This is a genomic window from Secundilactobacillus malefermentans DSM 5705 = KCTC 3548, from assembly GCF_001436395.1.
GTDB lineage: Bacteria > Bacillota > Bacilli > Lactobacillales > Lactobacillaceae > Secundilactobacillus > Secundilactobacillus malefermentans.
This window is the reverse complement of sequence record NZ_AZGJ01000001.1, coordinates 1-57,671: the sequence shown is the minus strand read 5'-3', so window position 1 is coordinate 57,671 and position 57,671 is coordinate 1. Positions and strand designations below refer to the sequence as shown.

Here is a 57,671-nt window from a genome sequence, read left to right as displayed (position 1 = left end):
GTAATCTACTTAATACTTCATTGGCAATTTTCCTACCCTGTGCTTTAACTTGCGCATTACTAATATCAGTTTCATACGTTGCACCGTACTGTGCTTTCTTGTAATAATCGACAGAATTAATACCAATTCCTATCGTAATGCCACCCAGCGTGAGCTTACTGTCCTTTTGAATCATGTAGTCTTGTTCTTCAATCTGTTGCAAATATATGGGATTTCTCTTTGTTGGGCTAGTTGACCCATTACTTTTAGGATTTAAACCATCAGGGTTCGATTTTGACTCGCGATCTAACCAATTACTGACGGTTGACTTGCTAAGATATTGACCTTCTCGAAACGCATACTTACTCGTTGAAAACTCATTTTTCGAGACATTCAATAGTCCGGTTTCAAAGCTCTTCAAGTTCAATTGGTTGTCAGCATTTTGGGTGTTGCTAACCCCTCTAGACTTGCTCGTCACATATTTTCCATTCTTAATAACGCCTTCGTATTGGGAATCATCTGACTGACCCGTTAATTGAGTCCCCTTTGAAGTTGACGTTCCACCTCCTGAAGACATAGAAGAACTATCTAAATTTCCACAGGCGCTCAAAAACAAGATGATTCCTAGCAAACTAACAATTAATCTTATTCGCTTCACGGCTAATTTTCCTCCTAATTTGCTGCAACATTTAATCAGCTTTTGTCCATTTCTTCAATAAATCGATCTTCATCCCAAACCTCTATGTTAAAGGATTGAGCCTTCTTCAATTTACTACCAGCATCTTTACCAGCAATGACCAAATCAGTACTCTTCGAAACACTCCCAGTTACTGAGGCACCACGATTCGTTAACCACTCACTTGCCTCTGGTCGGGTCATTTGTTCAAGCTTGCCAGTTAGAACGACCCGTTTAGCATTAAATGTGCTTGAAGGGTCAATTATTTGCTCCGAACCACTTGTATAAGTCATGTTTATTTCCAGTTCCTTTAATTCGCTGATAAGTTGCTGAACTTGACCATTAGCAAAGTAGGTCGTAATGCTATCTGCGATAACCATGCCCATGGAATTAATTTCAGCAATTGTTTCTCCATCAGCCTGCATTAAGGCATCTAAAGTTTTAAAGTGCTCCGCAATCAATCGGGCCGCTTTATTTCCAACATGCCGAATTCCTAACCCAAACAAAAGTCGTTCGAGTGAATTATTGCGACTATTAGCGATTGCTGTCAATAGCTTAGCAGCCGATTTCGCACCAAATTTATCTAAAGTTAATAACTGATCCTCAGTCAACCGATATAAATCTGCAATATCTTTAACAAATTGGTGCTCAAAAAGCTGGTTCACAATCTTTGGGCCTAACCCGTCGATATTCATGGCGTTTCGTGAGGCAAAATGGTTCATCCCCTCAGCTAGTTGAGCCGGACACTTGGGATTAATACATCTTAAAGCGACTTCTTCATCTAAATGAACGAGGTCGGCACCACATGAGGGACAATGAGTTGGAATCTCATATGGCGTGCTGTCGGCGGCTCGTTTATCCGCGACATACTCCGAAATTTCTGGGATGATGTCGCCGGCTTTATGGAGTAAAACGGTGTCTAACAATCGAATATCCTTTTGAATTAAATAATCTGGATTATGCAAAGACGCTCTTCCCACAACCGTTCCCGCTAACTTTACTGGATCCATGATTGCAGTGGGAGTGACAACTCCGGTACGGCCAACCGTCCATTCAATATTTCTAACCACTGTTTCGGCCTCTTCAGGAGGAAACTTATAGGCAATTGCCCAGCGTGGTACCTTGACCGTAGCGCCTAAAGAACGCTGCAGTTGTAATGAATTTACTTTGATAACAATGCCATCAATACCATAAGCCAAATCGCTTCGCTTTCGTTGAAATTCATCAACATAGGCGTCGATATCAGCCACATTATTGGCAACCCGATAGGTCGGATTTATCGTAAATCCTAAATCATGAAGTTCTTCTAGCATTTCAGCCTGAGTTCGAGATTCTAGTGGATCAAATGACGCCACATTATACATAAACGTACTGAGCTTTCGAGAAGCAGTTACTTTAGGATCGAGCTGCCGTAAGCTCCCAGCAGCAGCGTTACGCGGATTTGCGAATACCGCTTCGCCATTAGCCTCGCGAGTTTCATTTAGTTTGGCAAACGATTCTTTGGGCATGTAGCATTCTCCACGAACATCGAGATTCAGCGGTCTTTTTAATTTAGTTGGAATTGACGGAATCGTTTTAAGATTCTTGGTAATGTCCTCACCAATTGAGCCATTTCCTCGCGTGGATCCTTGAACTAAAATTCCATTTTCATATCGTAAGGAAATTGCTAACCCATCTATTTTAAGCTCGCAATTGTAGTCAACTTTTCCCCCAACATTATTGGTAATTCTATTTTCAAATTCAGCCAATTCAGCTTCAGAAAAAACGTCTCCCATGGAGAGCATTGGAATTTCGTGCGTCACCTTAGAGAAATCAGAAATAACCTCATCCCCAACCTGCTGCGTTGGTGAGTCTGGTGTGATCAGGTCGGGATAGTTGGTTTCAATTTCAACCAATCTTTGATATGCCTTATCATAAGTAAAATCTTCTACAACAGGGTTGTCCTCTGTGTAATAGGCAATTCCCCACGCTTGAAGCTGTTTCCGTAGCGTTTCTGCTTCTTGACGAATTGATTCAGTTGCTTGACCTGCCATTTCCGACCCTCCAGTTCTAATTTTCTATTTTTTTAATTGGGGCAAATGATGCTAAGAGCCGCTTAATGCCTTCAGACGGGAACGCAATGTCCAATTCCATGTCTTCACCGGTTCCAGTCACCTTAACAACGGTACCCGTTCCCCATTTTTTGTGTTCAACTTTATTTCCAGTTTGCCAGTTAAGTTTGTCAGCACCACTTCCAGCATTAACCACCTTAGTAGCTGACTTGGTTCCCACTCGTCGATAAGACGTTGACGTTGACCGAGCTTGTGGGCCATCAAATGGCAGTTTCTTACCGCCAGCCGTTTGAGTTGGTTCGTTATCAATATGAAGTAACTCTGGCTCTATTTCCTCCACAAATCGGGATGCAGGATTGTTTTGGCGGCGACCATAAAGCGTTCTTGAATACGCATTCGTTAAGTAGAGCTGCTTTTCCGCACGTGTGATTCCAACGTAGGCAAGTCGTCGCTCTTCTTCAAGCGCATCATCCTCTGTAATTGCGCGAGAAAGTGGAAAAATTCCTTCTTCTAATCCAACCAGGAAGATAACTGGAAATTCCAGTCCCTTTGCCGCATGAAGAGTCATCAAAGTGACCTGATTTTGATTTTCATCAACATCATCTTGATCCGACACCAGTGCCAAATCAGAAAGGAAATCTGCCAGTTGGCTTCCAGCTTCACTAGCCTCTTCATCCCACGTCTGATCGAATTTCTGAGTAACAGACTTAAGCTCCTCAAGGTTTTCAATACGTGATTCAGATTCAAGTGACTTAGATGCCTTTAAAGCGGCCATATAGCCAGTTTTCTCTAGGACTTGCTCCGTTAATTCCGTCACGTTCATCTTTTTTGCATCCTCTTGCAATTGACGAATCGTTTCACCAAAGGACACAATTGCATTTTGGGCTCTACCAGTTAAATCATTCGCAATTTCAGCATTCTGAGCTGCTTCTAACTCTGACCAGTTATTATAGTTCGCAAAATCACGTAGTTTATCCAGACTGCCGGAACCAATTCCCCGCTTAGGTTCATTGATTACTCTTTCCAAACTAATTGAATCAGCTGGATTAGCAATCAGCGTCAAGTATGATAGAACATCCCTAATTTCTTTTCGATCATAGAACTTATGGCCACCAACCATTGAGTAAGGAATGTTGGCCTTGAGCAAAGTTTCTTCAATTATTCGAGACTGTGCGTTAGTCCGGTATAAAATTGCAAAATCGTTATATTTTTCATTTTGTTCCTTGATGCCCTCTTGAATCTTCGAGACAACGTAGTGGGATTCATCATTCTCACTTTGGGCACGGTAATACGAAATTGGGTTTCCTTCACCATTTTCAGTCCAAAGATTTTTATCCTTACGATAGGCGTTATTTCCAATAACGTCATTTGCAGCCTGTAATATTCGTTTCGTTGAACGATAGTTTTGTTCAAGTAAGGTGATGTGGGCACTTGGATAATCTTTTTCGAAATTCATGATGTTGTCCATATTGGCACCACGCCAACCATAAATACTTTGATCTGCATCACCAACAACACAAAGGTTTTGATAACCCTTTGCCAACAAATTAACCAGTGTGTATTGTGCATCATTTGTATCCTGATATTCGTCAACATGGATATATTGAAATTTATCTTGATATTGTTTTAAAATTTCAGCTTCCTGATTAAACAACTTGATTGTCAACATAATCAAGTCGTCAAAATCAACTGCCTGATTTTGCGCGAGTTGCTTTTGATAAGCCTCGTAAATTTCGGCCGCCTTTTCTTCAAACGGACCACTCGCTGATTTTCGAAAATCACTCGGCGTTTGTAATGAATTTTTGGCATTTGAAATAGCACCCAACACGGCTCTAGGATCAAACTGTTTTGGATCTAAATTTAAATCCTTCATAATCCGTTTGACTAGTGTTCGCTGTTCGCTTGTATCCGCAATTGTAAATGCACGATTATAGCCTAACAAATCAATATGACGTCTTAAAATCCGGACACAAAGCGCATGAAAGGTAGAAGCCCACACATCATTGCCGCTTTCTCCCAGTAATTGGACAATCCGAGTTCGCATTTCTTTTGCTGCTTTATTTGTAAACGTAATTGCTAGGATTCGCCAAGGCATAATCCCCTTCTCTTCAATTAAATATGCAATTCTATGGGTTAACACTCGCGTTTTACCACTGCCTGCTCCCGCCATGATTAATAACGGTCCCTCGGTTTGAAGAACGGCTTCTTGCTGCTTGTCGTTCATTCCTTTTAATAAACTTTCTTTAGACACGCAAAATTCAACCCTCTCTTGAAAATAGTCGTTTCAATTATAGCAAAATTTCATGTTAACTGCTGAGATTTCATTGCAGTCATTCTAAAAAAATAAGCTGACAAATGTCAGCCCATTAGTTTTATTGATTATCCGTTGCTTTTGATTGATTCCAGATTCCAGTATCGTCTAGCTGATCCAATGCTTCATTTAGGTCAACCGCCTGTAAAATAACGTTTCCAGCTGAATGGCTATCCAATTGACCATCAGCTTTAACATTCCGATAGAAAGTAAAATGCCAGTTATTTTTAAGAACCCATTGGGTATTAATCGCAGCTAACTGCTTAGTCGTAAAGGGTGCCAAAACAGTTGGCATCAACGTTTGTGGCTCACTTAATGGTAGACCAGCAATTGCTCGTAGATGTTGTTCATATTGATTAACCGTTGTGCCACGATCAAATATCTGCCCCGTTTGGCTGACAGCTGGTAAAATCCTTTTAACGTAAATATTGTCATTTTGCGTAATTGTAAAGCTAACTTCAAATAGTCCCGTATATTGAATGTTTTGGGTCACTTCATTTGAAATTCGACGCAATTCCTGAGCGATTCCAACATCTAATTGAGTCGGAATAAATGTCCACTGTACAATGCCCTTATTTCGAACCGTTTCAACAATTGGGAAAAGAACCGTTTGTCCATCCTGCCCCCTGGCCATTGTAATGGACAGTTCACGCGAGTTCGGTACGATTGACTCTAGAATGTAGGTCCCAAAATCAAGTAGTCCAGACGCTTTCGCAATGTCAGTCTGGGTATTGATGATGAGTTCCTTTCCATTAACTAAATCCTTTTGAATTGGCTTCAAAACGCTTGGATACCCAATTGAATTGATGGCTTGATAAACATCATCCAAACTTACAATCGTTGCATACGGCGCGATGTTGACGTTTAGTTGTTCAAAAAATGCGCGTTCCAATAGCCGATCTTGAGACATCTCAAGCATCTCAGAACCTTGAGGAACACTCGTAAATTGTTCCAAATAGCTAATGACATCGGAACTAACGTGCGTAGAGGTAAAGGTTACAACCTGACACCGTTCTGCAAATTGACGTAGTTTCTCCTTGTCATTTAGCTCTCCAACAACTTTAAAATCAGCCAATTGCAACGTTTCACTGGCTTCATCGGAACCATAGGCACCAACTTGAAAGCCGATTTTTCTTGCAGCTGTGACTAACCTAGGTCCACTAATATTGTCACCAATTATTCCAATTGTGTCATTAGGATATAAAATAGCCTTATTCACCTCAACTCACTACTTTCTTATAATATTAATCCTAATCTTAAGGGTCGCTTTGTAATATTTCAAGCGTTACGCCCAGTCTTTACCGATTCCTTATCCTTTTGACCCAGAATCCTCCAGAAACAAATTTTGGTTCATAGGAAATTGTAAAGGCTTTGGGCTCCGCCTCTTTCACTATTGCGTATAAATGACGCTCCAGCTTACGAGGTGTCAAAATTTCCAGCACCAACCGCTGACCTTCCAAGCCGGATGCGGCACTTTGAGTCACCCCAAATCCGTTTTCTCGTAAAATTCCGGGTAGCTGGGTGTCCGTTTCGGGTAGGATTACGGTAACCATCATGTAGCCTAATGCTAGCTTATCTTCAATGATGATTCCGACCCAAACACCAACACCATATCCTAGGGCGTATGCCAGAATGTTCCAGTAATTGGTCAATCGATCTAAAACAAGTGATAATCCGATGACGTAAACGGTGATTTCTACAACACTTACTAGTGGCGCTAAATTTCGATACCCTTTCATTGTCAGTAAAAATCGAAGCGTGTTTAACGTAATGTACACTAAATTAACGAAGAAAATGAGTAGTACTATCGGCCAATGAATTGCCATATTCTACATCCCTTCTATAAATGACTTAGTCCTGAACAAACGTCACTTCATTATTCGCAAGTGATGCTATTCTTGCAAGAGCTTCAACATGAATACCTGTTTTTTCAAGCATTTTACGGCCCTTTTGAAAACTCTTTTCAATAACGACACCGACACCGGCAACTTCAACTTTAGCAGCTGATGCAATTTCTAAAAGTCCTTGGACCGCTTGTCCGTTTGCCAAAAAGTCGTCGATAATTAGGACGCGATCATTTGGTAAAATGAAACGCTTGTCAACGCTAATTTTGTTGCTAACTTGTTTCGTATACGAGTACACGGTTGCTGTATACAGATTATCAATGAGCGTTAATGATTTATGCTTTCGGGCAAACACAACTGGAACATCCATCTGTAAGCCGGTCATGACTGCGGGCGCAATTCCTGACGATTCAACCGTTAAAATTCGGGTAATTCCTTCATCCTTAAAGAGACGTTTAAATTCGCCACCTAATTCGTACATTAATTTTGGATCAACTTGATGATTTAAAAAATTATCCACCTTTAGAACTTCCCCGGGTAGGACAGTCCCATTTTTGCGAATCATATCTTCGAGCAGCTTCATTGAAATACCTCCATAAATTTTAGTAACTTTGATCGTAGCGATCCAGTCGATAGCGTTTTATTAGCGTTATCAACTTTTCAGGATAATTTGGATCTGTTGCGTAACCGTCCTTATATAACGCCTTTGCAGCTTGCTTATAGTTTGTAGCCTCTAATACTGAATGATACTGACTGGAATTCCAATCCGTTCCATTAACAAAAAGCTTGGCGTGAGCAACCATTGACTCCTCATCACTGCTGAAGCGACGAAATTTGGCTTTAATGGTGACCCATTTGCCATCGTAATACTCTTGCGTTGCCAAAACTTTTCCAACCTGTTTTGAACTTGCTTTAATTCCAAACAGATTATGGTATTGCGATGCCAGGGTACTATTACCCCAATCCGATTCTAAAATTGCCTGGCTCAGGGTAATGCTTGCTAAAACATTGTATTGCTTCTGCAATTTTTGAGCTTGCTTCGCCTTTTCTTCAATAAATCGCTGGTGTTGGCTTGTTGTTTTCACTGATGTAACCTGCACGTGCGGTTCACGAAGCGAGAGTAAGTGGTTTCCAAAAAGAGCAACCATGCCCAGGAAAATGATGAGTAGTAGCAGCTTCTGCCACGTCTTATCTTGCCGACGTTTTCGTTTTTTGGTCAAGAATGATTGATCCTTCCTCATTGTTTTCTTCAGTTTAACCGATAACCGAAGTCATTGACAATGCCCTTTTTATTTTTACCAAAAATTTGCAGCACATTAATTGACAAAAATCGCCAATTCAGTTACATTACAGAGCGATGATTAAAAATTGGGAGATGGAATTGAATGAACATTGGTGATGAAGTTTCTTTTAAGCTTGATGGTGAATCATTTACTGGATTTATCGATAAAGCTTATCAAAACTCTTATATGGTCACATTTAAAGCAGACAATCCAGAAATCGTGGATAAGTATCACGACCGTGTCGTAATCAACAATAAAAAGCTAACACTCATCAAGGCCGCTCCTCAGCCAGAGGTTGATCCAGAAGCTGACGATTCTTCCGAAGATGAAGAAAAGTAATTAAAAACACTTGGTAAATTAGGGTAATTCCCCCATTTACCAAGTGTTTTTTTATTTAAAATTTAATCCAAGCGCTTTAACTTGCCCCATGATGATATCGTTACACAAATCTTCGTAGCTAATACCAGCCGCTTCGGCTTCTTGTGGTAATAAGGATAGTGGTGTCATCCCTGGTAGAGAATTCGCCTCAATCACATAGAGACCATTATCGTTCCATAAAAAGTCGACCCGTCCGTAATTAGCCATTTTAAGCACTCTAAAGGTCTTTAGTGCAATTGCCTTCATCTCATCGTGAACTTCTTCAGGAATGTCAGGTGGCGTCTGGAATTGCGTTGTGGTGTCACTTTGGAACTTATGCTTGAAATCATACCAACCATCATTGACGCTAATTTCAATTGCTGGTAATGCCTTCCCGTTCACAACTCCCAGCGAGAATTCGCGACCCTTTATGAATTCCTCAACGATAACTTCAGTATCAAATCGAAACCCGTCATTAACTGCTTCTTCAATCTCATCTTGAGATTCAACAATTCGAGTTCCAATGCTTGAGCCGCCGTTAGAGGGCTTCACAACTACTGGAAAATCAAATGGTATTTCGTACTTGGGATGATCCTTATAAATCGTGATGAATTTTGCAGTTTGAATATGGTTATACATCATTACTTGTTTAGAAATATTCTTATCCATTGCAATTCCAGAAGCTAATGGACCGCTTCCTGCATATGGAATGTTATTTAAATCTAGAACTGCTTGAACTTTCCCATTTTCGCCGTCTTCACCGTGCAGGCCAATGTAGACCATGTTTGCATGGGAGATAACTTTCAACACGTTTGGTCCAAATAATTGTTTAGAACCATCTGAACGTAACGCATTAATATCGTCATCCGTTAATACCTCATCGCTGATATCTAAATCAACATCTTGTTGCTGGTCCGTAAATAAGTCCTCTACATCCCTCACGTAATCAAGATCAATTCCTAAGAATAAATCAATCATTGCAACTTGATGTCCCTTACTTCTTAAAGCGTTAGCGACTTTTGCGCTTGATGACAAAGAAACGTTTCGTTCTGAGCTGCGTCCTCCAGCTAAAACTACAATCTTCATAGTCTCAAATCCTCCGAATTGTTTTAGAAACTTAAGCTTATCATGGAATTTCAGCGATTTCAATTAATACCAAAAATCCTCACAGAAATTTCCTTATTTCTTAACACTTTTTCTAAAACGCATTAGAGGAGTTGCAATTAACGGCACCAATACGGCTGCCATAATAGCTTCCGGAATTCCATTTGTCGCAATTACGCCTAACAAATAGGGCATTAACGCATTAATGTGTAATTTGGTTAGTGGAATACCCCCAAATTGATAAAAAATAAAAATAAAACCGAGCACTAAAATTGTGTTAACCAGTGCACCTGCCAGTCCTGACAGTGCCATCGCTAATTGATTATTAAATCGTTTATATAAATAGTGGAATAAGAGGCCAGCGACGACGCCTACCATAATTCTTGGTAGAACTGAAATCAGCGGGTTGACCATCACGTAAACCGCCATTGGACTAGTTGGCCAGGCAAATGCGCGTACCCATGCCGTTAATCCCCAAACACCGCCGACAATCGCACCATTTTTCGTTCCTAAAATAATTGCAGCAATAGAAACTGTCACGTGAATCGTAACTAGGCTTAATGGTCCAATTGGAATATAGCCAAGAATTGGAACCACATTCTGAATAATAACAATTGCGATGAACAACGCTAAGATACTGATTTCATATGCCCGATTTTGCTTAATAATAATCACCTACTAGGATAAGTTATGTGCCTAGATTATAGCATATTCTCCCTAGTTTATATTTTTTAAGAATCATCATAAAAAGCCCTGGGAGTTTTCCCAGGGCTTCATTCTAACCAAGTGCCTCTTTTGCAATTTTGACTGTTTGATCAGCTTCTTGTGCTTTAACCGATTGAACTTTCGTCTTTATTCTCCAGCTAATATTATTCATAGGCGCATCTTGCCCTGAAGCGTAGATAACAGCAGAACCCTTTGACACTGGTTGGGTCGTTATTTTTTGTTGCTTTAACTGGTTCTTTGATTTCAACGCATTGGCGGTGGGCGTTGTCCCACTCAGTTGCGCTGTATCACTAATAGAGGTAACCTGCCAATTCTTTTGTTTCCAGGTCACCATGATATGGCCCATTACCCCTTGTTCAGTAGCCGTCGTCCCATCACTCAACGTAACCGGTTCTCCTTCGCTTGATTGTGAAGGTAAAACAGCATTTGCAGCCTGTGTCGAGTTAGCCGTCTTAACCTGATACGTTGCAACATTGGCTGAAGAGCCCGTTTGCCGATACGAAACTTTTGCATTCTTGGCACTCCCAGAAACCTTTACCGCCTTAGCAGTATCATGTCCAGTAGAAATGGCATTCGGGATGGACAACTGTTTGGTAGAAGTAGCGGAACTTCCACTGACAGCAGTTAACTGATTTAGTTGGATAAATAACAACCCAACCACCAATAACCCTATTAGCGTTCCAAGGATAGATAATACTCGCCATTTATTAACTTTTTTCATCTTTGCCAATCCTTTCTAGCTTACTGAGACTGCATTGGCGTTAATATAGCCCATCCAGGTATTCCCATCGTACAAGGAATAATAGACGCGACCGTTACCACAAGTATACTTATACTTAATGGTGTACGTCTTTCCTATTAGCGCCGTTGAGCTATACTTAGCCTTCGCCCACAAGAAATTATTCCAAAGACTGTATCCCAATTTTTCAATCGTAGCCTGGTGACCATATGATGTTGCAGACATAACGCTCATCGCGCTCTTATTAGCATAACCAACCCATTTACCATTCTTACCATAAAGAGAATAGTAAGTAGACCCATTGTAGTGGTCATAGTAATACTTTGCGGTGTAATTTTTTCCAACGACAGTTGTCCCATTTTTAGAAGTGAAAGCCAATGATTTCCAAATTGTATATCCTTTTTTGGCTGTCGTTACAATTTTGTTATAGCTGATTGCACGTGAGGATAAAAACCAGCTTGTATTTTGCGAGTGCTTAACACTAGCATCAACATCTTGACTAAGCGCAGAAGCATACCAATCATCCGTATACTGCCATAGATCATGGGCAACAGTCGGTTGACTACTCGTGTATGCAGCCAACCAGTACCCATCATATTTTTTCATCGCCGTTGCAGCATATGAATTTGTAAAACTTGCATATGAATAGAAAAGAATTCGTTTGTGCGGAACCTTGGCCCTCAACGCAGTGTACCAAGCAGAGGTCGCACTGTTGGTCGTCCCACTAGTGACTGTTTGATCTTCATAATCATTTACATAGAAAGCAGCATCTGGCGCCCGACTATACAAATCCTTTGCCTCTGTTTTAGCGTCGGCTGTACTTAAGTATTGACTAAAAGAGTACACGCCATATTTCAAACCGTACTTCTCACAAAGTGCCGCGTTATTTGCAAAATCAACGTCCTTATAATCACTACCATACTGTACCCGTAAAATGATAAACGGAACGGTCTTTTTTAGGTTCTGTACTTCCGTTGCTGTCAATTTTCCCTGCCATTCGGACAAATCTGGAATGGAAGTTCCAACACTGGCCTCAGCCACAACGCTCTTCAATTGAATAAAGCTGAAACATAAAGCGATAATAATGAATAACCTCCAAAGTATGCGTTTTTCCCCCGCAATTTTTACACTGGATATCATAAATTATCACGCTTTCTATTTTAATTACGAAATGGTTGCTGGTCTCGCGTATCCCACAAGGTTCCACCAAGGTGCTGCAATTTTTTCAGTGATAACGCCATTATTTTGCGCATCTAGCATCTTCCCACTTCCTATGTAAATACCTGTATGGGTCACGCTTGACTTAGAAGAGCCGAAGAAAACTAAATCACCCTTTTTAATATTCGAACTACTTACATGCTGATACGTATTATATTGAGACTGAGCAGTTCGTACTAGCGTCTTATTCATGGCCTTCTTAAAAACGTACGAGGTAAGTCCAGAGCAATCAAAAGCACTCGGTCCATTTCCACCATAACTATATGGTTTGCCTAATTGAGCTTTTGCTACACCGTACAGGGTTTCATAGGAAGCTCCAGCCTTCAAATAGCCATGCCAAATCCAACCATGCACGCTTCCTGACACGTTTGTCACGTAATAATAGAGATATGTCACTCCGTCAGATTTCTTTACGTACATCTTTTTGGTAACCATCCAAGTCGTGTTTGGATAATTTGATAAATAATGCGTTTTGGCGCCAAATGTCACCTGTTTATCTTTTACTGAAAGATCATACATCCATCCGGTACTTGAACGACGAACATAGGCGGTTGCAGTCATGCTACTTTCACTAACTTCAGTGGTGGCGGCGTCCGCCTTAACCGTCATGCTTACCATAAAAAATAGGACACTTAGGATTGCAATAATACTTAATTTCAACTTACTTATGTGATGCATCATCAAGCACTTCCTCTTTTAGTTTATGCAGATCATATTACGCTTAAAGAGTGTCAGAATATTTACCTAAAAATGTCAAATTTTGAAAATAGTGTTATTTGTCACATGATTCTCGGAAAATTGTAAATTGACATTAAAGAAAAGACGTCAGCCCTTTATACAAACAGGATTGACGCTTTCTTAAAGTATTACCGAAAATGACCAAATGTAACATTTCTTTCGATATTATCCTTACTTTGAAAAACTTAATCTTTTCAAAGTAAGCTGATAGTAAGTTTCTGACTGAAACCAAAAAACACTCCACAAATTTGTGAAGTGCTTTCAAGCATTGATAGATTATTAATATTAACGCTTTGAGAATTGTCCTGCCTTACGAGCTTTCTTAAGACCCGGCTTCTTACGTTCTTTCATACGAGCATCACGAGTCAAGAGACCTGCACGCTTTAGTGGTCCACGAAAATCTGGATCTACTTCAAGTAATGCACGGGCGATACCATGACGGGTAGCGCCAGCTTGACCTGAGAATCCACCACCATTGACGTTAACAAGTGTGTCGTAGTTACCTAACGTTTCAGTAACGTTAAATGGTTGAACGACAACTTCACGCAAGTTACCGAATGGGATGTATTCAGTGATATCTTTGTTGTTCATGATGATTTTACCAGTACCAGGTACTAAACGTACTCGTGCTACTGAGTTTTTACGACGGCCTGTGCCGCGATATTGTACTTGAGCCAATTCAGTTTCCTCCTTAGATTAGGTTCGTAATGTCCAAAGCTTCTGGTTTTTGTGCTTCATGCTTATGTTCAGTTCCTGCATAAACGTGAAGCTTCATGCCGATTTGGTGACCTAATGAAGTATGAGGAAGCATTCCCTTAACAGAAGTTTCAATTAACTTCTCAGGTTCCTTTGCTCTAAAATCACCAGCGGTGCGTTGCTTTAAACCACCAGGATGGTTCGTATGATGGTAGTAAATCTTACCAGTAGCTTTCTTACCAGTTAAAGCCACCTTTTCTGCATTAATAACTATTACGTTATCACCTGTATCCACATTAGGGGTGAACGTTGGTTTATTTTTGCCGCGTAAGATAGAAGCCACAACTGTTGAAAGACGTCCCAATGGGATATCTGTTGCGTCTACTACATACCATTTGCGATCTACGTCACCTGATTTAGCCATATATGTTGTACGCACGTTAAATTCCTCCATATTCTGTGTTTGTTTGACACCTAACAAGTTTCCGGGGCTTATCGTGGGGCAAACAATACCAGCTACAATGATACAAATAATTCACCATAAAGTCAATGAAAATTTCTAACATTTTAGCTCAATCTACCTTTGATATTTTGGTAACTTGGTCGGATGCTCAGGATCTTCTCCCTCATAATAAACATGCTTTAAATATAATCCACTCGCAGAAACCGTTCGTCTGGCATTTCTTCTGTCGCCAAGCTCATAAAGTCGCTGAATATCATGCACCGGTCTAGTTCCAGATCCAATTTCAATTAGGACCCCAACCATGATTCGGATTTGGTTATATAAAAACCCGTTTCCATAGAACTCAAAAATAAGTTCATTATCATCTTTATTTTGCTTAACTGTCGCTTCATAAATTGTCCTAACATTGCTTCTAGTCGTTGACCCAGAGGCGACAAAACTTGTAAAATCGTGTTCGCCAATGAGATCCCCCAATGCTAATTCAATCTTTTCAATATCAAATGGAAATTTCCAATGACCACAATAATTTCGTTTAAACGGATTTCTAAATTCGCCCAAATCAATCCGATACATATATCGTTTTCCCGAGACATCATATCGAGCATGAAAAGTGCTTGAAACCTTTTCGACACGTAACACTTCCATATCGACTGCTAACATGCTATTCAAGCCTTTTCTCATATTATCAGCTTCAATATCAAATGGAAAATCAAAATGGACGACCTGCCCCAATGCATGGACTCCTGCATCTGTTCTACCTGAACCATACACTTGAAGTGGTGGCTGAGGCTTTTTTGCCATCATATTTACTACTTTAGTTAATTCACCTTCAACGGTTCTAGTATTCGGTTGCCGTTGAAAACCAGCAAAGTTTGTACCATCATATGCCAATATTATTTTGTAACGTACTCCCATGAACTTCCTCGTTTCTAATTTCTAATAAATAGTAAAACGACACCTGCCACAACATAAATGAGCCCACTGATTGAATCTTGTTTTCGCCATCTTAATTCTCTATATTTTGTTCGATTTAGTCCGTCCTTATAGCCTCGGGCCTCCATTGCAATGGCAATGTCAGAGGCACGATTAAAGGCACTCACAAATAATGGAATTAATAGTGGAACCACCGTTTTTACTTGTTGCTTTACTCCACCGCTTCCAAAATCCACGCCTCGAGCGCGCTGTGCATCCATAATTTTAGTCGCTTCATCCATTAAGGTTGGCACAAATCTTAATGCTAAAGAAAGCATTAGCGCCAGCGTTTCAACAGGAAAATGAATCTTTTTTAGTGGCTTCAGTAACTCTTCCACCCCATCTGCAATTTGTAGCGGCTGCGTCGTTAAAGTTAAAAGGGTAGACATCATAATAATTGCTAAAAACCTCAAAAGAATATAAACCGCGCTGATAACACCTTGCTGCGTGATTGATATCCACCCCCACGACCAATAAACATGGCCACCAGCGCCAAATAAAATCTGAATAATAACGGTGAACACCATTAGCCAGAGTAGTGGGCGAATTCCCTTGATAAAAAATCCAAGGGAGACTCCTGACAGTAAAATTGAAGAAATCAAAACGGCGAAAACTAGCACATAACTCATCACATTGTTAGCAAAAAAAACCAACAATATAAAGAAAAAACTAATTAATAGTTTAGCGCGCGGATCCATTTTGTGAACCCAGGATTCTCCAGGAATGAAGCGACCAAAAATAAATTTATCCAAGCTCGCCGCTCCCCTCTACGTCAATCTGTTTTGCCAACTCAATTGCAAGTTCATCTTCATTTAAAGGCAAGTGATCAGGAAAAGAGAACCCCTTTTTTTGCATAGAAATTGCAAATTGAGTTGTTTGCGGTAATTCCAAATGATGTTTCTGAAGCCATTCAATATTACTAAATACTTCTTGTGGTGATCCAATCTTTTCAACTTGACCCTCATCCATCACAATGACTTGATCAGCGTATTTAGCGACATCTTCCATTTGATGGGTTACCAAAATAATTGTTTTTCCCTGTTCCTGATGTAGTTTCTGCACCAGTTCCATAATTTCATTTCGACCACGAGGATCTAAACCAGCCGTTGGTTCGTCTAAAATGAGGGTTTGAGGATCAGAAGCTAAAACACCTGCTATTGCAACCCTCCTCATTTGACCTCCGGATAATTCGAATGGCGATCTCTCCAAAATATCGCTGTCTAGCCCTACTTCTTTCACTAATTTGATTGCCTGAGCTTCAGCCTTCGCTTCGCCCATTCCAAAATTTAATGGACCAAACATCACGTCTTTTTTGACAGTTTCTTCGAAAAGTTTATTTTCTGGAAATTGAAAAACCATTCCCACGTGCTGTCGCAATACTTTTAAATTTTTATTACTTGTATCAGCTGTAATTTGTCTCCCATCAACATCAATGAAACCTGTGCTTGGCTTCAATAGTGCATTCATTTGTTGTACAAGTGTCGATTTTCCACTTCCAGTATGACCAATGATTGCAGTAAATGAATGATCTTTAATTTCAAGGTTAATATCATGTAAGGCTTGATGCTGAAACGGTGAGTTCATTTGATAAAAGTAATTTACTTTGTTAAACGTGATTGACATAGCCAGTCTGACATCTCCTTATCATTCAAGTAGCCATCCGGTACGCTCACCCCTAATGCCTTGAGAGAACGCTTTAGCCGTGCTGAATACGGAATATCTAAACCAATATTCAGTAATTCATTTTCTTTTTCAAAAATATTTTCCGGTGTGCCCTCTTCAACTATGACTCCATCATTAATGACAAGAACCCGATTTGCATGAGAAGCCTCTTCAATATCGTGAGTTATCGAAATAACCGTTAGATCATGTTCGTCTTTAAGTTTCCGAATGATTTTTAAAATTTCTTCTCTGCCCTTTGGATCTAACATACTGGTTGCCTCATCCAATATAAGGATTTTTGGTAAAACCGCAATTATACCAGCAATAGCGACTCGTTGTTTTTGACCACCAGATAATGAGCCTGGCTCTCTAGCTTCAAACCCAGTCATACCAACCTGACTTAATGCATCTTTGACCCGACTCTGCATAGTTTCTCTCTTAAAGGCTCGATTTTCCATACCAAATGCAACATCATCTGCAACTGTTGCTCCAACAAATTGATTGTCGGGATTTTGAAATACTAAGCCAATATTTTCACGTAACTGCCAAACATTATTATCAGTTAATGTTTCACCCAAAATTTTAATTTCGCCACTCTCAGGTTCCAGCAGACCATCAACAAGTTTAGCTAAAGTACTTTTACCACTGCCGTTATGACCAACAATAGCTAGCCATTCTCCCTGTTGCACATTAAATGTAATATCTTTTAATATTTCAGGTAGTTCCTCTGAATATTTAAATTTTAAATGATTCACGTCAATAATTCCCATGTCACCAAGTCCGTTCATGAAAGTATGAATATATTCTTTTGCAATTATACCAATATTTTAAGTGCAAACCTATTAATTCGTATAATTGCAAAAAAAAATCACTTACAAAAGTAGGTGCGAGGATGATCCCCATTCAAGCTAGACTCGGAAGAAGATTCCATCATCATAACGCTCTATACCTAAATTTGAGTGATTTCATAAATAACCGTATTACAAGTAAGCTGTTTAACTAATTAATCAACCAGTTGTAAAACAACCATTTGTGCTCCGTCTCCACGACGAGGCATGGTCTTCAAGATACGTGTATAACCACCATTACGGTCTGCATATTTTGGTGCTAATTCACCAAAAAGCTTTTGTAATGCAGTCGTTACTTTAATATCATCGCCATCTTCGTTTACATCCGCAACAACATCGCGTACAAATGAAGCAGCTTGTCTACGTGCGTGTAAATCGCCACGCTTGCCAAGTGTAATCATTTTATCGGTAGTTGAACGAACTTCTTTAGCGCGAGCTTCTGTGGTCTTAATTTGACCATTAACTAAAAGATCAGTAGTAAGATCACGAAGCAATGCACGCCGTTGTGAACTAGTACGTTGTAATTTCCGGTAACTCATGAATAGATACCCTCCTTTATTTGTTAGTCTTCTTTACGCAAAGACAAACCTAGATCTGCCAACTTTGCTTTTACTTCTTCTAATGATTTACGACCAAGATTACGAACCTTCATCATATCTGCCTCAGATTTATCATTTAATTCCTGGACAGTGTTAATTCCAGCACGTTTCAAACAGTTGTAAGAACGAACAGAAAGATCAAGCTCTTCAATAGTCATCTCAAGCATTTTCTCTTTGTGTGTCTCTTCTTTTTCAACCATAATTTCCGCATTCTTGGCTTCATCAGTTAAGTTGACAAACATGTCTAGATGTTCCATTAAAATCTTGGCAGCTAAACTAATAGACTCACTAGGATTAATTGAACCATCAGTCCAAACATCAAGCGTTAACTTATCATAATCTGATTTGTGTCCAACACGTGTATTTTCTACTTGGTAGTTAACACGTTCAATTGGGGTATAGATTGAATCAATCGGTAAGACACCAATTGGCATATCCTCATCTCTGACCTTATTTTGATCAGCGGAAACATACCCGCGACCCTTATTTGCAGTCATTCGCATATGGAAAGTAGCGCCTTCTGCAACTGTTGCAATGTAAAGATCTGGATTTAAAACAGTTACATCACTATCAGCTGTGATATCACCAGCGGTTACTTGTGCTGGACCCTTTACGTTAACCTCAAGCGTTTCAACTTCGTCATCCGCACCTTCGAGCTTCAATGAAATCTTCTTTACATTCAAAATAATCTGAGTAACGTCTTCCACAATTCCCTCAATTGAGGAGAATTCATGTAAAACACCATCAATTTGAATACTAGTCACTGCTGCTCCTGGTAAGGAAGATAATAAAATACGACGTAGTGAGTTGCCAAGTGTTGTACCGTATCCCCTCTCTAAAGGTTCAACGACAAACTTACCGTAATTATCGGATTCATCAATCTTGTGAATATTAGGCTTTTCAAATTCAATCATTCTTATCTTTTACCCCTTTCAAACCGCGTTTAGTAACAATAAAGTCAATCTCCTCATGAAGTTTACCCCCATCAAAGAATAACTTCATGCTAAACTCGACGGCGCTTCGGAGGACGAGAACCATTATGAGGAACTGGAGTAACGTCACGAATTGCAGTAACTTCTAGTCCAGTAGCTTGAAGTGCACGAATTGCAGCTTCACGACCAGAACCAGGACCTTTAACTGCAACTTCTACAGACTTCATACCATGCTCCATTGAAGCCTTTGTAGCTGCCTCAGCAGCCATTTGAGCAGCAAATGGAGTAGATTTTCGACTACCTTTAAATCCAAGGGCACCAGCTGATGACCATGCAACAGCATTCCCTTGAACATCAGTAATCATAACTAACGTATTATTAAAAGTTGAGTGGATATGTGCTACACCAGACTCAATATTCTTTTTTGTACGACGTTTACGTGAATTTTTCTTCGTAGGCATAAAAAGTCTAAACCTCCTTCTATAGTTTTATTATTTCTTACGTCCTGCAACAGAAACGGATTTACCTTTACGGGTTCTGGCATTATTCTTCGTGTGTTGTCCACGAACTGGCAAACCACGACGATGCCTCATTCCACGATAAGATCCAATTTCTTGGAGACGTTTGATATTCATACTAACTTCTCGACGTAAGTCACCTTCGACAGGATAACTGTCAATAGCAGTACGAATCTTATCCTCTTGATCGGGAGTTAAATCGCGAACACGAACATCTTCTGAAACTCCAGCCTCAGTAAGAATCTTTTCTGAGGTTTTTTGACCGATACCAAAAATATAAGTTAAGCCAATAACAATTCGCTTATCTCGTGGTAAGTCAACTCCAGCAATACGAGCCATTAAACATACACCTCCAATTTAATAAATTATTTACCTTGTCGTTGCTTATGCTTTGGATTGGCTGAGCAAATTACCATAACTCGACCATGTCGTTTGATCACTTTGCAATGATCACACATCTTTTTAACAGATGGTCTTACTTTCATGAAAAATTCCTCCTAAATTAAACAGTACGAGGTCTAAAAATTACTTGAAACGATAAGTAATACGGCCCTTTGTTAAATCATATGGAGACATTTCAACAGTCACACGATCTCCAGGTAAAATACGGATGTAATGCATACGTATTTTACCTGAAACATGTGCTAATATCTCATGTCCATTTTCTAATTCAACTCTAAACATCGCATTAGGTAACGTTTCAGTGACTTTGCCTTCAACTTCGATGACATCTTTAGCCACAAAATGTACCTCCTTCATTGATACCTTGGTACGCTGTGTCGTTATTTAAATTGAACTCTTGCGAGTCAATAAATAAACAATAATCCGAGTAATAATACCATAACTCCTGCTATGAAGCAAGATTCCAGCTCTATAGTAACAGAACGGACTACAAATTACAGGTTACTCAAAATCTGTTTTATTTCTTTGTAGACTTTATCGATATATTGTTCACCATTTACTGTGTACAACAAACCTTTTTCTTCATAAAAATCAACTAACGGAGTGTTCATTTTGACATTCACATTCATGCGATTTTTAACAGTTTCGGGTTTATCATCATCACGTTGGTAGAAATCATGACCACCACAGACATCACAAGTGCCTTCGACTTTAGGAAGATGGTAAATCTTGTGATAAGTCGCACCACAAGTCTTACAGATAAATCTACCAGAAAGCCTTTTAACTAAAACTTCTGGATCAACATGGATGTTAATAACAGCATTCACATCACGTTTCAGTTCGGATGAAATCGATTCTAATGCGTCGGCTTGTTCCAAATTTCTTGGATAGCCATCCAACATATAGCCATCATTTACATCATCTTTACTTAATCGTTCTTTAACAATGCCATCAGTAACTTCATCCGGAACCAATTCACCTTTGTCAATAAAAGCTTGAGCTTTCAAACCCATTGTCGTTTTATTCTTCATTGCGCTTCTAAAAATATCTCCGGTGGAAATATGAACAATGTTAAAATCATCAACAATTTTTTGAGCTTGCGTGCCTTTACCGGCGCCAGGAAGACCCATCAAAACGAGATTAAGAGTTGCCATAAGAATTCTCCTAACTAATATTTCAAATTGCAATTAAAGCATTTACGTACTGAATACTATTTATTCAGTAGGACGGCTGCCTTGGATAAATCCAACATATTGACGCTTCATCATTAAACCTTCGATTTGTTGAATGGTTTGGATAGCGACACCTACAACAATTAGTAGGCTCGTGCCTCCCAAGCCAATCGATTCATCAAGACCCCAGATGTTTTGTGCTAATAAAGGAATTAAAGCAACCAACCCTAAGAATAACGAACCCACAGTACTCAGTCGCATCAACAGACTTGAAACGTAACTTTGCGTTTCTTTTCCTGGCCAAACGCCGGGAATATAACTACCCTGCTTTTGTAAATTCTCAGACAATTTTTCAGGGTTAACCTGAACGAATGCATAAAAGAATGTAAACAAGATAATGAGAACCGTATAAAGTATAGCTCCATCAGTCGATTGCATATTGAAAACACTTGTCAAGACTTTATACCAGGTATCTTCAGAATGATTATTAGCAAAGACTCCTAAAACTGCTTGTGGAGTTGCTATAAACGAACTGGCAAAGATAACCGGAATAACTCCAGCAACGTTAACCTTCAACGGTAGATAACTACTATCCGGTGATCCAGAAACACGCCTAGTATATTGAATCGGTATCTTTCTATCCGCTTGTTGAACCCAGGTTACGAAAGTAACTATAAGTAGAACAATGATAATCAAAGCAATCACAAAAATGACACTTTGCCACATTGTTCCCTTTGAAGCATTTACGAAATATTGTTGATAGACTTGATGTACCCCAGTTGGAATACGAGCAATAATACCAGCAAAAATGATCATTGAAACACCATTGCCTAATCCCTTATCAGTGATCATGTCACCAAGCCAAGTTGTTAACATGGTTCCACCCGTTAAGATTAAACCAATGGTTGCGTACGTTCTTACACCTGGATTTTCAACAAGATTCAAACTACTTAAAGTATTAAACCCTGCAGTAATACCAATAGACTGCACAAACGCAAGCACAATTGTTAAATATCTCGTTGCTTGATTTAGCTTTCGACGGCCAACTTCACCTTGCTTACTCCATTCGACAAATCTTGGAACAATATCCATTTGAAGTAATTGAATAACAATTTGGGCAGTAATATAAGGTGAAACTCCCATTGCAAAAATGGAATAATTGGTTAATCCGCCACCACTAAAGGTATTTAGAATGCTCACTAATCCAGAAGACGCGACGCTTTGAAGTGCTTTCGCATTAATTCCTGGTACAGTAATATATGCACCAATTCGAAATACTATCAAAACAAATAGTGTAAAGAGAATTTTCTTACGAATATCCTTAACTTTAAATGCGTTTCCAAGTGTTGAAAGCATTAAATCACCTCAGTTTTACCGCCAGCAGACTCGATTGCTGTAACAGCAGTCTTTGAAAATTTACTTGCTTTAACAGTGAACTTCTTGGTTAATTCACCTTCACCCAAGATCTTAATACCATTTAATTCATTCTTAATAACGCCTGATTCAACTAATACAGTTGGTGTAATTTCTGCACCATCATCAAAACGTTCCTCTAAAGTAGCAACGTTGACAATCGCATATTCTTTACGACCAATGTTAGTAAATCCACGTTTTGGAATACGACGGTAAAGTGGCATTTGTCCACCTTCAAAACCTAAACGTGTCTTGCTACGAGCTTTTTGCCCTTTTTGGCCACGACCTGAAGTCTTACCTTTGCCTGCTGAACGACCGCGACCCTTACGAGTTCGTAAAGTTCTAGATCCCTCAGATGCTTGCAATTCGTTCAATTTCATGAATTTAGCACCTCCTAACTTGATAAATTATTATTTAATTTCTTCTACTTTAATTAAGTGTGCAACCTTGAATAGTGCACCACGTACTGCATCATTATTTTTTAAAACAACGGTGTGGTTTACACGTTTTAAACCAAGAGCTTCAACGATTTTTCGTTGCTTGGGGAGACGGTGGGCAACACTATGAATTAAAGTTACTTTTAAATCTGCCATCCTTTAACTCCTCCTTACTCAGCTAGATGCTGAACTGAAACGCCACGCAACTCTGCGACTTCTGCAGCACTCTTTAAATTTTTAAGTCCTTCAAAGGTAGCACGAACAGCGTTGATTGGTGTATCAGAACCAAGTCGCTTACTAGTTACATCATCAACTCCTGCAAGTTCCATGACGGCACGAACTGCACCACCTGCAGCAACACCAGAACCTTCTTCAGCTGGCTTCAAAAGAATTCGGCCACCATCATAAGTTCCAATGATTTCATGAGGAATTGTTGTACCAACGATTGGTACTTCAATAAGGTTCTTGTTTGCAGCTTCAACAGCCTTACGAATAGCTTCTGGAACTTCTTGAGCTTTTCCAGTACCAAAGCCAACGTGACCTTTATGATCGCCGACGACAACTAAAGCAGCAAAGCGCAAACGACGTCCACCTTTAACAACCTTTGTAATTCGGTTGATTGAAACGACATTATCTTCAAGATCCAATTTTTCGGGATCGATAAACTTAGCCATGTGCGGGTATTCCTCCTTTTTTAAAATTCTAATCCGTTTTCTCTAGCTTGTTCAGCCAATTCTTTAACACGGCCATGATATAAATATCCGCCACGATCGAAAACGACATTCTTAATCTTCTTCTCTGAAGCTCGTTTTGCAATAAGTGAACCAACCGTTGCGGCTTGTTCTGACTTATTACCATCTTTAACTTCGTCGTCTAGAGTAGAGGCACTGACTAGCGTCACACCCGCTACGTCATCAATAATTTGAGCGTAGATGTTTTTGTTTGAGCGGAATACATTTAAGCGTGGGCGCTCTGCAGTACCAGAAATTTTATTTCGAACACGCATATGACGCTTTTGACGTGTTTTATTCTTATCTGGTTTAGTAATCAAAATAGTCACCTCTTTAATTAATTAACAGCTAAGCTGCTTTATTTACCTGTTTTACCTTCTTTAAGTGTAATGTGTTCGTTTGCATAACGAATACCCTTACCCTTATATGGTTCTGGTGAACGAACTGCACGAACTTCGGCAGCAAAGTCACCAACTTCTTGTTTACTGATACCACTAATATTAATAGTTGTGTTATCGGGAACTTCAACTTTTAAGTTGTCGCTAACTGTCATTTCGACAGGATTTGAATAACCGACACTTAACGTTAACGTTTTACCCTTTAACTGAGCACGGTAACCAACACCAACAAGTTTTAGATTCTTACTAAAACCTTGTGTAACACCCTCAACCATGTTGTTAAGGTTTGCGCGCATCGTTCCGTGAAGAGCACGAGTTTTATTGTTGTTATCACTACGATCAAAGTTAACTTCGCCATCGCCAATTTTCATTTCGATAACTGGAGAAAATGTTCTTGTAAGTGAACCTTTTGGTCCTTTAACTGTTACATCATCACCATCACGTTTTACTTCAACGCCAGCTGGAACAACAACTGTTTTATATCCAATACGACTCATTTAAGGGGCACCTCCTATCTTCTAAAATTTTTACCAGATGTAAGCTAATACTTCTCCACCGATCTTCTTTGCACGTGCTTCTTTATCGGTCATTACACCTTCAGAAGTTGAAATGATTGCGATACCTAAACCATTAAGCACACGTGGAACAGCGTCAGCTTTGACATATGAACGTAAACCAGGCTTTGAGATTCTCTTTAATCCAGAAATTACTCGATCGTTTTCACGACCGTATTTAAGGAATACACGAATGAGACCTTGTTTGTCATCATCGATATATTCAACATCGCGTACAAAACCTTCACGTTTCAAGATTTCAGCAATATCTTTTTTAATTTTTGATGCAGGAACTTCAAGTGATTCGTGGCGAACCATGTTCGCGTTACGAATTCTAGTCAAGAAATCTGCAATTGGGTCAGTCATTGACATTTAGTTTTACCCTCCTTTTTAGTAGGTTTTTTTTACCAACTAGCTTTCTTCATACCAGGAATTTGGCCCTTGTGAGCTAATTCTCGTAAGCAAATACGGCATAAATGGAATTTTTGATAAACTGAATGTGGACGTCCACATCGTTCACAACGGGTATAATTCTGTGTCGAGAACTTAGCAGGACGCTGACTTTTTACAATCAATGATTTTTTAGCCAATGTGGAACCTCCTTATTTATTTAGCAAATGGCATTCCGAATTGTGTTAATAGTTCACGGGACTCTTCGTCACTTTGTGCAGTTGTAACAATAACGATGTCTAAGCCACGAACTCGGTTAACATTATCGTAATCAATTTCAGGGAAAATCAATTGTTCCCTAACACCTAATGTATAGTTACCACGGCCGTCGAAGGCGCGGTTGCTTACACCATGAAAATCTCTAACTCGAGGTAATGATACATTTACCAACTTGTCCAAGAATTCATACATACGTTGACCACGTAAGGTAACTTTAGCACCAATAGCATTTCCTTCACGAAGACGGAAACCAGCAATAGACTTCTTTGCTTTTGTAACTAATGGCTTTTGACCTGAAATCAAAGTAAGCTCGGCAACTGCTTCATCCAAATTTTTTGCATTTGTAACAGCGTCACCGACACCCATGTTTAAAACGATTTTATCAATCTTAGGTGCTTGCATAATTGACTTATAACTGAACTTTTCAACCATTGCTGGTGTGATTTCATTTTTGTACTTTTCTTCCAATCTGCTTGGCATGGATAAAATATCCTCCTTTCAGTAGAAATTAATCGATTGTCTTTCCTGATTTTTTACCAAATCTAACTTTATTACCATCTTCAACTCTAAATCCAACCTTTGTTGGTTCATTGTTTGATGGATCAATTAACATAACGTTAGAAACTTGAATAGGTGCTTCCTTTTCAATAATTCCACCTTGTGGAGTTGATTGGGTAGCCTTTTGATGTTTCTTAATTTTGTTAATACCTTCAACGACAACACGATTCTTTGCAGATAGAGTCTTGGTAACAGTACCTTCTTTACCCTTATCTTTTCCGCTGATTACACGAACTTTGTCACCAGTTTTAATGAACATTCTATTGAGCACCTCCTGTCTTCCAATGGTGATTTATAGCACTTCTGGGGCTAAGGAAACGATCTTCATATAATCGTTATCACGTAATTCACGAGCGACAGGGCCAAAGATACGAGTACCTTGAGGGCTCTTATCGTCACGAATTAAAACAGCAGCATTTTCGTCGAAACGGATATAAGATCCATCGACACGTCTTACACGTGACTTAGTACGAACGATGACCGCTTTAACAACGTCACCCTTCTTTACAACGCCACCTGGTGTTGCTTGTTTAACAGTTGCAACAATTACATCACCAATTCCGGCGTAACGACGCTTTGAACCACCGAGAACTTTAATAGTTAAGATTTCACGGGCACCTGAGTTATCAGCAACCTTTAAACGACTCTCTTGTTGGATCACAGCTAGTGTCCTCCTTTCATTTCCAAATCAGAATACGATAAACGACACTTAGATAATAACTGATTTTTCAACAATGTTAATAAGGCGGAAACGCTTTGTTGCAGATAATGGACGAGTCTCCATAATTTCCACGATATCACCTGTTTTAGCTTCGTTATTCTCATCGTGAGCTTTATACTTTTTGGTATATTTAATACGTTTGCCATAGGTAGCATGTGTTTTTGTAGTTTCAACAGCTACCGAAATGGTTTTATCCATCTTGTCAGAAACAACACGGCCTCTATATACCTTACGATCATTACGAGCTTCACTCATGTATTAGTACCTCCTTTTTATCGTATTCTACTTACTTAATTCTTGTTGACGTAAAGCAGTTTTGATACGTGCAATGTTCTTACGTACTTGCTTTAGTCTAGCTGTATTTTCTAGTTGACCAGTAGCCAATTGGAATCGAAGGTTGAACAACTCATCCTTGTATGACTTTTCTTTGTCAATCATTTCAGCAGTGGTTAATTCATTAATCTCTTTAGCCTTCATTTAATTCGCCACCTACTTCCTCACGTGCAATAACTTTAGTACGAACGGGAAGCTTCATAGCAGCTAAGCGTAATGCTTCATGTGCAACCTCTTCAGAGACGCCGCCCACTTCAAACAATACCTTACCATACTTAACTGGAGCAACCCAACCTGCTGGAGTACCTTTACCATTACCCATACGTACTCCAACACCTTTTTCAGTGTAAGACTTATGAGGGAAAATCTTAATCCAAACTTTCCCACCACGCTTCATGTAACGCGTCATAGCAACACGGGCAGCTTCAATTTGTCGGTTGGTAATCCAACTTGAATCTAATGACTGCAAACCGTAATCACCAAAAGCAACCGAACGGCCACCCTTCGCACGACCACGAAGCTTTCCGCGATGTTCACGACGGTGTTTAACTCGCTTAGGTACTAGCATGCTATTTCCCTCCTTTTTCTGAAGTATTTCCTTGATCTGCATGACGCTTTTCAGGAAGAATTTCACCACGATAAATCCAGGTCTTTACACCCAAAGCACCGTAGGTTGTATGTGCCTCTACCCATGCGTAATCAATATCAGCACGAAGAGTATGCAACGGAACAGTACCATCTGAATATGATTCGACACGAGACATATCTGCACCATTTAAACGGCCAGCAACCTGTGTCTTAATTCCTTTAGCACCAGAACGCATACTTCTTTGCATTGATTGTTTCATAGCACGACGGAAAGCAACACGACCCTCAAGTTGACGAGCAATGTTTTCTCCAACTAATTTAGCATCCAAATCAGGCTTCTTGATTTCAATAATATTGATATGAACTTTTTTACCAGTTAAGTTGTTTAATTCCTTACGGAGATTTTCAACTTCTGATCCACCCTTACCGATAACCATTCCTGGTTTTGCAGTATGAATTGAAACGTTTACGCGATTTGCAGCACGTTCAATTTCAACTGTTGAGACGGATGCATCGGCAAGTCTTTTTTCGATATATTTTCGGATTCTGAGATCTTCACGTAAATAAGTAGCAAAATCTTTTTCAGCGTACCATTTTGCTTCCCAGTCACGGATGATTCCAACTCGTAATCCGGTAGGATTAATCTTCTGACCCACGCGTTATCCCTCCTATTTTTCAGATACGACTACAGTGATATGACTTGTCCGCTTGTTGATTGGTGAAGCAGAACCCTTTGCTCTAGGACGGAATCTCTTAAGAGTAGGACCTTCATTTACAAAAACTTCACTAACAACTAAATCTTGGCGATCTAAGTCGAAATTATTTTCAGCATTTGCTACTGCTGACATTAATACTTTTTCTACAATTGGCGAGCCACCACGTGGTGTGAATTTCAAAATTGAAATTGCTTCAGCTACGCTTTTACCTCTGATAAGATCAACTACAAGGCGGACCTTACGAGCGGCAATACGAACTGTTTTCGCCGTTGCTTTTGCTGATGTAACTTGTTCAGCCATTGGTTATCCTCCTTATTTATACCTGCGTCTTCTTATCATCGGTACCATGTCCTCGGAATGTACGAGTTGGTACGAATTCGCCAAGCTTATGACCGACCATGTCTTCTTGAATGAAGACAGGGACATTTTTACGACCATCGTAAACGGCGATCGTATAGCCAATGAAGCTTGGGAAGATAGTAGAACGACGAGACCAAGTCTTTATAACAGACTTTTTATCTTGGTCCTTTTGCGCCTCAATCTTCTTTAAAAGATGTTGATCGGCAAAAGGTCCCTTTTTTAAACTACGACCCATTATGAAACCTCCTCTTCATTTATGGTTATTCATTCAATAGGCGGTTGCTTTATTTACTCTTACGATGACGCACAATGAAGTTCTCTGAACGAGCTCTCTTAGAACGCGTCTTCTTACCAATGGTCTTCTTACCCCATGGAGAAAGAGGTGATGGACGACCGATTGGAGCTTTACCTTCACCACCACCATGAGGGTGATCATTAGGGTTCATTACAGATCCACGAGTATGTGGTCTCTTACCAACCCAACGGTTACGTCCAGCTTTACCTATGTTAACTAGCTCATGTTCTTCATTTCCAACAACACCGATTGTTGCACGGTTAACAGATAAGATCATACGAACTTCGCCAGAAGTTAAACGTACAAGGGCATATTTGCCTTCCTTACCTAATAGCTGTGCAGATGCACCAGCAGAACGAACAAGTTGTCCACCCTTACCAGGCTTCAATTCGATATTATGGATCGTTGTACCAACTGGAATGTTTTGCAATGGCAATGCATTACCAATCTTAATATCAACATCAGTACCTGATGCAACCTTATCTCCAACCTTTAAGCCCTTTGGAGCGAGGATGTATGTCTTGATACCATCAGCATAAACAAGTAAGGCGATATTTGCAGTACGATTTGGGTCATACTCAATTCCCTTTACTGTTGCTGGCACGTTATCCTTGGTACGCTTGAAATCAATAATACGGTACTTCGTTTTGTTACCGCCACCACGGTGACGAACAGTCATGTGACCATAATTGTTACGTCCTGCAGTATGGCTCTTTGACTCTAATAATGACTTTTCGGGCTTTGACTTAGTGATTACTTGACTGTAATCAAGACTAGTCATATTTCGACGGCCATTACTAGTTGGTTTATATACTTTTAGCGCCACGTTGTTTTCCTCCTAAAATAAATTTTCGCTTATTCTTCGGCGAATAATTGAATTTCTTTTGAATCGGAAGATAAAGTGACAATAGCCTTACGACGCTTCTTAGTATAGCCTTCGTAACGACCTTGGCGCTTTAACTTGCCTTTAACATTCATAATATTAACTTTGACAACTTTAACATCAAAAATATCCTCAACGGCTTTTTTGACTTGTGTTTTGGTTGCCCGTACATCAACGTCGAACGTATAACGCTTGTCATCAAATAAAGCAGTAGATGCTTCAGTAACAACTGGGCGTAAAATAATATCGCGTGATTCCATTATGCGAGCACCTCCTCTACTTGAGAGAGGGCAGTTTTAGTAATGACCACTTTGTCGCTATTTATTACGTCAAGAACATTAACGCCATCGGCGCCAATTACCTTTACGTTGCTTAAATTACGAGCTGCAAGTGCGGCATTATCATTGCCATCCTCAAGTACTACTAATGTCTTAGTGTCTAATTTAAGACCTGCTAAAACATTTGAAAATTCCTTTGTTTTTGGTTCCTTGAAGCTTAATTCATCAACAACCACAAAGCTTGAATCCAAGACCTTTTGTGATAATACTGACTTCAAAGCTAAACGAGAAACTTTACGTGGTAAGTGATAACGGTATGAGCGAGGAGTAGGTCCGAAGACTGTACCACCACCAACCCATTGTGGCGATCTTGTTGAGCCTTGACGAGCTCGGCCGGTTCCCTTTTGACGCCATGGCTTCTTACCACCACCACGAACTGCACTACGGTTTTTAACTGCATGAGTTCCTTGACGGAGTGAAGCACGTTGCATCAAAACGGCATCGAATACGACGTTGTCATTTGGTTCTATTCCGAAAATTGCATCACTCAAATCAATGTTGCCATTTTCAGAACCATTCTGCTTGAATAAGGTTACGCTAGTCATTTATATTCTCCTCCTTTCTTATTTTTTTGGTGCGCGAATCGCACTCTTCACTTCAACAAACGACTTGTTAGCACCGGGGACGTTACCCTTAATTAACAATACGTTGTTATCTGTGTCTGCACGAACAATCTTTAAGTTTTGAACAGTAACTGTGTTGTTACCCATACGACCTGGTAACTTCATTCCTGGGAATACACGGTTAATGATGGCACCTAATGAACCTGGACGACGGTGATAACGAGAACCGTGGGTTTCTGGTCCACGGCTTTGTCCATCCTTATGAACGTTACCTTGGTATCCATGACCCTTAGTTGTACCCGTTACGTCAACATATTCGCCTTCGTTGAAGATATCAACTTTAATTTCATCTGCTACCTTGTAATCTCCCAGCTCAACATTTTTGATTTCACGAATGAAGCGCTTAGGAGCCGTTTTTGCTTTTGCTACATGACCTTGTTCCGGTTTGTTGCTTAACACATCGCGTTTGTCTGAGAAACCAAGTTGTACAGCTTCGTAGCCATCGTTTTCCATTGTCTTAACTTGTAAAACAACGTTTGGAGTTGCTTCAACTACTGTAACTGGAACTAACTCTCCGTTTTGAGTAAACACTTGCGTCATACCGACTTTTCTACCTAAGATTCCTTTTCTGGTCATGAGTACACCTCCGATATATTGTATTTATTTTTTTGAAAATTATAATTTGATTTCGATATCTACACCACTTGGCAAGTCGAGCTTCATTAATGAGTCAACTGTCTTTGGTGTTGGATTAACAATATCGATTAAACGCTTGTGAGTACGCATTTCGAACTGTTCACGTGACTTCTTAAACTTATGTGGTGAACGTAAAACGGTATAAATGGTTCTCTCAGTTGGCAATGGAATTGGGCCAGAAATTGTGGCACCAGTTCTCTTTGCTGTTTCAACGATTTTATCCGCTGATTGATCCAAAATACGGTGTTCGTACGCTTTCAAACGAATACGAATTTTTTGTTTTGCCATTGTGTTCCCTCCTTCGTCTATTTTGAAAAATAAGACTAACTCCGTGAAAATTACCGCCACACCCTATGGCAAAGCGGCCGGGTGTGTCGCAACCTTCCACATCAACGCTATGAATATGCCGACAGATAGTATTATCCTGTAAAAACCAGCACTAGTACATGGTACAAAAAAAAAGCCCTTTATGCAAGGACTTTTCGCTATAATCTACTATTAATTTTAATATTCAAAATTTTTCTAGATTATTTTATTATTCAGCAGCTGGTGTGCCACCATTTTTCTTAATAATATCAGCTTGGATACTCTTTGGTACTGCTTCGTAGTGATCGAAGGCCATGGTAAATGTACCACGTCCTTGTGATGCTGAACGAAGAGTCGTTGCGTAACCGAACATTTCAGATAGAGGAACATATGAATGGATTTGCTTAGCATTTCCACGATCTTCCATACCTTCAACACGTCCACGACGAGCGGTAACTTGACCCATAATGTCACCCATGTACTCTTCAGGAACGACGATATCAACTTTCATGATTGGTTCCAAGATAACTGGTGCAGCCTTTTTAGATGCGTTACGTAATGACATTGATGCAGCAACCTTAAACGCTGCTTCACTTGAATCGACATCATGGTAACTACCATCATATAGCTTAGCCTTAACATCAACAACTGGATATCCAGCAAGAACACCATTTGCCAATGACTCCTTCAAACCTTGTTCAACTGATGGAATAAATTCACGTGGCACAACACCACCGACAATAGCGTCTTCGAATTCAAATCCTTTACCAGCTTCATTTGGTGTAAATTCAATCCAAACGTCACCATATTGACCTTTACCACCTGATTGACGAACGAATTTACCTTGTGCAGAAGCAGCTTTCGTAAATGCTTCACGATAGGCAACTTGAGGAGCACCAACAGTCGCTTCAACCTTAAATTCACGTTTCATACGGTCAATGATAATGTCCAAATGAAGTTCTCCCATACCAGCAATCAAAGTTTCGCCAGTTTCAGGGTTAGTTTCAGCTTTAAATGTAGGATCTTCTTCAGATAGCTTTTGTAAAGCGTTGTTCATCTTATCCTGATCGGCTTTCGTCTTAGGTTCAACGGCAACCTGAATAACTGGGTCAGGGAATTCCATTGATTCAAGATGAAGAGGACGGTCAACACTAGTAAGTGAGTCACCAGTTGTTGTGTTCTTCAAACCAATAGCAGCTGCAATATCACCTGAGAATACTTCAGGAATCTCTTGACGGTGATTTGAATGCATTTGAAGTAAACGACCAACACGCTCACGCTTGTCCTTGGTTGCGTTTAAAACGTATGAACCAGATTCTAGTGAACCTTGGTAAACACGAATATAAGTTAAACGACCAACGAATGGGTCGGTTGCAACCTTAAATGCTAATGCAGCAAAGCTAGCATCATCATCAGCACGAAGCTCGATTGCTTCGTCAGTTGCTGGATCAGTGGCATTGTATGGACGAACATCCAATGGTGATGGTAAGTAATCAATAACCGCATCCATCATCATTTGAACACCTTTGTTCTTGAATGCTGAACCAGCTAACACTGGGAAGAATTCAAGATCAAGTGTTGCCTTACGAATAGCAGCTTTGAGTTCATCATTTGTAATTTCAGTACCTTCAAGATACTTCTCCATGATGTCATCATCAACGTCAGCAACTGCTTCAACAAGTGAATCGCGACGTTTTTGTGCTTCTTCTTTATAGTCATCAGGAACATCAACTGTGTCCCATTCAGTTCCTAATTCATCTTCGTCATAAAGGTCAGCCTTCATTTCGATAAGATCAATGACACCTTCGAAGTTATCTTCGGCACCGATTGGCATTTGCACAGCATGTGCATTAGCTTGTAAACGGTCACCAATTGATCTTACAGAAAAGTCAAAGTCTGCACCAATCTTATCCATCTTGTTAACGAAAACGATACGGGGAACGTTGTAGTCAGAAGCCTGACGCCAAACTGTTTCAGTTTGAGGTTCAACACCTGCTTGCGCATCAAGAACGGCGATAGCACCATCTAATACTCGAAGTGAACGTTCAACTTCAACAGTAAAGTCAACGTGACCTGGGGTATCGATAATGTTAACTCGGTGACCCTTCCATTCAGCTGTTGTAGCAGCTGAGGTGATCGTAATACCACGTTCTTGTTCTTGGGCCATCCAGTCCATTTGTGAAGCACCATCATGGGTTTCACCAATTTTATGAATTTTACCAGTGTAGTACAAAATACGTTCAGTAGTTGTCGTCTTACCGGCATCGATATGTGCCATAATTCCGATATTCCGTGTTTTTTCTAGCGGAAATGCTCGTGTATTAGCCATGTTAAGTGTGTAACTCCTCTCAATTAATTAACTTTGTTAAAAAAGATGGCCATACCATGATTGCTATAGCCATCTCCCTCAATTTTCGTAATCTTCCAGTTATGCTTATTGCATTAAATGAAGAAACATCCCTGGTACTTTACTACGACATCGAGGCTGATTTTACCAACGATAGTGAGCAAAGGCACGGTTAGCATCTGCCATTTTATGCGTGTCTTCACGCTTCTTAACAGAAGCACCTGTGTTATTTGCAGCATCCATGATTTCGCGACCTAAACGTTCAGTCATTGTATGCTCTCCACGTGAACGTGAGTAGTTAACAATCCAACGTAAAGCCAATGTTGAACGACGATCCGGTCGAACTTCAATAGGAACTTGGTAGTTAGAACCACCAACACGGCGAGCTTTAACTTCCAATACTGGCATAACATTCTTCATAGCCTCATCGAACACTTCAACGGGGTCATTGTTTGTTTCCTTCTTGATTAAGTCAAATGCACCATATAAAATTTGTGATGCAGTTCCACGACGTCCATCCATCATCAAGTGGTTAATCAAACGAGTAACCATCTTTGAATTGTAAATTGGATCAGGAAGGACTTCACGTTTTTGTACGTTTCCTTTTCTTGGCATCTATATATCCTCCTCGTATCAATCGACTGAAGTCATCGTCTTCGCAATGCACTTCAGGTCATTTTAATTTAATTTATTCCTTAGGCTTCTTGGTACCATACTTAGAACGGCTTTGACGACGATCTTCAACACCGGCAGTATCTAAAGCACCACGGATAACGTGATAACGTACACCAGGTAAATCCTTAACACGGCCACCACGAATTAAAACAACACTATGTTCTTGCAAGTTGTGACCAATACCAGGAATATATGCAGTTACTTCAATTAAGTTAGAAAGACGGACACGAGCATACTTACGTAAAGCTGAGTTAGGCTTCTTTGGTGTCATCGTTCCAACACGAGTAGCAACACCACGTTTTTGTGGGGCTGGATTTGAAACTTGCTTCTTCTTGTAACTGTTATACCCAAAGTTTAAAGCTGGGGCATTTGATTTAGAACTTCTAGATTTACGACCTTTACGAACCAATTGGTTAATTGTAGGCATCTAAGAGTCCTCCTTTCTTTTCCGTATATGATTTTAAGTCCACACATCCAGGCGGTTCATTTCAAAACAAAAATAAAAGACCTGCGTGTTTCAATTAATGTGCAATGTTTTCAGTCAGCATGACTGCATAATGCAGGAACCTATCTACAAAAAGCACCTTTAAAAGAATACCACGGCATTTAAAGTGTGTCAATAATACATCAACGATTCCTTTTCGTATTTTATCAATGAGGTGATTATTTGATATTCTATTTACGTTTTTTGCTTTTTATTTTTGGAAGCGCCATGTCTTCTTTTATATATGCAACAGTAGACAGACTTTCCCGCCAAGAATCCATCGTTTTCCCACCATCTCATTGTGTCGCATGCTTAAAGAAGTTAACACCGTTGGAACTCACTCCAATCTTCGGGTATCTCTACTGTCATGGCCGTTGTCGAAGCTGCTACAACCCAATTGGATTCCGATCGTTCCTTATCGAGTTCTCTGGTGGCGTTATTTCATCTGCAATGATAACTTTTCCGTTTAGTCTTGCTAACTTATTTTTAACTAGTTCCATGTTTCTACTGCTAGCGCTTAGTCTCTTTGATTGTGATTCGATGATGGTTCCAACTTGGTTACTCGCGATATTATTTATTAACTCATCTCTTTACAATCTTTTCACGTCATTCCAGCTAGGCCTATTTCTCGCTCTCCTCATTGCTTGGCTCATCTTTCAGCCATTTGGCAAGTATATCTCTCAAATGGGTGGAGCTGATATCGACATCATGTTCATCATCTTTTGGATTGACGGACTAACGTTAACAACGAGCATTATCTTAATCGCTTGTTTATCTGCCCTCGTTCATTTCAAATTCTATTCCACTAATCCAAAAATTCCGTTTATCCCTCATTTGACGGCTTCATATATTTTGTTCAATATTTTTCTCCACTAAAAAAAGCATCTAGGAAAATTTCCTAGATGCTTTTTCGAAATTATTTATTTTGTTCTGCTTCCTCAGCCTTCATCCGGCGTTCTAATTCATTAATTGAATAAACACCTTCCGTAGACGAGTCACCAGCTTCTTTAGGCTCGATATTTCTGTAGGCTGGCATACCAGTACCTGCAGGAATAATCTTACCGATAATAACATTTTCTTTCAATCCAACAAGTGGATCATTCTTACCGCGAATAGCAGCATCAGTAAGTACTCGGGTTGTTTCCTGGAATGATGCAGCTGACAAGAAACTATTCGTTTCAAGAGCAGCCTTAGTAATTCCTAGAATAACTGGACGAGCAGTTGCTGGAATGCCACCAGAAATCAAAGTCTTGTAGTTATCGTCTTTGAAATCTGCAATATCCATCAACGTACCAGGTAATACATCAGTATCACCGGGATCCATAATTCTTACCTTACGAAGCATCTGACGAACCATAATCTCAACGTGCTTATCTAAGATAGTCACACCTTGCATACGGTAAACCTTTTGAACTTCATGAAGCAAGTAATTTTCCGTTGAAAGAACATCACGAACTCGGATTAATTCCTTAGGATCAATTGAACCTTCGTTTAACGCATAACCACGACGAATGGTATCGCCCTCAGCAACTCGTAAACGAGCGTTAATTGGTAATGTGTATGAACGAGTATCTGATTCACCCTTAATGGTAACGTCCTTTGTTCGTTCTGCTGGGTTTTCCTCGATAGATTCAACCACACCAGTAACTTCAGTAATCTCAGCCTTACCTTTTGGATTACGTGATTCAAAAATTTCTTGAATTCGGGGAAGTCCTTGGGTAATATCTTCGTTTCCGGCAACACCACCGGTATGGAAGTTACGCATGGTTAATTGAGTACCGGGTTCACCGATTGATTGAGCAGCAACAGTACCAACTGCTTCTCCAACTTCAACCTCGTCACCAGTAGCCATGTTACGGCCATAACAATGCTCACAAACACCATGGACAGTGTTACAAGTAAAGGCTGAACGAATTGTTACTTCTTCAATTCCGGCATCGACAATCTTTTGTGCAATGTCTTCATCAATCATTTCGTTCTTACCAATAATAATGTCGCCACTCTTAGGATCTACGACTGACTTCATCGTATAACGACCCAACATACGGTCATAAAGTGGTTCAATTAATTCATTTCCATCAAGAACAGCACTAATCTTCAAACCTCTGTCAGTACCACAGTCAACTTCACGAACAATGACGTCTTGCGCAACATCGACTAAACGTCGGGTTAAGTAACCTGAGTTAGCAGTCTTCAAGGCCGTATCGGTCATACCTTTACGGGCACCATGGGTTGAGATAAACATTTCCAACACAGAGAGACCCTCACGGAAGTTCGCAGTAATAGGAAGTTCCATGATTTCACCGTTAGGAGCGGCCATTAAGCCACGCATACCGGCAAGCTGAGTAAAGTTTGAAATGTTACCACGAGCACCAGAGTCACTCATCATAAAGATTGGGTTCTGTTGATCGAAATTATGAATTAACTTATCTTGCAAATCATCCTTGGCGTCATTCCAAATTCCAATAACACGTTCATAACGTTCTTGGTTTGTGATCAAGCCACGACGGAATTGCTTCGTTACAGTAGAAACCTGTTTATGAGCTGCCTCAATGATTGCTGGCTTTTCTTTAACTTCGGTAATATCTGAAATACCAACTGTCAAACCAGATTGCGTCGATTCGTCATAGCCTAAGTCTTTCATGCGGTCCAATAGTAATGACGTTTCAGTCACCTTGTACTGCTTGTAGACTTCAGCAATGATGTCACTCAAGAATCCCTTCTTAAATGGTAAGACGATTTCAGCGTTCTTTAGATAATCATGAATGTCTTCACCCTTATCTAAGAAATACTTATCAGGTACATAACCATTCAAGTTAGTGTTTGTTGGTTCGTTCAAATATGGGAATGAACCAGGAAGAATATTATTAAAAATAATCTTACCAACGGTTGTCATCAAGATCTTTGAACGTTGTTCGTCTGTAAATGGTTTTGTTTCAAGCGCAGAAGTTTGAATACCAACACGTGAATGCCAGTGAACCAAACCATTGCGATAGGCAAGAACAGCTTCATTACCATCCTTGAAAATCATTCCTTCGCCTTCACGACCGGCTTCTTCCATAGTTAGGTAGTAGTTACCAATAACCATATCTTGAGAAGGCGTCACAACTGGCTTTCCGTCTTTAGGTGCCAAAATATGATGTGCGGCAAGCATTAGCAAACGAGCTTCTGCTTGAGCTTCATCAGATAAAGGAACGTGAATAGCCATTTGATCCCCATCAAAATCGGCATTGTAAGCTTCACAAGCCAATGGATGAAGACGCATAGACTTACCACTAACTAAAACGGGTTCGAAAGCTTGAATACCCAAACGGTGAAGAGTAGGTGCTCGGTTAAGTAACACTGGATGTTCCTTAATCACATCTTCTAGAACCGTAAAGACATCCTCATCTTCATGATCAATTTTGCGTTTAGCATTCTTGATGTTTGAAGCTAAGTTACGTTTAACAAGTTCCTTCATGATAAATGGTTTGAATAATTCCATTGCCATTGGAACGGGTAGACCCATTTGGTTCATACGAAGTGAAGGTCCCACATCAATAACTGAACGGCCTGAGTAGTCAACCCGCTTTCCAAGAAGGTTTTGACGGAATCGTCCTTGCTTCCCTTTCAACATATGTGAAAGAGACTTCAATGGACGGTTACCTGGACCAGCAACTGGACGGCCACGACGACCATTATCAATCAAAGCATCAACGGCTTCTTGGAGCATCCGTTTTTCATTTTGAACGATAATTCCAGGAGCATGCAAGTCTAATAAACGTTTGAGTCGGTTGTTACGGTTAATAACTCGACGGTACAAGTCATTCAGGTCAGAAGTGGCAAAACGGCCACCCTCCAATTGAACCATTGGTCGAAGATCCGGTGGGATAACTGGAACAGTATCCATGACCATCCACTCCGGCTTGTTACCTGATGTAACGAAGGCTTCAAGGATGTCCAAACGACGAACGGCACGAGTCCGTTTTTGTCCAGTAGCTTCTTTAAGCTCTTCCTTAAGTTCGGTAACTTCTTTTTCCAAATCAACATCATTAAGAAGCTTACGAATGGCGTTTGCACCCATTTCGGCTTCAAACTTGTTACCATACTCAAGTTTCTTATCACGATAATCACGTTCAGAAAGAAGTTGTTTCTTCTCTAATGGCGTGTTACCAGGATTAATAACAACGTATGATGCAAAGTAGATAATCTCTTCTAGTGCTCTTGGGCTCATATCCAAGACAAGTCCCATTCGACTTGGGATACCCTTGAAGTACCAGATGTGAGTAACTGGGGCAGCAAGCTCAATATGTCCCATTCGTTCACGACGAACTTTAGAACGAGTAACTTCTACACCACAGCGATCACAAACAACACCCTTATAACGGATCCGTTTGTACTTACCACAGGCACATTCCCAATCTTTAGTTGGACCAAAGATTCGTTCATCGAATAGTCCATCTTTTTCAGGTTTCAACGTTCGATAGTTGATAGTTTCAGGCTTCTTCACTTCGCCATAAGACCAACTACGGATCTTATCTGGAGAAGCAAGGCCAATTTGCATGCTTTCGAACTTATTTACATCGACCAAAGAATCGACCTCCCTTTTTAGTCTTTAGTATTCGTGTTGGATTCGTTAGTAGCTTGCTCTGCACTGGCTTTAGTTGCGGCCTCAGTATCAGCAGCTTGCTGTTTTTGTTCAGCTTGTTGTTCGGCATATTTGCTTAAAGCATCTACGTTCACAACATCATCATCGTCATCATCCATATCACGAAGTTCAATTTCTTTATCATCAGCATCTAGAACTTTCATATCAAGACCTAGGGATTGTAATTCTTTGACAAGCACTCGGAATGATTCTGGAACACCTGGCTTAGGAATTGGTTCACCCTTGACGATTGCTTCATAAGTCTTCACACGACCAACAACATCATCAGACTTGTAAGTCAAGATTTCTTGGAGTGTGTAAGCAGCACCATAAGCTTCAAGTGCCCAAACTTCCATTTCACCGAAACGCTGTCCACCAAATTGTGCTTTACCACCTAATGGTTGTTGTGTCACTAATGAGTAAGGTCCGATTGAACGAGCATGAATCTTATCGTCAACCATGTGAGCGAGTTTCATATAGTGCATAACACCAACGGCAACTCGTTTGTCAAAGGCTTCACCAGTACGACCATCGTAGAGAACTGTCTTAGCATCATCAGCCATTCCAGCTTCCTTAACAGCGCCCCAAATATCAGAATCTTGGGCACCATCAAAGACGGGGGTTGCCATATGAACGCCAAGCTTACGAGCGGCCATACCTAAATGAATTTCAAGAACTTGTCCGATATTCATACGTGAAGGAACACCCATTGGGCTCAACATGATATCAATTGGCGTTCCATCTGGCATATAAGGCATATCCTCTTCAGGAATTACAACCGAAACAGTTCCTTTATTACCATGACGTCCGGCCATCTTGTCACCAACTTGAAGCTTACGCTTTTGAGCGATGTAGACACGAACCATCATGTTAACGCCAGGTGATAGTTCATCACCATTTTCACGAGTGAAAATTCGGACGTTTTGAATAATACCGCCACCACCATGAGGAACCCGAAGTGATGTATCACGGACTTCGCGGGCTTTTTCACCAAAGATTGCATGAAGAAGACGTTCCTCAGCTGATAACTCGGTCACACCCTTAGGCGTTACTTTACCAACTAGGATATCACCGTCCTGAACCTCGGCGCCAATGCGGATAATTCCCTCTTCATCAAGGTTCTTAAGTGCATCTTCACCAACGTTAGGAATTTCACGGGTCATTTCCTCAGGTCCGAGCTTTGTATCACGAGCTTCTGATTCATATTCTTCAATATGAATTGAAGTATAAACATCATCTTTAACAAGACGTTCGTTAATGGCAATGGCATCTTCAAAGTTATATCCTTGCCAAGTCATAAAGGCAACTAATGGGTTTTGACCTAAAGCAAGTTCGCCGCCCTCCATTGAAGGACCATCTGCTAACACTTCATCAGCATCAACGTGGTCTCCAACTTTAACGATTGGACGTTGGTTATAGTTCTTACCACCGTTTGAACGTTGGAATTTCATTAGCTTGTATTTATCTAGGACGCCATCTTCACGACGAACACGAATTTCTCGTGCATCGACATATTCAACAGTTCCGTCATGTTTACCAATTAAAGCAACACCGGAATCATGAGCAGCCTTATATTCAATACCAGTACCAACTAAAGGTGAATGTGGGTCAACCAATGGAACGGCCTGACGCATCATATTAGCACCCATTAAGGCACGGTTTGAATCATCGTTTTCCAAGAAAGGAATACATGCAGTCGCAACAGAAACAACTTGCTTAGGCGAAACATCCATGTAATCAATGTTATCAAGAGTAGTTTCAATGTTTTCTGACTTTGCACGCGCCATAACGACGTCGTTAACAAATGAACCATCATCATTTAATGGAGAGTTCGCCTGTGCAACAACGAAGTTATCTTCTTCATCAGCAGTTAAATAATCGATTCGGTCAGTAACTTTATGGGTATCCCAACTGACACGACGGTATGGTGTTTCAATAAAACCATACTTGTTAATTCGGGCATAACTGGAAAGACTGTTAATCAAACCAATGTTAGGACCTTCAGGAGTTTCAATTGGACACATACGACCATAATGAGTGTAGTGAACGTCTCGAACTTCATATCCGGCACGATCACGAGTTAAACCACCAGGTCCTAAGGCAGACAAACGACGCTTATGAGTCAATTCTCCAAGCGGATTCGTTTGGTCCATGAATTGAGACAATTGTGATGAACCAAAGAATTCTTTGATTGAAGCCACAACAGGTCGAATATTAATCAATTGTTGTGGGGTCACAGTAGAAGCATCTTGAATTGACATTCTCTCACGAACAACACGTTCCATACGAGAAAGACCAATTCTAAATTGGTTCTGTAGTAATTCACCAACAGAACGAATTCGACGATTACCCAAGTGATCAATATCATCTGTGTTACCAATGCCTTCTTGTAAATCAAAGAAGTAATTGATGGCAGCAATAATATCAGCTGGGGTCACATGTTTGTATTTCAAGTCAATGTTGCCATTTCCAATAACTGGAATAGCACGTTCTGGATCATCAGGTGATTGAACTTTAATAATCTGAAGATCCATAGGTGCTGTCACAACAGCTTGATCTGAAGGCGTATAAGTAACTGTCTTAAAGTCGTCACGTTCCAAATATGGCGTTAACGTCTTCAACAAGTCCTTATCAATTAATGTGCCACTTTGAGCCAATACTTCACCAGTATCTGGATCAGCCAATGTTTCAGCTAAAGTTAAGCCCAATAAACGATTCTTCAATGCTAACTTCTTGTTTGTCTTATAACGACCAACAGGAGCCATATCGTAACGCTTTGGATCAAAGAAACGTGCAGTCAAAAGACTACGTGATGAGTCAGCAGTCTTGGGCTCGCCAGGACGTAGACGCTCATAAATATCTTTTAGAGACTCTTCAACTCGTGAATCATCAGTATTCTTATGAACATCTTTTTCAAGTGTTAAGCCAAGACTTTCATTATCGCCCAACATTGAGATAATTTCGTCATCTGAGCCGAATCCTAACGCACGAACCAATTCAGTCATTGGAATCTTACGAGTTCGATCAATTCGGACATACGAAATATCCTTGGCATCTGTCTCAAATTCGAGCCATGCACCACGGTTAGGAATTAAGGTTGTACCAAAAATAGTACGACCATTTTTATCTTTATCTTCATTAAAATAAACACCTGGAGAACGGACTAATTGAGAAACGATGACTCGTTCGGCACCATTAATAATGAAAGTTCCTTGTTCCCTCATTAATGGAAAATCGCCAAAGAAAACATCTTGAGACTTGATTTCGCCGGTTTCGTGGTTTGTTAAACGTAAAGTGACATGAAGTGGTGCTGAGTAATTAGCGTCATGTTCCCGCGCTTCATCAGCAGTGTACTTCGGTTCCAACAATTGATAATCAACGAATTCTAACGAAAGATTTCCTTGGAAATCATCGATTGGCATGATGTCTTCAAACATTTCCCGCAAACCTTCATCCAAGAACCAATTATAAGAATTGGTTTGAATTTCGATTAGGTTAGGTAAATCAAGGACTTCCTTGATTCGGGCATAACTACGACGGGTACGGTGTTTCCCGTATTTAACTAAGTGTCCTGCCAAGTTGTTCACCTCTCCAAATTATTCTGCGACGAAACCCCCAATCAAATATTACATTTTGATTACAAATGCATATTTGACCCAAAAATGGGCAAAAAAAATCCAAAAATAAGATCTCTCTTACTTTTGGTCTTTATAGTAACGCCAACGGACAATAGATCGTTGATGTTAATTTCAGTCACAGTTACATACAGACGATATAATACTCGTTCAATCATTAACTGTCAAGCATTTAACTACGACCCCTTGCCAGCTCGACCGCCACGCATCGTGACAAATTCTTCAGCCTGAGTGGGATGGATTGCAACCGTTTGGTCAAAATCCTGTTTCGTCGCACCCATTCTGATTGCAACGCTGAATCCCTGCAATAATTCACTCATCCCTTCACCAATCCCGTGTAAGCCAACAACTCGCTCGTCAGCGCCAGCACACACTAGTTTGAAATGACTTTTTTGACTGGACTCAGATAGTGCATCCCTCATTGGCGTAAAGTTTGACTCATAAACTCGAACCTGTTTGGCACCAAATTGGTGTACCGCTTCCGCCTCCGTTAAGCCCACGCTTCCAATCTCTGGATGCGTAAACACAACCGTTGGAATCTGCGAATAGTCTAAGTAACTGTCAGTTTGTTGGTTAAACAGTCTTTCAGATAATCGTCGACCTGCCGCGATGGCAGCTGGCGTCAGGTTCTTTAAATTAACGACATCCCCGACCGCATAAATTCCATCAGCCGTCGTTTTCTGATATTTATCAACGGTAATGGCGCCCGCTTCGTCAACCTGCACATTCGTCTTCTCTAAATTTAAGCTTGCAGTATACGGTGTTCGACCAATTGCCCAAATGATTTGATCTGTTTCAACTGTTCGACCCGATTGTGTTTTGATTTCTAACGCCCCGTTTGCTTTATTAACAGAGACGGCCTCATCTCCCGTTAGCAGTGACACAGAATCTCGATATTGGGCCGTAATATTTTCAGAAATGATTTGATCAAATGTCGGCAGTAGGCTTTGATGGCGGGAAAGAATTGTCACATCGCTTCCTAGTAAATGAAGCAGTCCAGCAAATTCAGTTGCAATATAGCCGCTACCCACAACGGTAATCCGTTTTGGTAATTTGGTTAGACTAAAGAAGTCTTCAGAAGTGATTCCTAAGTTGCCACCAACAATATCAGGACGATTTGGTCGGCTCCCAGTCGCAATCAATATGTGAGAAGCTGTATATCGTTCACCATTCGACTCCACAGTATGGCCATCCACAAAGGTTGCTGCCTGCTTTAAATGAATAACCCCATTATGGTCCAATCCGTTAAAGTAGCTAGTGTGTATCCGGTCAATATAAGCTGATCGGTTTGCCACAAATTGGTCAAAATTAAGCGTCATTGCAGGTTCACTAAAGCCATAATCTGGGGCTAATTTTTCATCCAAGATTAGATTGGCCGCCTGCCACATAACTTTCTTAGGAACACACCCAACGTTGACGCAGGTCCCACCAATTTGGTTTGGTTCAAAAAGCAGAACGCTTGCGCCTCGTTCAGCTGCACGATTAGCTGACGCAATGCCTCCAGATCCCCCGCCGATTACAATATAGTCTACTTTTTTAGTTTGTATCCTAATTTCCTCCATAAAAAAGGCCGAGACAATTGTCTCAGCCCTCCTATTATTTGCTTGTCACTGGTTGATTCCCTTTATCGGTTTTAGCCTTTGGTTCCTTTACCGTAATGGTAATGTCGCCCTGTCTAGCTCCGATTGTGACTTGATCAGTCGCCTTCAATCGGCCACTTAACAATTCCTCACTAAGCTTATCTTCCAGCTTCGTTTGTAATGCACGTCGAATTGGACGGGCACCGTACTCTGGGTCAAACCCAGCCCCCGCAATGACATCAATTGCAGCGGGCGTAATCTTAACTGCAATTCCTTGATTCGTGATGCGGTTAATAATGTTCTTGGTCATCAACTTCACAATCTGGTGAAGTTCTTTTTTGTTCAATGAATGGAAAATAACTGTTTCATCAATTCGGTTTAAGAACTCGGGACGGAATGACTGTTTCAATTGTTGCTTAATGGTATCAGCCATTGCCTTATAATCGCCAGCCTTATCCTCAGCACCAAATCCAACTGTCTTTTCGTCTCGTAGCAACGTTGCCCCGAGATTAGACGTCATGATTAAAATCGTGTTCCGGAAATCAACACGGCGACCCTTTGAATCAGTTAGGAATCCATCATCAAGAACTTGGAGCAAAATGTTGAAGACATCAGGATGAGCCTTTTCAACTTCATCAAATAGCACAACTGAGTATGGCTTTTGGCGAACTTTTTCCGTTAATTGTCCACCCTCATCATACCCAACGTATCCTGGCGCTGAGCCAATCAATCGACTAGTTGAATACTTTTCCATATATTCACTCATATCAACTCGAATCATGTTGTCTTCTGAACCAAACATTGCTTCAGCCAAGGCTTTGGCAAGTTCCGTTTTTCCGACACCAGTGGGGCCAAGGAACATAAATGACCCAATTGGACGATTCGGATCCTTCAGACCACTTCGCGCACGTCGAATGGCACGAGAAACCGCCGAAACAGCCTCTTCTTGTCCAATCACTCGTTTGTGGAGAACTGATTCCAAATTAATGAGTCTGTCGCTTTCGCTCTTCTGAAGTTGCGTAATTGGAACTCCTGTCCATTCAGCAACGACTTCGGCCACATCCTCAGCACTGACAGTCAGTGAGTAGTTTTGGCCTTCATCATTTTGTTTTGCTGCTCGTTCTTGCTTCTTTTGAATCTTAGCTTCGAGTTTCACTTCTTGATCACGAATTTCAGCAGCCTTTTCAAAAGCTTGATCTAAGATAGCAGCCTCGCGCTTATCGTGCAAATCGCTTAATTCATCTTCTTGTTTAGACAGCTTACTTGGTTGTCCCATATGGTCAATACGAACCTTTGCAGCTGCTTCGTCCATTAAATCGATTGCTTTATCAGGCAGGAATCGGTCACTAATATAGCGGCTAGAGAGTTTAACAGCTTGATTCAAGGCATCGTCAGAAATGTTGACGTGATGATGATCCTCATATCTTGGTCTTAGCCCGTGCAAAATTTCAACCGTTTCATCTTCCGTTGGCTCATCCACCTGAACCGTCGCAAAACGACGCTCCAAGGCAGCATCAGACTCAATGTACTTTTGATATTCATCAAGTGTTGTTGCACCAATAGTTTGAAGTTCGCCTCGCGCTAACGCCGGCTTCAGAATGTTCGAGGCATCAATTGCACCTTCAGCCCCACCAGCACCAATTAACGTGTGTAATTCATCAATAAATAGAATGACTTGGCCATCATTGTAAATTTCATCAATGACCTTCTTGAGGCGATCCTCAAACTCACCACGATACTTAGTTCCAGCAACCAATGATCCCATATCAAGCATCATTAATCGTTTTTGCTGCATGTCTTCCGGAACGTCGCCCGCAATAATCTTTTGCGCAAGTCCTTCAGCAATCGCTGTTTTACCAACACCAGGTTCCCCAATTAAAACGGGGTTGTTCTTGGTTCGGCGACTTAGAATCTGGATGACCCGCTTAACTTCCTTAGCACGGCCAACCGTTGGATCCATTCGATCCTCTTTGGCCATTTGGGTTAAATCACGTGCCAAAGAGTCCAAGGTTGGTGTTCCACCCTGTTGCTTGCGCTGACGCTGATTGCTCTTTCGTTTTGCTTGTGTTTCGCTAACACCCAATTTACGTAAAATGACCCGACGAGTCTGAGTCAAATCTAAGTTTAAATTCATTAAAATTCGAGACGACAAAATTGTTTCATCGCTTAAGAGGGCCAGCAAAAGGTGTTCTGTTCCAATTTTTGTTGCTCCCAATCGTTTAGCTTCTTCTCCAGCAAGAGCAAGAATATCCTTGGCCTTTGGTGAATATGGTAAGTAAGATTCCTTGCTGACGCTGGTCATTGTTCCATAGCCAGTAAACCGTTCAATCTCTTCTCTCACATCATCTTCGGTAATGGAAAACTGATCTAGGACCCGATTTGCAATCCCATTTTTTTCAATTGTCAGGGCAAGTAAGAGGTGTTCTGTCCCAACTGCTTGATGCTTAAAGTACTTTGCTTGTTCTTGAGCCAATACCAAAACGCTTTTAGCGCTGGGAGTAAATAAATTATCCATATAAAATCCTCTCTTCCTTAGCTCTCGTAACGTAAATGATTCAAAATTCCAATCAAAATTCGCGCTCTAAAACTATTTTCCTGCATGCGATCGTCCGCTGCCAAAGTTTGCTTATCAATAGCCGCTAAAATTAAATTGGCCTCTCGCCTGTTTACAACTTCATTATTGTACAAATTTTGCACAATTGCGAGCCCATCTCTCTGAGAAATGGATTCCCCAATCGTCCCAATTAAGGAATCGATTACACCTACATCATCCAGCAAATTCACTTTTTCGATACGGATGTAACCGCCACCGCCTCGTTTACTTTCAACGATGTACCCATTTTGAATCGTAAAACGAGTCTTCATAACATAGTTAATCTGAGATGGAACAACATTGAATAGATTAGCAATTTCGGAACGACTAATCTCAACCTGCTCGGAATCCGCCAAAATTTGCTTCAGATACTTTTCGATAATATCGGAAATGTTCTGACCCTGCACGTTATTCCCTCCCAACTTTTGTTTGACTAATGTTGACTATTATTATACGAATGTTTTCCAAAAATGCAAAGAAATAGGACTGAAATTTAACCGACAATTAAAAAGACAAACCATTTCTTGAGTGAACCCAAAAAAGTTTGTCTTTCTTCTATATATAATCGTCTTAATTTGATATTTCAAACAAATGCTGACGACGAGTCATCGCTGAACTTTCAGAAATTAATTTCAACCATTTAAGACTCACTAATTGATTTTGCTTCACGTTGATGGCGTCTACCATTTTTTGATTCTTAATGATTAGGAGGCCGTCCTTAGCGCTAATTTCCACAAACACCGACAGCGGTCGTTTGCCGTACAGCATCTGACACTCAAACCTACCAGCGGTCGGAATTTGCTGCAATGAGTTCGTTAATTCAATGCCATATTGACCATCTGGAGTCTTGATTAGCCGACCATTTGTCTCATATTTATATCCTAACAAGGTGTTTGCCAGTTCAACTTTACCAGCCTTGATCAACGCTCTAATTCGAGTTGAGCTCACTTTCACATCCGTATGCGTCAATTTATGCACCACTTTCACATCAAACTGCTGATGAGAATAGCCTCTTAAGTCATCGCCCGTTGCGCTAGCACCCGCCCCAAACGTGTAATCAAATCCAACCACGACCAGTTTGGCATTTAACTGCACAATGTATTGATCAACAAATTGCTGGGGTGATAGGCTTGCAAATTTTTTCGTGAACTTCGTAATGTATAAGCAATCAACCTTGTTCTTTTCCATTTGCGTAACTTTTTGGTCGACCGTATTCAGATACCTAAAGTTTTCGGAAGATGCTGTTTTAAAAATTTGGGAAGGATGCTGATCAAACGTCATCACGGATAACGGTAAGTGATATTTATTGGCCAATTTGCGTGCTGTTTGAATAACGTGTTGATGGCCACGATGGACGCCGTCAAAAAAGCCAAGTACGAGAACTGTCTCTGGTTTAGTTTGACCTTTTAAGGTTTCATCATCACTCAAGTAGTCAACTTGCATCTTTATCCCTCCCAAATTAATTTTATGTAATAGAAAAGCTGAATTTCCAAAACGAAAATTCAACTTTCCCGGGTACAATCATCATTTTAATCGATTGTTATTTAGCTGCAGCTTGCTTCAAGAAGTAGCTTAATGGCTTCAAAGCTTGTGCATCATATGTTTTAACAAACTCATCGACTTGTTTCTTATCTTGCCATGATGGGTCGATAAACATGTGCTCAGTAGTAAATGGCATCTTGTGTGTTAATTTGACGTCAATAACAACTGGCTTGTCAGTCTTAGCAGCTTCATCAATAGCCTTCTGGAACTCAGCCTTGTTGCGAGCAGTAAAGCTAACGGCACCTAAACCTTCAGCAACCTTTGCCCAGTCGGTATCAGCAATTTCAGTACCTGATTGTGGTTGGTGAGTATCGTCACGTTGTTCTGCTTCAATGTAACCTAAAGTTGAGTTACTGAAGACAACGTTCACGATGTGTAAATTATACTTAACCTGAGTTAAGATTTCTTCCGTAAGCATTGCGAAACCACCATCACCACTTAGACTGTAAACGTCGCGGTCTGGATAGTTAACTTTGGCAGCAATAGATGCTGGAACACCCCAGCCCATAGTTGCGTACTTACCTGAAGTACTCCACTTTTGGTCACTGTGCATATCAATTAGACGTTCGAAGTTGATGTTAACGTTACCGACATCAACACTGAATACGGCCTTATCGCTAGCAGTCTTGTTAATAACGTCAAAGATTGGTTCTGGACGAACAGGACTCTCATCGCTGTCTTTGAAGCTGTCTTGCCATTCAGTCCAGTTCTTCTTGTTAGCAATATATGCATTGTAGAAGTCTGAAGCTGGTTTGTCTTCACCGGCATCAAGAATTGCCTTCAAGGCCTTCTTTGAGTCAGTCAACATAGCAACATCAGCTGAGCGACGTTTGCCTAATTTTTCGCTTTCAATATCAATTTGAATAACTTTAGCTTTCTTATTGAATAGGAAGATACTAAATGGAGAATCGTTACCAACCCAAAGAATTAAGTCAGTACTGAATCCAGCTTCTGAACCTGGTTTAGGAGCAACACGTCCGGTTGACCCTAAGTATGCTGGATAATCTTCATCCAAGATACCCTTTGCTAGTACTGAAGAAACAAGAGGCATGTGGAATTTTTCTGAAACAGCCTTTAATTCTTCTTCTGAATCTTTGGCACCTAAACCAAAGTAAATCATTGGTGATTTTGCATCTTTGATTAACTTAGTTGCTTCAGAAACACTTTCTGGAGTTGGGTCTGGATAAAGAGGCGTAACTTGTGACTTAGCATTTGAAACGTAAGTATCATCAATTTCTGCCCAGCCTAAGTCCTTAGGAATGGTCAAAACAGCGACACCCTTCTTCTCATATGCTTGACGAATTGCTTCGTCAGCCATTTGTGGAAGACTTTCTGCAGTCATAGCGGTTCTGTTCCAAACAGAAACATCATCAAACATTGGCTCTTCATCAGTAGCTTGGAAGAAATCCATGTTCATGCGAGATGTAGGAACTTGAGCAACGATTGCCAATAATGGAATACGGTCAATCTTTGCATCGTATAAACCATTCATCAAATGAACGGCACCAGGGCCAGCTGAACCGAAGCAGACACCAATTTTGCCTGTGTACTTATAATCTGCAGAAGCTGCAATAGCACCAGCCTCTTCGTGACGTACCTGGATATAATTGAAATGATCTTTTTGATTATGGATAGCGTTCATTGTTGAATCAAATGAGCCACCTGGTAACCCGTAAATGTGATTAACGCCCCAGTCTTAAATGACTTTGAGGACTGCATCTGAGCCACTAATTTTATCTGCCATGAAAATTTCCTCCTTGCAATTATTTAAAACGTGGACAATTAAATCGCTTTCATAATTTGTTTTAAAAATACTGAAGGTGGGGTTTGTTGTGGATCGTTTCAAACATTGTTAATTAGTTCGTCGAATTGTAAAGAGCAACCGTTTTGAAAGCGGTTTAACTTTCACAAACTCAATTACAAATCTTAGTATAGTTCTCAATATTTCAAAGTCAAATCACTATTTGACCAAATAAGTAGGCTAATAAGGCATGATATATAAGGGTTTCACCACTTCACACCAAATTGTAAGCAAATTGGTTGGCTAGTGTAACTTTAGGTTTCCCTTTGTGATTATTTTTTCACAAAAATCGGTTTTAGATTCAAAATACCGTTAATAAAGCGTTTTCAATTTGTTTTACCTGTTCATTTCTGGACAATCAAAAAGCACCGGCCTAAAAGACCAGTGCTTTCTAACTTTTTATCATTATCGGGAAAACAGGATTTGAACCTGCGACCCCCACGCCCCGAACGTGGTGCTCTACCAAGCTGAGCTACTTCCCGCTTTTGTTATCTGAATACAACAAAAAATGCACCCAGTAGGAGTCGAACCTACAACCTTCTGATTCGTAGTCAGACACTCTATCCAGTTGCGCTATGGGTGCATAATAATAAAAATATTAAATTGTAAAAATGCCGAGGACCGGGATCGAACCGGTACGGTCATCACTGACCGCAGGATTTTAAGTCCTGTGCGTCTGCCAATTCCGCCACCCCGGCAGGGTTGGTATAAAGCGGAAGACGGGATTCGAACCCGCGACCCCCACCATGGCAAGGTGATGTTCTACCACTGAACTACTTCCGCATATGATGCCGACTAGACGATTCGAACGCCCGACCTCTTCATTACTAGTGAAGCGCTCTAACCAACTGAGCTAAGTCGGCATATGCATACCTAATTATAAACTATAAGGTATAAGTGCGGGTGAAGGGACTCGAACCCCCACGTCATTAAAGACACTAGAACCTAAATCTAGCGCGTCTGCCAGTTCCGCCACACCCGCATGGTGTTATAAACTGGGAATGAGCCGTGACAGTCTCGAACTGTCGACCCTCTGATTAAAAGTCAGATGCTCTACCAACTGAGCTAACGGCTCAAGTGGAGGATACAGGGCTCGAACCTGTGACCCTCTGCTTGTAAGGCAGACGCTCTCCCAACTGAGCTAATCCTCCATGTACATACGCCTCAAAAATGGTGAACATTACGATCGACATCTCCGAAACAACTATCCTAGTTTATCATCTAGGAAAAAGCTTGTCAACAAACTTTCAATCTTTTTTGAATAGATATTCAGTCAATAAATGAAAACCATTTCTTCCAGCAATAAATATATTACACTTTTTGAATTTAAAACGCTAGTCTTTTTTTAAATTGATTTACTGAAACGTTACTTTTATTCATAAACGCCTTTCTTAACAGCATTCCGCCCACTAAAAAAGGCCCCGTTTGTTGAATCAAACGGGGCCTCACAAAATTCAATTTTATAACTTAGTCTTCCTTAGTAATAATTTCTGCGCCACCCATGTATGGACGGAGTACTTCAGGAATCGTAACAGTTCCATCTTCATTCTGGTAATTCTCCAAGATAGCAGCAACTGCTCTTCCTACTGCCAATCCTGAGCCGTTTAAGGCATTTACGTATTGTAGCTTACCATTTTCATCTCGATATTGAATATGGGCACGACGAGCCTGAAAATCGGTCGTATTTGAACAGCTTGAAATCTCACGATAACGATCTTGGAATGGTAACCAAACCTCCAAGTCATGAGTCATTGCGGCGGTGAAGCTCATGTCGCTCGTTGTCAGTGTGATAACGTGATACGGAATTCCCAATAATTTGAGAAGTTCTTCAGCATGATTTGTCATCATCTCAAGTGCTTCCCATGAATCTTCTGGCTTCGTAAACTGAACCATTTCGACCTTGTTAAATTGATGTAACCGAATAAGGCCTCGAGTGTCCTTGCCGGCACTACCAGCCTCTGAACGAAACGCTGGGCTCAAAGCTGTAAACCGCACGGGTAATTTTTCTGCTGGTATCACTTCATCGCGATAGTAGTTTACCAAAGGAACCTCAGCCGTTGGAATTAAAATTTCATCCTCATCCTCAAGCTTATAAACGTCCTCGGTAAATTTTGGAAATTGGCCAGTTCCGTACATTGAGGCGGCATTTACCATATAAGGCGGCAAAACTTCTTTAAAGCCTGCCTCCTGATTTTGATCAAGGAAGAAGTTGTAGAGTGCTCGTTCAAGTCTTGCTCCTTGGCCAACGTAGTACAGGAATCGACTACCAGAAACCTTAGCACCCCGTTCAAAATCCAGGATTCCCAGATCTTCACCAATCTCCCAGTGAGATTTTGGTTTGAAATCAAAGTGACGAATATCGCCCCATTTACGAAGTTCAACACTACCCTCTTCAGTCAATCCAATCGGAACGTTGTCGTTTGGAATATTTGGTAAGCGCGACGTCTTGTCTTGAACCTTCACTTCCAATTCAACAAGTTCTTCATCCAGCGCTTTAATATCTTTGCTGACTTTTTGCATCTCAGCAATCTTGTCGTTTGCACTTTCCTTGTTGCGTTTAAGTTGTGAAATTTCATCAGAAACCTGATTTCTGGTCGCCTTCATGCCCTCACTCTTGACGATAAGGTCCCGACGCTGCTGGTCCAAAGCTAAGAGCTCATCAATTTCCTCTGCCTTAATCCCACGAGTAGCCAACTTTTCTTTTACAAAGTCCGTTTCTTGACGAATCATTTTTAAATCTAACATCCTTATTTCCTCTTTTCATTTATTTTTAGGTATCAAAAAAGACCTTCTCCCAGATATTGGGACGAAGGTCTTCGCGGTACCACCCAAGTTCATAGATAAAGCTTACCTATACACTCATGAAAATAACGGCTTTCACCGTGCAGCATTACCTGCCCGCATTAACGTACTGGAATTCGAGTCTAATAGTTCACACCGGCCACTATCTCTCTTAACACTCTACTTAGGTACATCGCGTTTAATAATTACCTGTATCATACGCTATTTAATAATTTTTCTCAAATAATTACAGAGTTGCAATTTTTTGATCGATTAGCTGAAGCACTTGCCCACGTGCGCCTGGATTTTCCACGAAATCATACTTATCGCCATCAATTTGAATTTTATCTGACTTATCGTAGTTTTCGTACCAGTCACTATAGCGTTCATCTAATTCTTTATAATATTCGAATAAGCTGGGATCTTGGTCAACTTGCTCATAAGAACGTCCGCGCTTTTTAATTCTCTTCAACATGGTATCAAACGAGATGTTGATGTGAATCAATAAATCAGGATTTTTCTTATGGGTATCTTCCGGTAATTCCTCCATCATGTTGCTTAGGAGTGAATCATAGATTGATACTTCAGTGTTAGTTGCCCGACCTAAGTCTGCATTCAAATGGAACAGGAGTGAATCCTCAAAAATAGAACGATCTAAGATGCTGCGGTCATCAGAAGCGGCTTTCTTAATGCTATCCAATCGCTTATTTAAAAAGTAAATTTGTAGCAAAAAGGCGTATTTTTTCGGATCCTTGTAAAATAATGGCAAAATTTCATTGTCATCTACGGATTCATAAAATGCAGGTTTGTGTAAATGTGTCGCTAATAAATTAGTAAGACTGGTTTTACCAGCCCCGATCGTTCCAGATAATACAAGCATGGGGGTCTCTCCTTTAGATTAAATTCAACACAATATATTGTACCATCCGAGTGGCAAAATGCAATATATCGTGGCAAATCCCCCAAACATTTTTAATCGATTACCGTTTTAGCATCAAATACATCAATATTTTCTAAGCCACCATAGACGCTGTACCAAGGCTTTGCACCTTCACTAAGAATGGAAGCTAAATCGTGAATATTCTGCTTCCCTTTGGAATCCAACCACTTTGTCAGTCCGTCAGCGCCCTCATTTAAGTAAACATCAATTCCTTCAATCCAGGTTGCTCGCCCACTGAGCACTCCTGAAAATCCTGAATCAGCTTCTGACGCAAGTTGTAATTCCTTTTGGAAAACGGGCGTTGGCACACCGGCACTTAAGAAAATGTATGGCCGAGTGACGAGTCCCTTCATTTGATGGAGGTAGTCCTTTGCGTCCTTTTCTTCATAGACCGGGTCAACGTTAGCATCCGTTAAACCAGCAACATAATCTGGATTGAACGGCACTTCCAGCTTCAAAACGTCGACGTGATACTGTGGCTTTGTGAATTCAGAGATGGAACGTAAAACAAGCTCTGGCTTTGCTTTTGCAAATTCGCGAGACTTGCTGCCACCAATCTTATCGTCATAGGTAATAATTTCCAAAAAGGTTGGAATGTCCGCAGCCGCAGCTTCGGTTCCATACCGCTCGACAAACGCTTTCTTGGTGGCTTGAATTTCTGCCGGATCGTTAGGATTAAAGTACAAAAGCACTTTTAATGCATCCGCACCCTTCCGAACCATCATTTGAGCAGATTGATTTTCAATAAATCGGGGCAACCTGCCAGGTGTATCAACGTCATACCCAGTTTGCTCGTACGACATGATAAGGCCGGTGTTTGAATCCTTAGCTTCGATTGCTTTAAAACCCATCTCTTCGTCAATCAACATTGCTGACGCTTCAGTACTTAATTCTTGCGCAACTAATTTTTTAAAGTCATAAACCAAATCCATATTAAATCGTTTGCCGTTTCGCTCCGTACCAGATTTGATCATTTTAACGATTGAGCCTCGTTGATCAAGTGCCAGTGCATTAATAATGCCATTTTCCGTACTTAATCGATTCATGCGTTCAAATTTACCTTTGGAAATTCGCTTCATTGTCATAGTCTCACTCCTGTAGGTTATTAATATGTATACCATTATGGATATAGTCCTTTAAAAAAGCAAGAATATTAAATAGAAATAGCAAAAATAGCACACCTCATCTAAAATAAAGGTGTGCGACAGTTCCTTATATATCAGTCTCTTTCAAAGATATGAGAGAGGTTTATTTTTTCTAATGAAATTAATTTCGTATGATGTTTAATCTTGTAATAGCTATATAGACCAATAAACAATGGAACGCTCAAATAGGTCACTAATATTTGTTGCCAATCAAAATTTTTAAACGCGCTTAGGTCCTGGCCAACAATAATTAACACGCAAAGAATTAACGCAAATATCGGGCCAAATGGGAACCACTTTGCGTGATACTTCAGTTCGCTAAGCTGATGGCCCTGCTTAACGAATGCTCTTCTGAACCGATAGTGGGACAACGCAATGCCTAACCACGCAATGAAGCCAGTTAATCCTGAAGCCGATACTAGCCAAATATAGATCTGTGGGCCTGCGATACTTGCGATAAAGGTAAGCGCCCCAACAATGGTTGTCACAATTTGTGCTCGGAGTGGAACGCCATTTCGTGTTGTTTTCATAAAACTTGACGGCGCGTATCCTTGAACTGACAACGAATACAACATTCTGGTGGAAGCGTACATTCCCGAGTTTGCTGCAGAAATGACGGACGTCAAAATAACCGCATTCATGACGCTGGCTGCCGTTGCCAAACCTGCTCGTCTAAAGACTAACGTAAACGGACTAATTGCAACGTCCGATGCCGACGAACCTAACAAATCAGGACTCGTGTACGGAATGATGCAAGCAATCACAAAGATTGAGAGAATGTAAAAGAGAACAATTCGCCAGAATACCTGGTTAATTGCCTTTGGAATACTTTTCTCAGGATCTTCCGACTCGCCAGCTGTAATCCCCACCAATTCAGTTCCCTGAAATGAAAATCCAGCGACGACAAACACACTCAAGATAGCGGGAACACCACCGACAAACGGAGCCTTCTTATAGGTTAAATTTTCTAGCCCCGTTGCGTGACCACTCATGATTCCTAAGATTGTTGCAAATCCAATGATCAGAAAAATGATGACGGTAACCACTTTGATCATTGCCATCCAAAATTCTGACTCTCCAAACGCTTTGACGGTTAACGCATTTAACAGAAAAATAATGATTAAAACGATGATGCTCCAAATCCAGCCCGGAACATCTGGTAGCCAAAACTTCATTACCAGTGCGGCCGTAGACGTATCTACCGCCAAGGTAATTGCCCAGTTGAACCAATAGTTCCAACCCATCGCAAATCCCATCGCTGGATCAATGTACTTAGTCGAATACGCCGCAAACGACCCAGAAACTGGCATATAGGTTGCCATTTCACCTAAGCTGGTCATTAGAAAGAAAACCATAATCCCCATCGCAATGTACGCGACAAGTGCGCCTCCTGGTCCCGCAGTTGATATTGCAGACCCACTAGCCACAAAAAGGCCAGTCCCAATACTACCGCCAAGTGCAATCATTGAAACGTGACGGGTTTTAAGCTCGCGTTTTACCTGATGACTTTCCTGGTCATCTGCCATGACTTTCACACACCTTTTGACCCCAATAAGGGTCTTTATTAGTCTTTCCGCTTAGATTGTAACCTGAAATAGTAGCGCTTACAAGACTGCCGACATTAAAAAGCTCCTCAGCATTTTTTGCTGTGAAGTGAACCCCAAATATTGGA

The 57,671-nt window shown here is 40.5% G+C and carries 62 protein-coding genes, 8 tRNA genes and 1 pseudogene (1 of these 71 running past the window's edge); 2 read left to right on the top strand and 69 right to left on the bottom strand.

The window, feature by feature from the left end; translation table 11 throughout:
• The 7 genes from FD44_RS00350 to FD44_RS00320 all read right to left on the bottom strand — a co-directional run.
• A protein-coding gene (locus FD44_RS00350; RefSeq protein ID WP_010619635.1) for a CamS family sex pheromone protein crosses the window boundary here: on the bottom strand, positions 1 to 637 show its 5' portion. The gene continues 509 nt to the left of window position 1, outside the view; the window shows 637 of its 1,146 coding nt (coding positions 1–637); its start codon is at positions 635 to 637; the stop codon falls past the left edge of the window.
• 35 nt (positions 638 to 672) lie between these two features.
• Positions 673 to 2,688 (bottom strand): NAD-dependent DNA ligase LigA, encoded by a 2,016-nt coding sequence (gene ligA / locus FD44_RS00345; protein WP_010619634.1) that lies wholly within the window; start codon positions 2,686 to 2,688, stop codon positions 673 to 675.
• A 16-nt stretch (positions 2,689 to 2,704) separates the two neighbouring features.
• On the bottom strand, positions 2,705 to 4,957 hold the full coding sequence (gene pcrA, locus FD44_RS00340) for a DNA helicase PcrA (protein ID WP_010619633.1): 2,253 nt from the start codon (positions 4,955 to 4,957) through the stop codon (positions 2,705 to 2,707).
• Positions 4,958 to 5,078: 121 nt separating this feature from the next.
• Entirely contained in the window at positions 5,079 to 6,236 is a 1,158-nt protein-coding gene (locus tag FD44_RS00335; RefSeq protein WP_010619632.1) for an ATP-grasp domain-containing protein, read from the bottom strand.
• A gap of 79 nt (positions 6,237 to 6,315) precedes the next feature.
• On the bottom strand, positions 6,316 to 6,843 hold the full coding sequence (locus tag FD44_RS00330) for a DUF2179 domain-containing protein (RefSeq protein WP_010619631.1): 528 nt from the start codon (positions 6,841 to 6,843) through the stop codon (positions 6,316 to 6,318).
• A gap of 25 nt (positions 6,844 to 6,868) precedes the next feature.
• Positions 6,869 to 7,444 carry a xanthine phosphoribosyltransferase gene (locus tag FD44_RS00325; RefSeq protein WP_010619630.1) on the bottom strand — a complete coding sequence of 192 codons (576 nt, stop codon included), beginning with the start codon at positions 7,442 to 7,444 and terminating at the stop codon, positions 6,869 to 6,871.
• Positions 7,445 to 7,463: 19 nt separating this feature from the next.
• A complete protein-coding gene (locus FD44_RS00320; RefSeq protein WP_010619629.1) occupies positions 7,464 to 8,081 on the bottom strand; it encodes a glycoside hydrolase family 73 protein in 618 nt (205 codons plus the stop codon).
• A 165-nt stretch (positions 8,082 to 8,246) separates the two neighbouring features.
• On the opposite strand from FD44_RS00320, the gene FD44_RS00315 reads away from it, so the two are divergent.
• Positions 8,247 to 8,483, top strand: a complete 237-nt coding sequence (locus tag FD44_RS00315) for a hypothetical protein (RefSeq protein WP_010619628.1) — start codon at positions 8,247 to 8,249, stop codon at positions 8,481 to 8,483.
• A gap of 51 nt (positions 8,484 to 8,534) precedes the next feature.
• On the opposite strand, the gene FD44_RS00310 is transcribed toward FD44_RS00315, so the two are convergent.
• The 43 genes from FD44_RS00310 to rpsL all read right to left on the bottom strand — a co-directional run bounded on the left by FD44_RS00310 (position 8,535) and on the right by rpsL (position 35,298).
• Positions 8,535 to 9,587 (bottom strand): D-alanine--D-alanine ligase family protein, encoded by a 1,053-nt coding sequence (locus FD44_RS00310; RefSeq protein ID WP_010619627.1) that lies wholly within the window; start codon positions 9,585 to 9,587, stop codon positions 8,535 to 8,537.
• 93 nt (positions 9,588 to 9,680) lie between these two features.
• Positions 9,681 to 10,274, bottom strand: a complete 594-nt coding sequence (locus tag FD44_RS00305; protein WP_029327528.1) for an ECF transporter S component — start codon at positions 10,272 to 10,274, stop codon at positions 9,681 to 9,683.
• Positions 10,275 to 10,383: 109 nt separating this feature from the next.
• A complete protein-coding gene (locus FD44_RS00300; RefSeq protein WP_010619625.1) occupies positions 10,384 to 11,052 on the bottom strand; it encodes a hypothetical protein in 669 nt (222 codons plus the stop codon).
• A gap of 15 nt (positions 11,053 to 11,067) precedes the next feature.
• Positions 11,068 to 12,111, bottom strand: coding sequence for a GH25 family lysozyme (locus FD44_RS00295; protein ID WP_010619624.1), 1,044 nt, complete (start codon positions 12,109 to 12,111; stop codon positions 11,068 to 11,070).
• A gap of 123 nt (positions 12,112 to 12,234) precedes the next feature.
• Positions 12,235 to 12,969 (bottom strand): C40 family peptidase, encoded by a 735-nt coding sequence (locus FD44_RS00290; RefSeq protein WP_010619623.1) that lies wholly within the window; start codon positions 12,967 to 12,969, stop codon positions 12,235 to 12,237.
• Positions 12,970 to 13,311: 342 nt separating this feature from the next.
• The gene (rpsI, locus tag FD44_RS00285) at positions 13,312 to 13,704 is read right to left on the bottom strand and encodes a 30S ribosomal protein S9 (RefSeq protein WP_010619622.1); all 393 of its coding nucleotides are present in this window, start codon (positions 13,702 to 13,704) and stop codon (positions 13,312 to 13,314) included.
• A gap of 13 nt (positions 13,705 to 13,717) precedes the next feature.
• Positions 13,718 to 14,161, bottom strand: a complete 444-nt coding sequence (gene rplM, locus FD44_RS00280; protein ID WP_010619621.1) for a 50S ribosomal protein L13 — start codon at positions 14,159 to 14,161, stop codon at positions 13,718 to 13,720.
• A gap of 138 nt (positions 14,162 to 14,299) precedes the next feature.
• Positions 14,300 to 15,100 carry a tRNA pseudouridine(38-40) synthase TruA gene (gene truA, locus FD44_RS00275; protein ID WP_033445204.1) on the bottom strand — a complete coding sequence of 267 codons (801 nt, stop codon included), beginning with the start codon at positions 15,098 to 15,100 and terminating at the stop codon, positions 14,300 to 14,302.
• Positions 15,101 to 15,114: 14 nt separating this feature from the next.
• On the bottom strand, positions 15,115 to 15,909 hold the full coding sequence (locus FD44_RS00270; protein ID WP_010619619.1) for an energy-coupling factor transporter transmembrane component T family protein: 795 nt from the start codon (positions 15,907 to 15,909) through the stop codon (positions 15,115 to 15,117).
• The gene (locus tag FD44_RS00265) at positions 15,902 to 16,780 is read right to left on the bottom strand and encodes an energy-coupling factor ABC transporter ATP-binding protein (protein WP_029327526.1); all 879 of its coding nucleotides are present in this window, start codon (positions 16,778 to 16,780) and stop codon (positions 15,902 to 15,904) included. Before FD44_RS00265 ends, FD44_RS00270 begins: the two co-directional genes overlap by 8 nt.
• Complete coding sequence (locus tag FD44_RS00260; protein WP_033445207.1) at positions 16,756 to 17,589, bottom strand: energy-coupling factor ABC transporter ATP-binding protein; 834 nt, start codon at positions 17,587 to 17,589, stop codon at positions 16,756 to 16,758. The genes FD44_RS00265 and FD44_RS00260 overlap by 25 nt, the downstream gene beginning before the upstream one ends.
• A gap of 233 nt (positions 17,590 to 17,822) precedes the next feature.
• Positions 17,823 to 18,206 carry a 50S ribosomal protein L17 gene (rplQ, locus tag FD44_RS00255; RefSeq protein ID WP_010619616.1) on the bottom strand — a complete coding sequence of 128 codons (384 nt, stop codon included), beginning with the start codon at positions 18,204 to 18,206 and terminating at the stop codon, positions 17,823 to 17,825.
• A gap of 23 nt (positions 18,207 to 18,229) precedes the next feature.
• Entirely contained in the window at positions 18,230 to 19,180 is a 951-nt protein-coding gene (locus FD44_RS00250; RefSeq protein WP_010619615.1) for a DNA-directed RNA polymerase subunit alpha, read from the bottom strand.
• Between the two features lie 89 nt (positions 19,181 to 19,269).
• The gene (rpsK, locus tag FD44_RS00245; RefSeq protein ID WP_010619614.1) at positions 19,270 to 19,659 is read right to left on the bottom strand and encodes a 30S ribosomal protein S11; all 390 of its coding nucleotides are present in this window, start codon (positions 19,657 to 19,659) and stop codon (positions 19,270 to 19,272) included.
• 30 nt (positions 19,660 to 19,689) lie between these two features.
• Positions 19,690 to 20,055 carry a 30S ribosomal protein S13 gene (gene rpsM, locus FD44_RS00240; protein WP_010619613.1) on the bottom strand — a complete coding sequence of 122 codons (366 nt, stop codon included), beginning with the start codon at positions 20,053 to 20,055 and terminating at the stop codon, positions 19,690 to 19,692.
• A gap of 26 nt (positions 20,056 to 20,081) precedes the next feature.
• On the bottom strand, positions 20,082 to 20,201 hold the full coding sequence (gene rpmJ, locus FD44_RS00235; RefSeq protein ID WP_010619612.1) for a 50S ribosomal protein L36: 120 nt from the start codon (positions 20,199 to 20,201) through the stop codon (positions 20,082 to 20,084).
• A gap of 40 nt (positions 20,202 to 20,241) precedes the next feature.
• Positions 20,242 to 20,475, bottom strand: coding sequence for a translation initiation factor IF-1 (gene infA / locus FD44_RS00230; protein WP_439645441.1), 234 nt, complete (start codon positions 20,473 to 20,475; stop codon positions 20,242 to 20,244).
• A gap of 137 nt (positions 20,476 to 20,612) precedes the next feature.
• Positions 20,613 to 21,272, bottom strand: coding sequence for an adenylate kinase (locus tag FD44_RS00225; protein WP_010619610.1), 660 nt, complete (start codon positions 21,270 to 21,272; stop codon positions 20,613 to 20,615).
• 60 nt (positions 21,273 to 21,332) lie between these two features.
• Positions 21,333 to 22,646, bottom strand: coding sequence for a preprotein translocase subunit SecY (gene secY / locus FD44_RS00220; protein ID WP_010619609.1), 1,314 nt, complete (start codon positions 22,644 to 22,646; stop codon positions 21,333 to 21,335).
• On the bottom strand, positions 22,646 to 23,083 hold the full coding sequence (gene rplO, locus FD44_RS00215; protein WP_010619608.1) for a 50S ribosomal protein L15: 438 nt from the start codon (positions 23,081 to 23,083) through the stop codon (positions 22,646 to 22,648). Before rplO ends, secY begins: the two co-directional genes overlap by 1 nt.
• A 30-nt stretch (positions 23,084 to 23,113) precedes the next feature.
• Complete coding sequence (gene rpmD / locus FD44_RS00210) at positions 23,114 to 23,296, bottom strand: 50S ribosomal protein L30 (RefSeq protein WP_010619607.1); 183 nt, start codon at positions 23,294 to 23,296, stop codon at positions 23,114 to 23,116.
• A 14-nt stretch (positions 23,297 to 23,310) separates the two neighbouring features.
• Positions 23,311 to 23,814 (bottom strand): 30S ribosomal protein S5, encoded by a 504-nt coding sequence (gene rpsE / locus FD44_RS00205; protein WP_010619606.1) that lies wholly within the window; start codon positions 23,812 to 23,814, stop codon positions 23,311 to 23,313.
• Between the two features lie 20 nt (positions 23,815 to 23,834).
• Positions 23,835 to 24,191 (bottom strand): 50S ribosomal protein L18, encoded by a 357-nt coding sequence (gene rplR, locus FD44_RS00200; RefSeq protein ID WP_010619605.1) that lies wholly within the window; start codon positions 24,189 to 24,191, stop codon positions 23,835 to 23,837.
• A 38-nt stretch (positions 24,192 to 24,229) separates the two neighbouring features.
• Entirely contained in the window at positions 24,230 to 24,766 is a 537-nt protein-coding gene (rplF, locus tag FD44_RS00195; protein ID WP_010619604.1) for a 50S ribosomal protein L6, read from the bottom strand.
• Positions 24,767 to 24,796: 30 nt separating this feature from the next.
• Positions 24,797 to 25,195, bottom strand: a complete 399-nt coding sequence (gene rpsH / locus FD44_RS00190; protein ID WP_010619603.1) for a 30S ribosomal protein S8 — start codon at positions 25,193 to 25,195, stop codon at positions 24,797 to 24,799.
• A gap of 32 nt (positions 25,196 to 25,227) precedes the next feature.
• Entirely contained in the window at positions 25,228 to 25,413 is a 186-nt protein-coding gene (locus FD44_RS10260) for a type Z 30S ribosomal protein S14 (RefSeq protein WP_010619602.1), read from the bottom strand.
• A gap of 16 nt (positions 25,414 to 25,429) precedes the next feature.
• Complete coding sequence (gene rplE / locus FD44_RS00185; RefSeq protein ID WP_010619601.1) at positions 25,430 to 25,972, bottom strand: 50S ribosomal protein L5; 543 nt, start codon at positions 25,970 to 25,972, stop codon at positions 25,430 to 25,432.
• 28 nt (positions 25,973 to 26,000) lie between these two features.
• Positions 26,001 to 26,309 (bottom strand): 50S ribosomal protein L24, encoded by a 309-nt coding sequence (gene rplX / locus FD44_RS00180; RefSeq protein WP_010619600.1) that lies wholly within the window; start codon positions 26,307 to 26,309, stop codon positions 26,001 to 26,003.
• Between the two features lie 33 nt (positions 26,310 to 26,342).
• Positions 26,343 to 26,711: a 50S ribosomal protein L14 gene (gene rplN / locus FD44_RS00175; RefSeq protein ID WP_010619599.1), complete on the bottom strand. Its 369-nt coding sequence runs from the start codon at positions 26,709 to 26,711 to the stop codon at positions 26,343 to 26,345.
• Between the two features lie 48 nt (positions 26,712 to 26,759).
• Complete coding sequence (gene rpsQ, locus FD44_RS00170; protein WP_010619598.1) at positions 26,760 to 27,026, bottom strand: 30S ribosomal protein S17; 267 nt, start codon at positions 27,024 to 27,026, stop codon at positions 26,760 to 26,762.
• Between the two features lie 27 nt (positions 27,027 to 27,053).
• Positions 27,054 to 27,248, bottom strand: a complete 195-nt coding sequence (rpmC, locus tag FD44_RS00165; protein ID WP_010619597.1) for a 50S ribosomal protein L29 — start codon at positions 27,246 to 27,248, stop codon at positions 27,054 to 27,056.
• Positions 27,238 to 27,672, bottom strand: coding sequence for a 50S ribosomal protein L16 (gene rplP, locus FD44_RS00160; protein WP_010619596.1), 435 nt, complete (start codon positions 27,670 to 27,672; stop codon positions 27,238 to 27,240). Before rplP ends, rpmC begins: the two co-directional genes overlap by 11 nt.
• A 1-nt stretch (position 27,673) precedes the next feature.
• A complete protein-coding gene (gene rpsC / locus FD44_RS00155) occupies positions 27,674 to 28,348 on the bottom strand; it encodes a 30S ribosomal protein S3 (RefSeq protein ID WP_010619595.1) in 675 nt (224 codons plus the stop codon).
• A gap of 12 nt (positions 28,349 to 28,360) precedes the next feature.
• Entirely contained in the window at positions 28,361 to 28,708 is a 348-nt protein-coding gene (gene rplV / locus FD44_RS00150; protein WP_010619594.1) for a 50S ribosomal protein L22, read from the bottom strand.
• A 16-nt stretch (positions 28,709 to 28,724) separates the two neighbouring features.
• The gene (gene rpsS / locus FD44_RS00145) at positions 28,725 to 29,003 is read right to left on the bottom strand and encodes a 30S ribosomal protein S19 (RefSeq protein ID WP_010619593.1); all 279 of its coding nucleotides are present in this window, start codon (positions 29,001 to 29,003) and stop codon (positions 28,725 to 28,727) included.
• 49 nt (positions 29,004 to 29,052) lie between these two features.
• Positions 29,053 to 29,889 (bottom strand): 50S ribosomal protein L2, encoded by an 837-nt coding sequence (gene rplB / locus FD44_RS00140; protein ID WP_010619592.1) that lies wholly within the window; start codon positions 29,887 to 29,889, stop codon positions 29,053 to 29,055.
• A gap of 29 nt (positions 29,890 to 29,918) precedes the next feature.
• Complete coding sequence (gene rplW / locus FD44_RS00135; protein ID WP_010619591.1) at positions 29,919 to 30,206, bottom strand: 50S ribosomal protein L23; 288 nt, start codon at positions 30,204 to 30,206, stop codon at positions 29,919 to 29,921.
• Complete coding sequence (gene rplD / locus FD44_RS00130) at positions 30,206 to 30,829, bottom strand: 50S ribosomal protein L4 (RefSeq protein ID WP_010619590.1); 624 nt, start codon at positions 30,827 to 30,829, stop codon at positions 30,206 to 30,208. Before rplD ends, rplW begins: the two co-directional genes overlap by 1 nt.
• Before the next feature lie 18 nt (positions 30,830 to 30,847).
• Complete coding sequence (gene rplC, locus FD44_RS00125) at positions 30,848 to 31,483, bottom strand: 50S ribosomal protein L3 (RefSeq protein ID WP_010619589.1); 636 nt, start codon at positions 31,481 to 31,483, stop codon at positions 30,848 to 30,850.
• A gap of 39 nt (positions 31,484 to 31,522) precedes the next feature.
• Positions 31,523 to 31,831, bottom strand: coding sequence for a 30S ribosomal protein S10 (gene rpsJ / locus FD44_RS00120; RefSeq protein ID WP_010619588.1), 309 nt, complete (start codon positions 31,829 to 31,831; stop codon positions 31,523 to 31,525).
• A 247-nt stretch (positions 31,832 to 32,078) separates the two neighbouring features.
• Positions 32,079 to 34,178, bottom strand: a complete 2,100-nt coding sequence (fusA, locus tag FD44_RS00115) for an elongation factor G (protein WP_010619587.1) — start codon at positions 34,176 to 34,178, stop codon at positions 32,079 to 32,081.
• A 162-nt stretch (positions 34,179 to 34,340) separates the two neighbouring features.
• Positions 34,341 to 34,811 carry a 30S ribosomal protein S7 gene (rpsG, locus tag FD44_RS00110; RefSeq protein WP_010619586.1) on the bottom strand — a complete coding sequence of 157 codons (471 nt, stop codon included), beginning with the start codon at positions 34,809 to 34,811 and terminating at the stop codon, positions 34,341 to 34,343.
• A 73-nt stretch (positions 34,812 to 34,884) separates the two neighbouring features.
• Entirely contained in the window at positions 34,885 to 35,298 is a 414-nt protein-coding gene (gene rpsL / locus FD44_RS00105; RefSeq protein WP_010619585.1) for a 30S ribosomal protein S12, read from the bottom strand.
• A gap of 240 nt (positions 35,299 to 35,538) precedes the next feature.
• On the opposite strand from rpsL, the gene FD44_RS10255 reads away from it, so the two are divergent.
• A complete protein-coding gene (locus FD44_RS10255; protein WP_076621470.1) occupies positions 35,539 to 36,231 on the top strand; it encodes a prepilin peptidase in 693 nt (230 codons plus the stop codon).
• Positions 36,232 to 36,271: 40 nt separating this feature from the next.
• Here the strand turns inward: FD44_RS10255 and rpoC are convergent, their stop codons facing one another.
• From rpoC to FD44_RS00005, 19 genes and pseudogenes are all read right to left on the bottom strand, one after another.
• Positions 36,272 to 39,925, bottom strand: coding sequence for a DNA-directed RNA polymerase subunit beta' (gene rpoC, locus FD44_RS00095; RefSeq protein WP_010619583.1), 3,654 nt, complete (start codon positions 39,923 to 39,925; stop codon positions 36,272 to 36,274).
• Positions 39,926 to 39,942: 17 nt separating this feature from the next.
• A complete protein-coding gene (gene rpoB, locus FD44_RS00090) occupies positions 39,943 to 43,560 on the bottom strand; it encodes a DNA-directed RNA polymerase subunit beta (protein ID WP_010619582.1) in 3,618 nt (1,205 codons plus the stop codon).
• Positions 43,561 to 43,793: 233 nt separating this feature from the next.
• Positions 43,794 to 45,179 carry a glutathione-disulfide reductase gene (gorA, locus tag FD44_RS00085; protein WP_010619581.1) on the bottom strand — a complete coding sequence of 462 codons (1,386 nt, stop codon included), beginning with the start codon at positions 45,177 to 45,179 and terminating at the stop codon, positions 43,794 to 43,796.
• A 34-nt stretch (positions 45,180 to 45,213) separates the two neighbouring features.
• Positions 45,214 to 47,712, bottom strand: coding sequence for an ATP-dependent Clp protease ATP-binding subunit (locus FD44_RS00080; protein WP_010619580.1), 2,499 nt, complete (start codon positions 47,710 to 47,712; stop codon positions 45,214 to 45,216).
• 17 nt (positions 47,713 to 47,729) lie between these two features.
• Positions 47,730 to 48,197 (bottom strand): CtsR family transcriptional regulator, encoded by a 468-nt coding sequence (locus FD44_RS00075; protein WP_010619579.1) that lies wholly within the window; start codon positions 48,195 to 48,197, stop codon positions 47,730 to 47,732.
• 163 nt (positions 48,198 to 48,360) lie between these two features.
• A complete protein-coding gene (locus FD44_RS00070; protein WP_010619578.1) occupies positions 48,361 to 49,233 on the bottom strand; it encodes an FAD synthetase family protein in 873 nt (290 codons plus the stop codon).
• Positions 49,234 to 49,330: 97 nt separating this feature from the next.
• A pseudogene (spxB, locus tag FD44_RS00065) lies at positions 49,331 to 51,076 on the bottom strand (pyruvate oxidase).
• Positions 51,077 to 51,541: 465 nt separating this feature from the next.
• Positions 51,542 to 51,615, bottom strand: a tRNA-Pro gene (locus FD44_RS00060).
• 27 nt (positions 51,616 to 51,642) lie between these two features.
• Positions 51,643 to 51,716, bottom strand: a tRNA-Arg gene (locus tag FD44_RS00055).
• A gap of 29 nt (positions 51,717 to 51,745) precedes the next feature.
• Positions 51,746 to 51,831: transfer RNA gene (locus FD44_RS00050), tRNA-Leu, on the bottom strand.
• A 13-nt stretch (positions 51,832 to 51,844) separates the two neighbouring features.
• Positions 51,845 to 51,916 (bottom strand) — tRNA-Gly (locus FD44_RS00045).
• Positions 51,917 to 51,922: 6 nt separating this feature from the next.
• A tRNA-Thr gene (locus tag FD44_RS00040) sits at positions 51,923 to 51,996 on the bottom strand.
• A gap of 35 nt (positions 51,997 to 52,031) precedes the next feature.
• Positions 52,032 to 52,115: transfer RNA gene (locus tag FD44_RS00035), tRNA-Leu, on the bottom strand.
• A 20-nt stretch (positions 52,116 to 52,135) separates the two neighbouring features.
• Positions 52,136 to 52,208, bottom strand: a tRNA-Lys gene (locus FD44_RS00030).
• 3 nt (positions 52,209 to 52,211) lie between these two features.
• Positions 52,212 to 52,284, bottom strand: a tRNA-Val gene (locus tag FD44_RS00025).
• Between the two features lie 316 nt (positions 52,285 to 52,600).
• A complete protein-coding gene (serS, locus tag FD44_RS00020) occupies positions 52,601 to 53,878 on the bottom strand; it encodes a serine--tRNA ligase (protein ID WP_010619576.1) in 1,278 nt (425 codons plus the stop codon).
• Positions 53,879 to 54,161: 283 nt separating this feature from the next.
• Complete coding sequence (locus tag FD44_RS00015; RefSeq protein WP_010619575.1) at positions 54,162 to 54,794, bottom strand: deoxynucleoside kinase; 633 nt, start codon at positions 54,792 to 54,794, stop codon at positions 54,162 to 54,164.
• 92 nt (positions 54,795 to 54,886) lie between these two features.
• A complete protein-coding gene (locus tag FD44_RS00010) occupies positions 54,887 to 55,939 on the bottom strand; it encodes a tagatose 1,6-diphosphate aldolase (RefSeq protein WP_010619574.1) in 1,053 nt (350 codons plus the stop codon).
• Between the two features lie 134 nt (positions 55,940 to 56,073).
• Entirely contained in the window at positions 56,074 to 57,525 is a 1,452-nt protein-coding gene (locus FD44_RS00005) for an amino acid permease (protein ID WP_010619573.1), read from the bottom strand.
• Between the last annotated feature and the right edge of the window lie 146 nt (positions 57,526 to 57,671).

Coding starts and splice junctions, on each gene's coding strand:
- rpsQ (WP_010619598.1), bottom strand. CDS start 27,026: ATGAGTGAAGCTCGTAATGATCGTAAGGTATATAGAGGCCGTGTTGTT.
- rplV (WP_010619594.1), bottom strand. CDS start 28,708: ATGGCTGAACAAGTTACATCAGCAAAAGCAACGGCGAAAACAGTTCGT.
- FD44_RS00070 (WP_010619578.1), bottom strand. CDS start 49,233: ATGCAAGTTGACTACTTGAGTGATGATGAAACCTTAAAAGGTCAAACT.
- FD44_RS00265 (WP_029327526.1), bottom strand. CDS start 16,780: ATGTCAATCACGTTTAACAAAGTAAATTACTTTTATCAAATGAACTCA.
- gorA (WP_010619581.1), bottom strand. CDS start 45,179: ATGGAGGAAATTAGGATACAAACTAAAAAAGTAGACTATATTGTAATC.
- rpsG (WP_010619586.1), bottom strand. CDS start 34,811: ATGCCAAGAAAAGGAAACGTACAAAAACGTGAAGTCCTTCCTGATCCA.
- rpmJ (WP_010619612.1), bottom strand. CDS start 20,201: ATGAAAGTAAGACCATCTGTTAAAAAGATGTGTGATCATTGCAAAGTG.
- FD44_RS00250 (WP_010619615.1), bottom strand. CDS start 19,180: ATGATTGAATTTGAAAAGCCTAATATTCACAAGATTGATGAATCCGAT.
- FD44_RS00290 (WP_010619623.1), bottom strand. CDS start 12,969: ATGATGCATCACATAAGTAAGTTGAAATTAAGTATTATTGCAATCCTA.
- FD44_RS00010 (WP_010619574.1), bottom strand. CDS start 55,939: ATGACAATGAAGCGAATTTCCAAAGGTAAATTTGAACGCATGAATCGA.
- FD44_RS00330 (WP_010619631.1), bottom strand. CDS start 6,843: ATGGCAATTCATTGGCCGATAGTACTACTCATTTTCTTCGTTAATTTA.
- rpsL (WP_010619585.1), bottom strand. CDS start 35,298: ATGCCTACAATTAACCAATTGGTTCGTAAAGGTCGTAAATCTAGAAGT.
- rplO (WP_010619608.1), bottom strand. CDS start 23,083: ATGAAATTGAACGAATTGCAAGCATCTGAGGGATCTAGAACTTTACGA.
- rpmD (WP_010619607.1), bottom strand. CDS start 23,296: ATGGCAGATTTAAAAGTAACTTTAATTCATAGTGTTGCCCACCGTCTC.
- FD44_RS00260 (WP_033445207.1), bottom strand. CDS start 17,589: ATGGGAATTATTGACGTGAATCATTTAAAATTTAAATATTCAGAGGAA.
- FD44_RS00325 (WP_010619630.1), bottom strand. CDS start 7,444: ATGAAGCTGCTCGAAGATATGATTCGCAAAAATGGGACTGTCCTACCC.
- FD44_RS00300 (WP_010619625.1), bottom strand. CDS start 11,052: ATGAAAAAAGTTAATAAATGGCGAGTATTATCTATCCTTGGAACGCTA.
- rplW (WP_010619591.1), bottom strand. CDS start 30,206: ATGGAATCACGCGATATTATTTTACGCCCAGTTGTTACTGAAGCATCT.
- serS (WP_010619576.1), bottom strand. CDS start 53,878: ATGTTAGATTTAAAAATGATTCGTCAAGAAACGGACTTTGTAAAAGAA.
- ligA (WP_010619634.1), bottom strand. CDS start 2,688: ATGGCAGGTCAAGCAACTGAATCAATTCGTCAAGAAGCAGAAACGCTA.
- truA (WP_033445204.1), bottom strand. CDS start 15,100: ATGGGAGTACGTTACAAAATAATATTGGCATATGATGGTACAAACTTT.
- rplE (WP_010619601.1), bottom strand. CDS start 25,972: ATGCCAAGCAGATTGGAAGAAAAGTACAAAAATGAAATCACACCAGCA.
- rpsS (WP_010619593.1), bottom strand. CDS start 29,003: ATGGGTCGTAGTTTAAAAAAGGGACCTTTTGCCGATCAACATCTTTTA.
- rpsM (WP_010619613.1), bottom strand. CDS start 20,055: ATGGCTCGTATTGCTGGAGTTGACTTACCACGAGATAAGCGAATTGTT.
- rplC (WP_010619589.1), bottom strand. CDS start 31,483: ATGACCAGAAAAGGAATCTTAGGTAGAAAAGTCGGTATGACGCAAGTG.
- FD44_RS00015 (WP_010619575.1), bottom strand. CDS start 54,794: ATGCTTGTATTATCTGGAACGATCGGGGCTGGTAAAACCAGTCTTACT.
- FD44_RS00310 (WP_010619627.1), bottom strand. CDS start 9,587: ATGAAGATTGTAGTTTTAGCTGGAGGACGCAGCTCAGAACGAAACGTT.
- secY (WP_010619609.1), bottom strand. CDS start 22,646: ATGCTTTCAACACTTGGAAACGCATTTAAAGTTAAGGATATTCGTAAG.
- rpsE (WP_010619606.1), bottom strand. CDS start 23,814: ATGGCTAAGTTTATCGATCCCGAAAAATTGGATCTTGAAGATAATGTC.
- rpmC (WP_010619597.1), bottom strand. CDS start 27,248: ATGAAGGCTAAAGAGATTAATGAATTAACCACTGCTGAAATGATTGAC.
- rplX (WP_010619600.1), bottom strand. CDS start 26,309: ATGTTCATTAAAACTGGTGACAAAGTTCGTGTAATCAGCGGAAAAGAT.
- FD44_RS00080 (WP_010619580.1), bottom strand. CDS start 47,712: ATGGATAATTTATTTACTCCCAGCGCTAAAAGCGTTTTGGTATTGGCT.
- FD44_RS00005 (WP_010619573.1), bottom strand. CDS start 57,525: ATGGCAGATGACCAGGAAAGTCATCAGGTAAAACGCGAGCTTAAAACC.
- FD44_RS00225 (WP_010619610.1), bottom strand. CDS start 21,272: ATGGCAACTCTTAATCTCGTTTTGATGGGTCTTCCTGGCGCCGGTAAA.
- rplF (WP_010619604.1), bottom strand. CDS start 24,766: ATGAGTCGTATTGGATATAAAACAGTTGTTGTTCCAGCTGGCGTTGAA.
- FD44_RS00315 (WP_010619628.1), top strand. CDS start 8,247: ATGAACATTGGTGATGAAGTTTCTTTTAAGCTTGATGGTGAATCATTT.
- rplD (WP_010619590.1), bottom strand. CDS start 30,829: ATGACTAGCGTAACCTTATTCAAGCAGAATGGTTCTGAAAATGGCAAC.
- infA (WP_439645441.1), bottom strand. CDS start 20,475: ATGAAGGAGGTACATTTTGTGGCTAAAGATGTCATCGAAGTTGAAGGC.
- rpsK (WP_010619614.1), bottom strand. CDS start 19,659: ATGCCTACGAAGAAAAATTCACGTAAACGTCGTACAAAAAAGAATATT.
- fusA (WP_010619587.1), bottom strand. CDS start 34,178: ATGGCTAATACACGAGCATTTCCGCTAGAAAAAACACGGAATATCGGA.
- rplQ (WP_010619616.1), bottom strand. CDS start 18,206: ATGAGTTACCGGAAATTACAACGTACTAGTTCACAACGGCGTGCATTG.
- rpsJ (WP_010619588.1), bottom strand. CDS start 31,831: ATGGCAAAACAAAAAATTCGTATTCGTTTGAAAGCGTACGAACACCGT.
- rplP (WP_010619596.1), bottom strand. CDS start 27,672: ATGCTAGTACCTAAGCGAGTTAAACACCGTCGTGAACATCGCGGAAAG.
- rpsH (WP_010619603.1), bottom strand. CDS start 25,195: ATGTCAATGACTGACCCAATTGCAGATTTCTTGACTAGAATTCGTAAC.